Annotated in this window: 56 protein-coding genes (1 of these 56 cut by a window edge); 23 read left to right on the top strand and 33 right to left on the bottom strand. The window is 69.8% G+C overall.

The features are described from left to right. Positions 1-121 carry the 3' end of a hypothetical protein gene (locus AC0685_RS26135; RefSeq protein WP_478227912.1) on the top strand. Its footprint begins 302 nt before the window's first position, so only the last 121 of its 423 coding nucleotides appear in the window; its start codon lies off the left edge, out of view; the stop codon is at positions 119-121. Between the two features lie 17 nt (positions 122-138). Then, positions 139-819 (top strand): TetR/AcrR family transcriptional regulator, encoded by a 681-nt coding sequence (locus tag AC0685_RS26130; protein ID WP_478227911.1) that lies wholly within the window; start codon positions 139-141, stop codon positions 817-819. 105 nt (positions 820-924) lie between these two features. Here AC0685_RS26130 and AC0685_RS26125 read toward each other — a convergent pair whose 3' ends face one another. The 7 genes from AC0685_RS26125 to AC0685_RS26095 all read right to left on the bottom strand — a co-directional run bounded on the left by AC0685_RS26125 (position 925) and on the right by AC0685_RS26095 (position 9,151). Beyond that, complete coding sequence (locus tag AC0685_RS26125; protein WP_478227910.1) at positions 925-2,193, bottom strand: GrpB family protein; 1,269 nt, start codon at positions 2,191-2,193, stop codon at positions 925-927. A 364-nt stretch (positions 2,194-2,557) separates the two neighbouring features. Continuing rightward, positions 2,558-3,388 (bottom strand): shikimate dehydrogenase, encoded by an 831-nt coding sequence (locus tag AC0685_RS26120; RefSeq protein WP_478227931.1) that lies wholly within the window; start codon positions 3,386-3,388, stop codon positions 2,558-2,560. Between the two features lie 13 nt (positions 3,389-3,401). Continuing rightward, on the bottom strand, positions 3,402-4,847 hold the full coding sequence (gene mltG / locus AC0685_RS26115) for an endolytic transglycosylase MltG (RefSeq protein ID WP_478227909.1): 1,446 nt from the start codon (positions 4,845-4,847) through the stop codon (positions 3,402-3,404). A 341-nt stretch (positions 4,848-5,188) separates the two neighbouring features. Next, positions 5,189-5,692 (bottom strand): Holliday junction resolvase RuvX, encoded by a 504-nt coding sequence (gene ruvX / locus AC0685_RS26110; protein WP_034318271.1) that lies wholly within the window; start codon positions 5,690-5,692, stop codon positions 5,189-5,191. Further along, complete coding sequence (gene alaS / locus AC0685_RS26105) at positions 5,685-8,348, bottom strand: alanine--tRNA ligase (protein WP_478227908.1); 2,664 nt, start codon at positions 8,346-8,348, stop codon at positions 5,685-5,687. Before alaS ends, ruvX begins: the two co-directional genes overlap by 8 nt. 99 nt (positions 8,349-8,447) lie before the next feature. Then, positions 8,448-8,756, bottom strand: a complete 309-nt coding sequence (locus AC0685_RS26100) for a hypothetical protein (protein WP_016333063.1) — start codon at positions 8,754-8,756, stop codon at positions 8,448-8,450. Then, on the bottom strand, positions 8,753-9,151 hold the full coding sequence (locus AC0685_RS26095; RefSeq protein ID WP_007031187.1) for a DUF948 domain-containing protein: 399 nt from the start codon (positions 9,149-9,151) through the stop codon (positions 8,753-8,755). Before AC0685_RS26095 ends, AC0685_RS26100 begins: the two co-directional genes overlap by 4 nt. A 737-nt stretch (positions 9,152-9,888) precedes the next feature. Here AC0685_RS26095 and AC0685_RS26090 point away from each other — a divergent pair. After that, positions 9,889-11,967, top strand: a complete 2,079-nt coding sequence (locus AC0685_RS26090; protein WP_478227907.1) for a phosphocholine-specific phospholipase C — start codon at positions 9,889-9,891, stop codon at positions 11,965-11,967. Between the two features lie 68 nt (positions 11,968-12,035). Here the strand turns inward: AC0685_RS26090 and AC0685_RS26085 are convergent, their stop codons facing one another. Beyond that, the gene (locus AC0685_RS26085; protein WP_478227906.1) at positions 12,036-12,626 is read right to left on the bottom strand and encodes a hypothetical protein; all 591 of its coding nucleotides are present in this window, start codon (positions 12,624-12,626) and stop codon (positions 12,036-12,038) included. Positions 12,627-12,787: 161 nt separating this feature from the next. Between AC0685_RS26085 and AC0685_RS26080 the strand changes: the two genes are divergently transcribed. Together AC0685_RS26080 and AC0685_RS26075 are read left to right on the top strand one after the other, a co-directional pair. Beyond that, the gene (locus tag AC0685_RS26080) at positions 12,788-13,480 is read left to right on the top strand and encodes a VOC family protein (protein WP_478227905.1); all 693 of its coding nucleotides are present in this window, start codon (positions 12,788-12,790) and stop codon (positions 13,478-13,480) included. A 178-nt stretch (positions 13,481-13,658) separates the two neighbouring features. Further along, a complete protein-coding gene (locus AC0685_RS26075) occupies positions 13,659-16,025 on the top strand; it encodes a chitinase C-terminal domain-containing protein (RefSeq protein ID WP_478227904.1) in 2,367 nt (788 codons plus the stop codon). Positions 16,026-16,104: 79 nt separating this feature from the next. On the opposite strand, the gene AC0685_RS26070 is transcribed toward AC0685_RS26075, so the two are convergent. From AC0685_RS26070 to AC0685_RS25995, 16 genes are all read right to left on the bottom strand, one after another. After that, a complete protein-coding gene (locus tag AC0685_RS26070) occupies positions 16,105-16,683 on the bottom strand; it encodes a 1,2-dihydroxy-3-keto-5-methylthiopentene dioxygenase (RefSeq protein WP_478227903.1) in 579 nt (192 codons plus the stop codon). Then, a complete protein-coding gene (gene mtnB / locus AC0685_RS26065) occupies positions 16,680-17,312 on the bottom strand; it encodes a methylthioribulose 1-phosphate dehydratase (protein WP_478227902.1) in 633 nt (210 codons plus the stop codon). The genes AC0685_RS26070 and mtnB overlap by 4 nt, the downstream gene beginning before the upstream one ends. After that, entirely contained in the window at positions 17,309-18,025 is a 717-nt protein-coding gene (mtnC, locus tag AC0685_RS26060; RefSeq protein ID WP_478227901.1) for an acireductone synthase, read from the bottom strand. The genes mtnB and mtnC overlap by 4 nt, the downstream gene beginning before the upstream one ends. Further along, a complete protein-coding gene (locus AC0685_RS26055) occupies positions 18,022-19,032 on the bottom strand; it encodes a translation initiation factor eIF-2B alpha/beta/delta subunit family protein (protein ID WP_478227930.1) in 1,011 nt (336 codons plus the stop codon). Before AC0685_RS26055 ends, mtnC begins: the two co-directional genes overlap by 4 nt. Beyond that, on the bottom strand, positions 19,032-20,162 hold the full coding sequence (locus tag AC0685_RS26050) for an acyl-CoA dehydrogenase family protein (RefSeq protein WP_478227900.1): 1,131 nt from the start codon (positions 20,160-20,162) through the stop codon (positions 19,032-19,034). Before AC0685_RS26050 ends, AC0685_RS26055 begins: the two co-directional genes overlap by 1 nt. Continuing rightward, the gene (locus tag AC0685_RS26045; RefSeq protein WP_478227899.1) at positions 20,159-20,584 is read right to left on the bottom strand and encodes a phosphorylase family protein; all 426 of its coding nucleotides are present in this window, start codon (positions 20,582-20,584) and stop codon (positions 20,159-20,161) included. The genes AC0685_RS26050 and AC0685_RS26045 overlap by 4 nt, the downstream gene beginning before the upstream one ends. A 487-nt stretch (positions 20,585-21,071) precedes the next feature. After that, positions 21,072-22,439: a replication-associated recombination protein A gene (locus tag AC0685_RS26040; protein WP_478227898.1), complete on the bottom strand. Its 1,368-nt coding sequence runs from the start codon at positions 22,437-22,439 to the stop codon at positions 21,072-21,074. Between the two features lie 43 nt (positions 22,440-22,482). Then, positions 22,483-23,331 (bottom strand): SGNH/GDSL hydrolase family protein, encoded by an 849-nt coding sequence (locus tag AC0685_RS26035; RefSeq protein ID WP_478227897.1) that lies wholly within the window; start codon positions 23,329-23,331, stop codon positions 22,483-22,485. 75 nt (positions 23,332-23,406) lie between these two features. Beyond that, positions 23,407-24,600, bottom strand: coding sequence for a phosphotransferase (locus AC0685_RS26030; RefSeq protein ID WP_478227896.1), 1,194 nt, complete (start codon positions 24,598-24,600; stop codon positions 23,407-23,409). A 79-nt stretch (positions 24,601-24,679) separates the two neighbouring features. After that, a complete protein-coding gene (locus tag AC0685_RS26025) occupies positions 24,680-25,621 on the bottom strand; it encodes a DUF389 domain-containing protein (protein WP_478227895.1) in 942 nt (313 codons plus the stop codon). Then, positions 25,621-27,393 (bottom strand): aspartate--tRNA ligase, encoded by a 1,773-nt coding sequence (gene aspS / locus AC0685_RS26020; RefSeq protein ID WP_478227894.1) that lies wholly within the window; start codon positions 27,391-27,393, stop codon positions 25,621-25,623. Before aspS ends, AC0685_RS26025 begins: the two co-directional genes overlap by 1 nt. 114 nt (positions 27,394-27,507) lie before the next feature. Next, complete coding sequence (merB, locus tag AC0685_RS26015) at positions 27,508-28,083, bottom strand: organomercurial lyase (protein ID WP_340683185.1); 576 nt, start codon at positions 28,081-28,083, stop codon at positions 27,508-27,510. Positions 28,084-28,244: 161 nt separating this feature from the next. Next, positions 28,245-30,152 (bottom strand): intein-containing Rv2578c family radical SAM protein, encoded by a 1,908-nt coding sequence (locus AC0685_RS26010; RefSeq protein ID WP_478227893.1) that lies wholly within the window; start codon positions 30,150-30,152, stop codon positions 28,245-28,247. Positions 30,153-30,283: 131 nt separating this feature from the next. Continuing rightward, on the bottom strand, positions 30,284-31,231 hold the full coding sequence (locus AC0685_RS26005) for a sucrase ferredoxin (protein WP_478227892.1): 948 nt from the start codon (positions 31,229-31,231) through the stop codon (positions 30,284-30,286). An 85-nt stretch (positions 31,232-31,316) separates the two neighbouring features. Beyond that, positions 31,317-32,498 (bottom strand): cupin domain-containing protein, encoded by a 1,182-nt coding sequence (locus AC0685_RS26000; protein WP_478227891.1) that lies wholly within the window; start codon positions 32,496-32,498, stop codon positions 31,317-31,319. Then, on the bottom strand, positions 32,499-32,630 hold the full coding sequence (locus tag AC0685_RS25995; protein ID WP_255431246.1) for a hypothetical protein: 132 nt from the start codon (positions 32,628-32,630) through the stop codon (positions 32,499-32,501). Between the two features lie 172 nt (positions 32,631-32,802). On the opposite strand from AC0685_RS25995, the gene crcB (AC0685_RS25990) reads away from it, so the two are divergent. Continuing rightward, positions 32,803-33,213, top strand: a complete 411-nt coding sequence (gene crcB, locus AC0685_RS25990; RefSeq protein WP_478227890.1) for a fluoride efflux transporter CrcB — start codon at positions 32,803-32,805, stop codon at positions 33,211-33,213. Beyond that, positions 33,210-33,584 (top strand): fluoride efflux transporter CrcB, encoded by a 375-nt coding sequence (crcB, locus tag AC0685_RS25985; RefSeq protein ID WP_478227889.1) that lies wholly within the window; start codon positions 33,210-33,212, stop codon positions 33,582-33,584. The genes crcB (AC0685_RS25990) and crcB (AC0685_RS25985) overlap by 4 nt, the downstream gene beginning before the upstream one ends. Before the next feature lies 1 nt (position 33,585). Here the strand turns inward: crcB (AC0685_RS25985) and AC0685_RS25980 are convergent, their stop codons facing one another. Further along, on the bottom strand, positions 33,586-34,011 hold the full coding sequence (locus AC0685_RS25980) for a MarR family winged helix-turn-helix transcriptional regulator (protein ID WP_478227888.1): 426 nt from the start codon (positions 34,009-34,011) through the stop codon (positions 33,586-33,588). Positions 34,012-34,097: 86 nt separating this feature from the next. On the opposite strand from AC0685_RS25980, the gene AC0685_RS25975 reads away from it, so the two are divergent. After that, positions 34,098-35,174: an NAD(P)/FAD-dependent oxidoreductase gene (locus tag AC0685_RS25975; protein WP_478227887.1), complete on the top strand. Its 1,077-nt coding sequence runs from the start codon at positions 34,098-34,100 to the stop codon at positions 35,172-35,174. 187 nt (positions 35,175-35,361) lie between these two features. Here AC0685_RS25975 and AC0685_RS25970 read toward each other — a convergent pair whose 3' ends face one another. Genes AC0685_RS25970 through AC0685_RS25960 form a run of 3 tightly spaced genes read right to left on the bottom strand, consistent with a single transcriptional unit; the run spans position 35,362 to position 39,308 of the window. Then, positions 35,362-36,312 carry an LLM class F420-dependent oxidoreductase gene (locus AC0685_RS25970; protein ID WP_478227886.1) on the bottom strand — a complete coding sequence of 317 codons (951 nt, stop codon included), beginning with the start codon at positions 36,310-36,312 and terminating at the stop codon, positions 35,362-35,364. Beyond that, positions 36,309-38,432 carry a S9 family peptidase gene (locus AC0685_RS25965; RefSeq protein ID WP_478227885.1) on the bottom strand — a complete coding sequence of 708 codons (2,124 nt, stop codon included), beginning with the start codon at positions 38,430-38,432 and terminating at the stop codon, positions 36,309-36,311. The genes AC0685_RS25970 and AC0685_RS25965 overlap by 4 nt, the downstream gene beginning before the upstream one ends. A gap of 21 nt (positions 38,433-38,453) precedes the next feature. Then, positions 38,454-39,308: a PPK2 family polyphosphate kinase gene (locus tag AC0685_RS25960; RefSeq protein WP_478227884.1), complete on the bottom strand. Its 855-nt coding sequence runs from the start codon at positions 39,306-39,308 to the stop codon at positions 38,454-38,456. Between the two features lie 156 nt (positions 39,309-39,464). Here AC0685_RS25960 and rocD point away from each other — a divergent pair, with 156 nt between their 5' ends. Both rocD and AC0685_RS25950 read left to right on the top strand, forming a co-directional pair. Beyond that, complete coding sequence (rocD, locus tag AC0685_RS25955; protein WP_478227883.1) at positions 39,465-40,667, top strand: ornithine--oxo-acid transaminase; 1,203 nt, start codon at positions 39,465-39,467, stop codon at positions 40,665-40,667. 31 nt (positions 40,668-40,698) lie between these two features. Next, positions 40,699-42,060, top strand: a complete 1,362-nt coding sequence (locus tag AC0685_RS25950) for a DUF2252 domain-containing protein (protein WP_478227882.1) — start codon at positions 40,699-40,701, stop codon at positions 42,058-42,060. A 33-nt stretch (positions 42,061-42,093) separates the two neighbouring features. Here AC0685_RS25950 and AC0685_RS25945 read toward each other — a convergent pair whose 3' ends face one another. Beyond that, on the bottom strand, positions 42,094-42,969 hold the full coding sequence (locus AC0685_RS25945; protein ID WP_478227881.1) for an FAD-dependent oxidoreductase: 876 nt from the start codon (positions 42,967-42,969) through the stop codon (positions 42,094-42,096). Between the two features lie 70 nt (positions 42,970-43,039). On the opposite strand from AC0685_RS25945, the gene AC0685_RS25940 reads away from it, so the two are divergent. After that, a complete protein-coding gene (locus AC0685_RS25940) occupies positions 43,040-43,648 on the top strand; it encodes a phosphatase PAP2 family protein (protein ID WP_478227880.1) in 609 nt (202 codons plus the stop codon). Here AC0685_RS25940 and zapE read toward each other — a convergent pair. Next, positions 43,602-44,636 (bottom strand): cell division protein ZapE, encoded by a 1,035-nt coding sequence (gene zapE, locus AC0685_RS25935; protein ID WP_478227879.1) that lies wholly within the window; start codon positions 44,634-44,636, stop codon positions 43,602-43,604. The two genes, AC0685_RS25940 and zapE, sit on opposite strands and share 47 nt — an antisense overlap. Before the next feature lie 98 nt (positions 44,637-44,734). Here zapE and AC0685_RS25930 point away from each other — a divergent pair, with 98 nt between their 5' ends. The 10 genes from AC0685_RS25930 (at position 44,735) to AC0685_RS25885 (ending at position 51,508) form a co-directional block, all read left to right on the top strand. Next, positions 44,735-45,481, top strand: coding sequence for a pyrimidine reductase family protein (locus tag AC0685_RS25930; protein WP_478227878.1), 747 nt, complete (start codon positions 44,735-44,737; stop codon positions 45,479-45,481). Continuing rightward, entirely contained in the window at positions 45,478-46,035 is a 558-nt protein-coding gene (locus AC0685_RS25925) for an RNA polymerase sigma factor (RefSeq protein ID WP_340683201.1), read from the top strand. The genes AC0685_RS25930 and AC0685_RS25925 overlap by 4 nt, the downstream gene beginning before the upstream one ends. Further along, positions 46,035-46,460, top strand: coding sequence for a hypothetical protein (locus AC0685_RS25920; RefSeq protein WP_340683202.1), 426 nt, complete (start codon positions 46,035-46,037; stop codon positions 46,458-46,460). The genes AC0685_RS25925 and AC0685_RS25920 overlap by 1 nt, the downstream gene beginning before the upstream one ends. A gap of 189 nt (positions 46,461-46,649) precedes the next feature. Beyond that, the gene (locus AC0685_RS25915; RefSeq protein ID WP_125675157.1) at positions 46,650-47,099 is read left to right on the top strand and encodes an Asp23/Gls24 family envelope stress response protein; all 450 of its coding nucleotides are present in this window, start codon (positions 46,650-46,652) and stop codon (positions 47,097-47,099) included. Further along, positions 47,099-47,275, top strand: a complete 177-nt coding sequence (locus tag AC0685_RS25910) for a hypothetical protein (protein WP_005157087.1) — start codon at positions 47,099-47,101, stop codon at positions 47,273-47,275. Before AC0685_RS25915 ends, AC0685_RS25910 begins: the two co-directional genes overlap by 1 nt. After that, on the top strand, positions 47,272-47,628 hold the full coding sequence (locus AC0685_RS25905; protein ID WP_478227877.1) for an Asp23/Gls24 family envelope stress response protein: 357 nt from the start codon (positions 47,272-47,274) through the stop codon (positions 47,626-47,628). Before AC0685_RS25910 ends, AC0685_RS25905 begins: the two co-directional genes overlap by 4 nt. A 14-nt stretch (positions 47,629-47,642) precedes the next feature. Next, complete coding sequence (locus AC0685_RS25900; RefSeq protein ID WP_478227876.1) at positions 47,643-48,179, top strand: DUF6286 domain-containing protein; 537 nt, start codon at positions 47,643-47,645, stop codon at positions 48,177-48,179. Continuing rightward, positions 48,176-48,763 carry an alkaline shock response membrane anchor protein AmaP gene (amaP, locus tag AC0685_RS25895; protein ID WP_478227875.1) on the top strand — a complete coding sequence of 196 codons (588 nt, stop codon included), beginning with the start codon at positions 48,176-48,178 and terminating at the stop codon, positions 48,761-48,763. The genes AC0685_RS25900 and amaP overlap by 4 nt, the downstream gene beginning before the upstream one ends. Positions 48,764-48,791: 28 nt before the next feature. Then, positions 48,792-49,871: an ATP-dependent DNA ligase gene (locus AC0685_RS25890; protein WP_478227874.1), complete on the top strand. Its 1,080-nt coding sequence runs from the start codon at positions 48,792-48,794 to the stop codon at positions 49,869-49,871. Positions 49,872-49,942: 71 nt separating this feature from the next. Further along, positions 49,943-51,508 (top strand): alpha/beta fold hydrolase, encoded by a 1,566-nt coding sequence (locus AC0685_RS25885; protein WP_478227873.1) that lies wholly within the window; start codon positions 49,943-49,945, stop codon positions 51,506-51,508. Between the two features lie 62 nt (positions 51,509-51,570). On the opposite strand, the gene AC0685_RS25880 is transcribed toward AC0685_RS25885, so the two are convergent. Then, a complete protein-coding gene (locus tag AC0685_RS25880; RefSeq protein ID WP_478227872.1) occupies positions 51,571-51,813 on the bottom strand; it encodes a DUF2630 family protein in 243 nt (80 codons plus the stop codon). A gap of 90 nt (positions 51,814-51,903) precedes the next feature. Between AC0685_RS25880 and AC0685_RS25875 the strand changes: the two genes are divergently transcribed. Next, a complete protein-coding gene (locus AC0685_RS25875; RefSeq protein ID WP_020637318.1) occupies positions 51,904-52,260 on the top strand; it encodes a thioredoxin family protein in 357 nt (118 codons plus the stop codon). Between the two features lie 87 nt (positions 52,261-52,347). Here the strand turns inward: AC0685_RS25875 and AC0685_RS25870 are convergent, their stop codons facing one another. Further along, positions 52,348-53,277, bottom strand: coding sequence for a proline dehydrogenase family protein (locus tag AC0685_RS25870; protein ID WP_478227871.1), 930 nt, complete (start codon positions 53,275-53,277; stop codon positions 52,348-52,350). An 18-nt stretch (positions 53,278-53,295) separates the two neighbouring features. Then, a complete protein-coding gene (gene pruA / locus AC0685_RS25865) occupies positions 53,296-54,924 on the bottom strand; it encodes an L-glutamate gamma-semialdehyde dehydrogenase (RefSeq protein WP_340683210.1) in 1,629 nt (542 codons plus the stop codon). A 128-nt stretch (positions 54,925-55,052) separates the two neighbouring features. On the opposite strand from pruA, the gene AC0685_RS25860 reads away from it, so the two are divergent. Continuing rightward, positions 55,053-56,645, top strand: coding sequence for a PucR family transcriptional regulator (locus tag AC0685_RS25860; protein WP_478227929.1), 1,593 nt, complete (start codon positions 55,053-55,055; stop codon positions 56,643-56,645). Positions 56,646-56,724 lie beyond the last annotated feature (79 nt).

The following is a 56,724-nucleotide window of genomic DNA, read 5'->3' as shown; positions in this document are numbered from 1 at the left end:
GAACGTGCTGGTGTTCAACGGCATCCGGCGCAAGCACCTCAACCACGCCACCGCGCGGCCGGCGCCGGTGCCGCCGCCCTACCCCGGCTACCCGGCGCCCGCTCCACACCCCGCGCCCTGACCGGATACCGTGCAGTGGTGGCGAAGAGTGAGGAAACCAAGTCACTGATCGTGGCGACCGCGTTGCGGTTGTTCGCCGAGAACGGCTACGACCGCACGACCATGCGGGCCATCGCCGCCGAAGCGGGCGTGTCGGTCGGAAACGCCTACTACTACTTCGCCTCGAAAGACCAGTTGATCCAAGGTTTCTACGACGAGATCGCCAACGCGCACCTGACGAGCGCGCGCGAGTCGATCGAAGGTGAGCGGGACTTCAGTGCCCGGCTCAGGACCGTCCTGCTCACCTGGCTCGACGTCGCCGAGCCGTACCACCGCTTCGGCAAGCAGCTCTTCGTCAACGCCGCCGACCCGGACTCACCGCTGAGCCCGTTCAGCGAGGAGTCTTCACCCGCACGGGACGCCTCCGTCGGCCTGATGCGCGACGTCATCGCCGACTCCGACGTCAAACTCGACCCGGACCTGCGCGGCGACCTGCCCGATCTGCTGTGGCTGTACCAGATGGGCGTCGTGCTGTTCTGGGTCCACGACCGCTCGCGCGGCCAGAAACGCAGCCGGATCCTGGTGGAACGGACGGTCCCGCTGATCGCGCGGCTGGTGGGACTCTCGCGGCTACGGGTGCTGCGGCCGGTGAGCCGGGAGATCGTTTCGCTGATCCGGGACCTCTCGAAGCCGGACGATGCCGCTCCCCCGCGCGATTAGTCACCTACTTGCGGGGCTCCGGTGCCCCGCACGATTCCGTGAAGGCCTCCTTCCCTACCTTGAGAGTAGGGAAGGAGGCCTTCACGGACTTTCGCATTTAGAGGACTAAATGCGGGCCGTGGCTGGTTCCCGGACGGTTCGGAAGTACAGGAACCGGGGTTCGGTCCGCAGCTTCGCGTACCACCGCGGGTCCGATTCGGCGGCCGTCTCCTGCGGCATCGGCTCGACCAGCCTGTCGACCGCGAAGCCGGCGTCCCGTACCGCGTCGAACGTCCAGCTCAGCGGCCGCCGATAGAACCGGACCTTCTGCCCCGGCGGGAACTCGTCTTCCAGCAGTTCGAGCCGGAAGTAGTTCCGCTTGTCGAACCAGCGCCAGTCCTCGCCGGGATGGTGCACCGAGAACACCAGGAGCCCGCCCGGTTTGAGCACCCGCCGGAACTCCGCCAGCGCCGGCGCCCAGTCCTTCAGGTAATGCAGCACCAGCGACGCCGTGATGACGTCGATCGAGGCGTCCTCCAAAAAGGACATCGGCCGCGAAACGTCCGCCATCTCGAATCGAGCGACGTCCCCGAACTTCTCCCTGGCGATGGCGACCATGCCTTCACTGGCGTCGACGCCGAGGACGTCCGCGCCCTTCGCGGCGAGCAAGGCGCTGAGGTGACCGGCCGCGCTGCCGACGTCCAGCACCCGTTTGCCCGCCACGTCCCCGGCCAGGTCCACGATGGCGGGCCGGTCGTAGAGGGCGTTGGTGCTGCTGGTTTCGGCATGCGCCGCGTAGAGACGCGCGAACCCGTCGTACTGGGCCGCGCGCGCCCGTTCGATGATCTCGTCGATCACCTCGGTCTTGGCGTCGGCGTACTGCTGGATGTACTTCCAGGTGCGCGACGCCAGTTCGCGTTTCCTGTCCTCGTAGAGCTTCAGTTCGTCGTCGTGCGCGATCAGGCGGTCGCGGAAGAGCCGGTAGCGCTCGGCCTGGCCGTTGTCCGGCGAGTAGACGTGCAGGTTGATGTTGGTGTCCGGGCCTTTGAAGCAGCGGTGCTTCTCCCACTCCGGCTCGCGGATGACGAGCTTGTAGCCCTCGGCCTCCAACTGCGGCACGTAGGCGTCTTCGTCGTCCGAATCGGCGACGATCAGCATGATGTCGATGATCGGTTTCGCGCAGAGCCCCGGCACCGACGTGGAGCCGACGTGTTCCAGGACCAGCGCGCGCTCCCCCAGGATCCCCCTGATGCGCTTCGCTTCCCGGTCGAACAGCTCGGGCCACTCCGGGTCGTATTCGGCCAGCGTGACGGTGGAATTCAGCACCGGAGCCTGATCGACCCACGAGTCGTTGATGTCTTCTTCGGTGTAGTCGTCTCGATCGGGTTTAGGCATTGACCCCTTGTTCCTTCCTCAACACTCCTCGCGAGGCTGCGCGCGACCGCGATCACGTCGCCAGGGCGCGAATAGGAATCAGACGTCCCGTCCCCCATCAAGAGCGCCCTGCCGCCGAGATAGCGGGGCCATTCGGCCAGGGGCGCGCGGTGGTCCACCAAGGTTGCCGCGACACCCCTCTCGAGGCAGTCGGCCAGATTATCGAACCTGGGCGATCTTGTCAGGCGCTTTCACTGAAGGAGGGTTCCGGACGGCAGTGAGGGAACGCTCACCGGTCCGTGAAGGCCTCCTTCACTACCCTCAGGGTAGGCAAGGAGGCCTTCACGGACCGGTGAGCCGTGCGACCTGGCCTCCCGTGGTCCGCTCAGCCGATCGGCAGAGAAAGGATCCCGCCGGTCGCCTCGCGCAACGCGTCCCGCATCTCGGCCCGCGGCGCCGGCTGCCCGGTGAAGTACTCGGACTGCCCGAAAGCCTGATGCAGCAACATGTCCAAGCCGGTCGCGAGCCGCCCTCCCCGCTCGGCTACGGCTTCGGCGAGCGCGGTCGGCCAAGGGTGGTAGATGACGTCGAGGACGCACCCGATGCGGGCCAGCTCCGCCAGATGTGGCCGGACGACGTCCGGGGGCACGGTGTTCACCAGCACCGCCGAAGCCGCCGCGAGTTTCCCGAAGTCGGCGTCCGCCCAGCGGAGGACCTCGGCGTCGAGCCCGGCCCGCTGGGCCGCCTCGACCGTTTCGGTCGCCCGTGCGGGATCCCGCACGACGAGCCGCACCGTCCGCACGCCGAGCGACGCCAGCCCGACGACGGCCGCGGCGGCGGTCCCGCCCGCGCCGAGGACGACGGCCGCGTCGTCCGTGCCGGGCGAGTACTCCCCCGCGATTCGCAGCGCTTCGGTGACCCCGTCGACGTCGGTGCAGTCGGCGAGCCAACCGGTTTCCCCGCGCACCAGCGTGTTCGCCGCGCCGACGGCCGCCGCACGCGGCGTCACCTCGTCGGCGTGCTCCAGCGCGGCCCGTTTCCCGGGCATGGTCACCGAAAGCCCGGCCCACTCCGGGCCGAGACCGTCGACGAACGCGGGCAGCCCGGGACCGTCCATCTCGACCCGCTCGTAGGTCCAGCCGTCCAGCCCCAGCGCGCGGAACGCGGCGCCGTGCAGCACGGGCGAGAGCGAGTGTTCGACCGGTTTCCCGAGGATCGCGGCCTTGCGCTCAGATGACACCACGCCTCACCGCGTCATCTCGGTTCTTCCTGTGGTCCTCGAAGGTCACCGCGAAGCAGGAGAGCCCGTTCTTCTCGCATTTGACGAAGAACAGCCACTCCCCCGCCGCCGGCTTCAACGCGGCCTGGATCGCCTCCGCGCTCGGGACCGCGATCGGCGTCGGGGTCAGGCCGACCGATTTGTACGTGTTGTACGCGCCCGCTTTTTCCCGTTCCTCGGGTTTGGTGAGCAGGGTCGGCCGGTCGAGGACGTAGTTGATCGTCGAGTCCATCTCGAGCCGCATCTTCTCGTCGAGCCGGTTGTAGATGACCCGCGAGATCTTCCCGAAGTCGGCCTTCACCGCCTCGCGTTCGATGATCGACGCGATGATGAGCGTCTCGTAGGGGGTCTTGCCCTGCCCCTTCGACTGATCGCTCAGCCCGGCGTTCAGGATGCGCTCCGCCGAGGTCTTCACGACGAACGTGAGCAGCTCTTCGGCCGACCATCCGGGCTTGACGTTGTAGATACCCGGGGCGATCAGCCCTTCGAGCCGCCGGTCCTTGTGCTCGGCCTTCGTGGCGGACTCGACGGCCCACGACGGGACGCCCAGTTTCGCCAGATCCGCCGTCTCGATCGTCTTGCGCAGTTCCTCGACCGGGAGGCAGGTGCTCGTTCCGTTCAGGTCCGCGCAGGAAGCCTTGGACAGCAACGAATACACGCCAGGGGTCACCTTGCCGTCGGGCTGGGTGATGTCGTGGAACTGGGTGTACGGCCGGATCTCGACCTGGCCGACCTTCGACGCGGGCGCGATCATCTTCTCGACCGCGCTGGCACCGGACATCTTCGTCTTCATGACGTAGTAGCCCTGCTGGAGCCGCGAGACGGCGGTGTTGTCCTCGCCCGCCTTCACGAACGCCTTGCCGCTGGCGACCACCCCGGCCGCCTGCAGCCGGTTGCCGATCGCCGACGTCGAGTCGCCCTTCTCCACCTGGACGAGGACGTCGCTCTCGCCGGTGCCTTCGTAGTCGTCGTAACCGAAGATCTCGGTGAAGCCGTAGTAGGCGCCACCGGCGAGCAGGACGAGCACGGTCAGCGCGGCGATCCAGCCCAGCGCGCGCTTCTTCTTGCGTTTCTTGGGCGGCGGCTCCTGTCGTTCCGGACGCTCGTCCTCGATGCGTTCGGGCTCGGCCCGGTCTTCGTCTTCGAAGTCCTCGTAATCCTCGTAGTCGTCGTACTCGTCATAGTCGTCGTACTCGTCGTCACCGAAGATCTCGTTGTATTCCTCTTCGCTTCCTTGGGGCGGCGAAGAAGGAGCCGCGCCGGGACGCCGGGCGATCGGCGCTTCCTGGATCGCGGGGAGGATGTCGGTCGGCCGCTCGTCCGGGAGCGGGCCGTCGTCCTCGCGGCGCCTGCGGCGGCCTGGGCGGGGGGCCTCGTCCTGGGCATAGGCGGGCATGCCAAGACTCCGGTCACCCGGCTGGGGGAACCGCCGCTGCGGCGCGGGGGGCGGTGGCGGGACCGCGGGTTCCGGGGCCCGCCTCGGTGGGCCCGGACGCTGCGGCTCGTCGGCGGCGCGCCGGGCACGCGGCGGCTCTTCCGGCGACCGGCGGGCACGCGGCGGTTCCTCCGCCGGACGCCGTACGGGCGGCTCGGGCGGTTCCTGCCGGACGTGCCGTCGTCCCGTCGGCTGGGGTTCGGGCCGTCGACGCGGCGGGGCCGGTGGCGGGCTGGCCTCCTCAGGCTCCCGCAACCGTCGTCTACCGCCCTGACGGCGCTCGGGCCGGCCGTGGGGCTCGGTCATGTATCGCCCTTCCGTGCGCGATGTGCCGCTACCGCGTCGATCCACGCCTGCAGGATCTCGACCGCGGCCGCCTGATCGACGACGGCACGTTGCTTACGTCCCTTCACCCCACGCTGCGACAGCATCCTGGATGCCGTCACCGTGGTCAACCGCTCGTCGGCCAGTCGCACCGGCACCGGCGCGATCCTGGCGGCGACCTTTTCGGCATAGTCCAGCGCCGCTTCGGCCGCCGGCCCATGACGGTCCTTGAGCGTCCTCGGCAAGCCGACGACGACCTCGACCACGTCGTGTTCCGTGACGAGTCCGACGAGCAGGTCGACGTCCTTGTCGCCCGCCGCGTCGCGAGTGAGGGTAACGAGAGGGCTCGCGAGGATGGGGTCGGGATCGCTCAAGGCGACCCCGACCCGGACGGATCCGACATCCACGCCAAGCCGCCTGCCACGCCCCGGATCGGACTCTCCTGGCCGATCCGGGCGCCGCTGGGGGGCGTCGTCAGCCAACTTGGGCGACCGCCGCGCGCAGTGAGGCGATGGCCTGCTCGGCCCCGGCCGGGTTGGTGCCCCCGCCCTGTGCCATGTCCGGCTTGCCGCCGCCACGACCGCCGATCGCCTCGGCGAACGACGGGACGAGCTTGCCCGCCGCGATGCCCTTCTCCTGCGCCGCCTTCGTGGTGGCGACGACGAAGGCGACCTTCTCGCCTTGTGGGGCGAACAGCGCGACGATGCCGGGACGGTTGCCGAGCCTGCCGCGGATGTCCGAAGCCAGCGCGCGCAGGCCGTTCGAGTCGACGCCCTCGCCCAGCATCTGGGCGACGACCGCGACGCCGCCGATGTCCTCGGCCTTGTCCGCGAGCGAGCCCGCCGAGCCGAGCACCTGCTGGGTGCGCAGCTGCTCGATCTCCTTCTCGGCGTTCTTGAGCCGGGTGAGCACGTCGTCGATACGCGACGGCAGCTGCTCCGACGGCACCTTGAAGGTGTTCGCGAGCTGTGAGACGAGCAGCTGCTCTTTGCGGACGTACTTCAGCGCGTCCGTGCCGACGAGCGCCTCGACGCGGTGCACACCGGAACCGATGGACGAGTCGCCCACCAGCTTCACCAGGCCGAGCCGGCCGATGCGGTCGACGTGGGTGCCACCGCAGAGTTCGCGGGAGTACTCGCCCATGTCGACGACGCGGACGTCGTTGCCGTACTTCTCGCCGAACAGCGCGACCGCGCCCAGTTCGAGGGCTTTGTCCTTCGTGGTGACGAAGGTGTTCACCTCGACGTTGGTCTGGAGGTAGTCGTTGACCTCCTCCTCGACCTCGGTCAGCACGTCGGCCGACACGCCGCCGGAGGTGGTGAAGTCGAAGCGCATCCGGCCCGGCGAGTTCAGCGAACCGGCCTGCGCCGCGCGCTTGCCGTACGCGCCGCGCACGGCGGCGTGCACCAGGTGCGTCGCGGAGTGGGACCGCTCGATCGACAGACGGCGGTGCTGGTCGACCGAACCGGTCAGCGAGCTGCCGATGCCGACCTCGCCCTCGAGCACCTCGACGCGGTGCACGAACAGGCCCGGCACGATCTTCTGCACGTCATGGACCTTGAGCTCGACGCCGTCGCCGAGCAGCACGCCGGTGTCGGCGACCTGGCCACCGCTCTCGGCGTAGAACGGCGTGCGGTCCAGGACCAGCTCCGCCTTCTTGCCCTCGCCGACGCTCGAGACCGGCACGCCGTCTTCGAGCAGCGCGACGACCTTCGCTTCGGCCTGCAGGTCGGTGTAGCCGAGGAACTCGGTCTCGCCGTTGCGCTCCAGCACCTTGCGGTACTCGGACAGGTCGCCGTGGCCGGTCTTGCGCGAAGCCGCGTCGGCCTTCGCGCGCTGCCGCTGCTCGTTCATGAGCGTGCGGAAGCCTTCTTCGTCGACGGACAGGCCCTGTTCGGACGCCATCTCCAGCGTCAGGTCGATCGGGAAGCCGTAGGTGTCGTGCAGCTGGAACGCCTTGTCGCCGGCCAGCAGCGAACCACCGGCGCGCTTGGTCTCCTCGGCCGCCATGTCGAAGATGCGCGAGCCGCTGGTGAGCGTGGAGAGGAAGGCCTCCTCCTCGACGCGCACGACGTCCTCGATGCGGTCGAAACCGGAGACCAGTTCGGGGTACGTCGGGCCCATGGTGTCGCGGACGACCGCGGCGAAGGCGGGCAGCACCGGCTCGTGCACGCCGAGCAGGCGCGCGGAGCGGATGATGCGGCGAAGCAGACGGCGCAGCACGTAGCCGCGGCCGTCGTTGCCCGGCGTGACGCCGTCGCCGATGAGCAGGACACCGGTGCGGGCGTGGTCGGCGATGACGCGGAAGCGGACGTCGTCGGTGTGGTCGGAGCCGTAGCGGCGGCCGGAGAACTCCTCGGCGCGGCCGATCACCGGGCGGACGAGGTCGGTCTCGTAGACGTTCTCGACGCCCTGCAGGATCGTCGCGACCCGCTCGACACCCATGCCGGTGTCGATGTTCTTCTTCGGCAGCTCACCGATCGGCTTGTGGCCGTGCTTCGGGCTCTTGTCGCCCCGCACGTCCTGCATGAAGACGAGGTTCCAGATCTCGATGTAACGGTCCTCGTCGGCGACCGGGCCGCCCTCGCGGCCGTAGTCCGGGCCGCGGTCGTAGTAGATCTCCGAGCACGGGCCGCCGGGACCGGGCACGCCCATGTCCCAGTAGTTGTCCTTGCCGTCACGGGACTGGATGCGCTCGCCGGGCAGGCCGGTGAGCTTCTTCCACAGGCCCGCCGCCTCGGAGTCGTCCTCGTAGACCGTCGCCCAGATGCGGGCCGGGTCGAGGCCGTAACCACCTTCGCTCTGGGGCTTGGTGATCAGCTCCCAGGCGTACTCGATGGCGCCTTCCTTGAAGTAGTCGCCGAACGAGAAGTTCCCGGCCATCTGGAAGAACGTGTTGTGCCGCGTGGTCTTGCCGACCTCGTCGATGTCCGGCGTGCGGACGCACTTCTGGACGCTGGTCGCGCGCGGGTACGGCGGCGGGGCCTCGCCGAGGAAGTACGGCTTGAACTGGACCATGCCCGCGTTGACGAACAGCAGGTTCGGGTCGTCGAGGATCAGCGGCGCGCTGGGGACGCGCGTGTGTCCCTTGTTCTCGAAATGGCTCAGAAAACGCTTCGTGATTTCGTGTGTTTCCACGGGATCGTCCTTGTATACGGGCTCGCGCGAAGGCGCGGGGAATGCGGACAGGCGAGAACGGCGAAGGGCTGGGATCTTCCGGTCGCGGAGGCGACCCGATCAGCCCTCCGCCCGGCGAGCTCGCCGGACCGGGCGCCGCGACGACGCCGCGTGCCTGCCCTCGGTCACGGGGGCCGTGCTCAAGCCGGTCCGTTCGGACACCATGTCGTGCAGCTCCTGTTCCCGTTCGCTCATCCCGGCGCGGACCTCCGCGCCGAACGAACCGACGGCGCCCGCGAGTTCCCGCACGGCGTCGCCCAGGTTCGAGGCTAACCCCGCAGGGGTGGCCTGGCGAGCGGTTTCCGTCGCTTTGCGTGACAGGGCGACGCCGGCGACCACACCGACGCCGAGCCAGAACAGGCGCTTCATTTGCGGCCCCGCTTCTTCGCCGGACGAGAGGCTTTCGCTTCCGCCTTCTTCCGGCGGGCCTTGATCGCCTTGCTGAGGCCGTAGGACAGCGCGGCCGTCTTCACCAGCGGTCCGCCGAGCGTCGCGGTGAACACCGACGACAACGCGGACACGTTGCCGGACACGGCCTGCGCGTTGGCGGTGATGCCGTCGACCCGCTCCAGCTGCGTGTTGACGTGCGTGATCGTCTCGTTCGCGCCGATCAGCAGCGGGTCGGTGTTCTCGTGCGCCTTGCGGATGGCGATCGTGGCCTCGTCCAGGGTCCGGCCGAGCTTGAACAGCACGATCGCCAGCAGCACGACGAGTACGACGAATGCTCCTGCGGCGATCAGCGCGGCGATCTGCCCTGCCGACACGGGCCCTCCTCAAGGGTCTGCGGTCTTGGTGCCCGTGAGGTTACCGCGCAGGCGGCCGTTCAGCGGGGTCACCCCACCGGACGGTCACTCAGCGCAGTGACCTCACGACGAACCGGGGAGAACCGGGCGTCAGCGCCCGCTCTTGGGCGGCGTGGTCTTCACCTTGCTGGGCGGGTCTTCGGGCACGCGGCGGTTGCGGCGGTCGCTGCCCGACTGCGAGGAGGCGGCGGGTGCCCGTGTCTCCGGTTGGCCGGGCGAAGCCGTGGTCCGGACCGGAGCGGGCCTGGCGCTCGTGGGCGAAGTTTCGCGAACCGGCTCGGGCGCTCCCCACGATTCCGGCGGTGAAGCCGTTCGAGGCCCTTCTGTCGTTGTCGTGGGCGGCGCTGTCACGGACGGCGGGGGCGTCACCTCTGGCCCGGGCACCGGCCTGGGGCCCAGCGCGGTAGGCAGGTCAGGCACGCCGGAGAGCGCGAAGAGGAGAAGTGCTCCGTAAGAGGCGGCGGCGCCGGCACTGATCGCGATCCGGCGGACGACGCGGCGACGGCCTCCAGGATCGGCGAACACCGGCTTCGGGAGGTCTTCCCCACCGTCGTTTTCGTCGTGATGCTCAGGAATCACGGCCATCCGGGAATCGTACGGGCGGACCACTACGGACGCCGTGTCACCATCCGGCTACCGACTCCGAGTCGACCGGTTCGGTTCTTGTGACGTTCATGTTACTGGGTCAAGGTTCGGGCATGCCTGAACTGTCACGCCGTACGTTGCTGGGCGCCACCGGCGCCGCGGCCGCCACCACCCTTCTCCCGCCGTCCGTGCACGCCGCCATGGCCGAACCCATGCGCCGGGGCGGACTCGACGCCATCGAGCACGTGATCGTGCTGATGCAGGAGAACCGGTCGTTCGATCACTACTACGGCAGCCTGCGCGGTGTCCGGGGCTTCTCCGACACGCATCCGCTCGAACTGCCGTCGGGGACGTCGGTGTTCGAGCAGCCGAATCCGGCGGGCGGCACGGTGCTGCCGTTCTCGGTGCGCAAGGCGGCCGAACTCGCCGGGCGGAAACCGGACGACATCCAGTACCTCGGCGACCTCGACCACAGCTGGAACGGCAGCGGCAAGGCGTGGGCGCGTGGCTGGAACAACGGCTGGATCGCGGCGAAAACGCCGGCCACCATGACCTACTACGAGCGCCGCGACATCGCGCTCCAGTACGAACTCGCGGACACCTTCACCATCTGCGACGCCTACCACTGCTCGATCTTCGGCTCCACCAACCCGAACCGGAACTTCCTGTGGACCGGGACCACCGGGTTCGAACCGGGCAGCACGACGAACCGCGCGGTCACGAACGCGGCGTACTCCTACGACCACAAGGGCTACGACTGGACGACGTATCCGGAGCGCCTCGAAGCCGCCGGGGTGCCGTGGCAGATCTACCAGGAGTGGGACAACTTCACCGACAACGCCGTCGAGTACTTCGTGCCGTTCAAGAAGGTCGGCACGAAGATCCTCGCTTCGGTCGAGGGGAAGTTCCGCACCACCGAAGAGTTCTACGACACGCTGCTCAAGAAGACACCCGAAGAGCGCACCAAGCTGCTGGCGCAGTTCGACGCCGGGGTCGCGAAACTGACGCCCGCCGAGAGGAACCTGTTCAAGAAGGCCATGTACCGCAGCGAGCCGGAGACACTGGTGACCCGGCTGAAGGCGGACATCCAGGCGCGGCGGCTGCCCGCGGTCAGCTGGCTGGTGCCGTCCGCGAAGGACTCCGAGCACCCTGGCGCGTCCACTCCGGTCGGCAGCGCGAACCTGATCTACCGCGTGCTCGACGCGCTGGCGTCCGACCGCGAAACGTGGTCCAAGACGGTGCTGCTGATCAACTTCGACGAGAACGACGGTTACTTCGACCACGTTCCGCCGCCGATGCCGCCCGGGAACGCGGCCAACGACGCGGACCACTTCAACGGCCAGCCGCTCGGCTTCGGCCCGCGTGTGCCGATGACGGTCGTCTCGCCGTGGTCGATCGGCGGCAACGTCGACTCCACCGTGTACGACCACACCTCGGTGCTGCGGTTCCTCGAACGCTGGACCGGGATCGCCGAGCCCAACATCAGCAAGTGGCGGCGGACCGTCGCGGGTGATCTCACCGGTGCCTTCGACTTCTCGCGGGCCGGACGTCAGCCGCGGGTGAACCGGCCCGGACCGGTGCCCGCACCGATCAGCCGCTGGCGGCCGTCCGCCCCGGCGGAGCAGAGCCTGCCCGTGGCCGAGCCCGGCAGCCGGCCGTCCCGGCCGCTGCCGTACCAGGTGTCGGTGTCCGGCGCGGTGGACAAGTCGGGGAATCTGGCGCTTTCGCTGGCCAACAGCGGCTCGTCGTCGGCGCATTTCGCGCTGTACCCGTACAAGGGCGAATTCGCCGAGCCCGCGCACCGCGACGTCCGCGGCGAGGCACCGGAACTCGTGCGGCTGGCCGGTGACGACTACCGCGTCGTCGTCCAGGGGCCGAACCGGTCGTGGTGGGAACTGCGCGGAAACCGTCGCGGGGCCGCCGCGGGTGTCGATGTCCGGACGCGGTTCCTCACGTGGCGCTCGGGTGTCGAATTCAAGCTGTCCAACTCGGGCACTTCGGCGCTGACGCTGCGGCTGTCGTCTTCGCGGTTCACGCGCGTCGTGCGGGTCGGGGCCGGGCGTTCGGTCACGGTGGACTGGCCGGTTTCGGGCGGCTGGTACGACGTGAAGGTCACCGCGGACGGGGATCCGTCGTTCCTGCGGACGCTGACCGCGCGGGTGGAGAACGGGCGGACCGGCGTCTCCTGCTGATCGTTCCGTGAAGGCCTCCTTCCCTACTCTCAGGGTAGGGAAGGAGGCCTTCACGGACTTGTGCTTGATCACTGCCGGCGCCTCCGCCAGTACGCGAAGCAGACCGCCGCCAGCAGCGGTCCCCAGAGCAGGAGCGGGGCGTAGGTGAGTTCGAAGAAGGCGAGTTGCCAGCCGTGCAGTGACTTCGTGGGGTAGTCGTCCGGCAGGGGATCGCCTTGGAGGGTGCGCCCGGACATCTCGGTGGCGATGGCGGCGGTCCACAGAATGGTCAGGATCGTGGCGCCGAGAGCGGCGGGCACGACGGCGGCGAGGGGCGGTACCTTGCGGCCGCCCAGCAGCGGAATCCAGCGCGGGAGCACCTCTCCCCACTCGGCGACCAGCCCGATGGCGGTGAAGGCGAACAGTTCCGCGACGACGGACAACGCGATGACGTACACCGGCCCCGGCAACCACGAGGGGAGCTGGCCCGAACCGTGCGGGCCGTCACCGCCGACGTCGAAGACGACGGTCATGATCCGCCAAAGGCCGGAAGGGAGCACGGTGAAGGGGATGGCGTAGGCGGCGATCTTGGCCCACCTGGGGACTCCGGGCACCGGGGCGTGCGCTCTGGTCCATGCGGCGCGCAGTCGCCCGGTCGCGGTGGCTTGGTGGACGGTCATACGTGCTCCCCGGACGATCGGGTTCCGCTCGCTTGATCGGTTTCAACGATCACAGCCGCCCCGGTCCGCCGCGTCCCCCACCGGATTGAAGCGGGTCCACTCCGTGGGGGAGAGCACCTTATTCGATTGCGTGTGGGTCGCCGGCGTTTCTAGCGTCGCTTATGACCATCACCTTGCACGCGCTCTGTTTCGCCGCGCACGACCCGGAAAGTCTGGCGCGTTTCTGGGCGGGTCTCCTCGGCTGGGAAACCGACGGCGACACCCTGATCCCGAACGACGACACCGGTTTCCGGCTCGGTTTCGTGCCGTCGGCAGAACCGAAGACCCGCCAGAACCAGATGCATTTCGACCTGACGAGCGAATCCCCGGAAGACCAGCGGCGGACGGTCGCGAAGGCGCTCGAACTCGGCGGCGGCCACATCGACGTCGGCCAGCGTCCGGAGGAAGAACACGTGGTGCTCGCCGACCCCGAAGGCAACGAGTTCTGTGTCATCGAGCCGGGCAACGACTTCCTCGCCGAATGCGGATTCGTCGGCGCCGTCGCGTGCGACGGTTCGCAAGCGGCCGGCTACTTCTGGAGCGAAGCGCTCGGCTGGCCGCTGGTGTGGGACAAGGACCAGGAGATGGCGATCCGGTCGCCGCGCGGTGGCCCGAAGATCACCTGGGGCGGTCCGCCGTTCACCCCGAAAACCGGGCCGAACCGGCTGCGTTTCGTCCTGAGCGGTTCCCTGTCGGAAGCCGAGCGGCTCGTCGCGCTCGGCGCTTCACACCCCGGCATGGTTGAGGAACAGGTGACGATGACGGATCCCGACGGGAACGAGTTTTCCTTCGTGGTGCGGGAAACGGCGGCATAACACGCGCCGGATGGGGCCTGGAGTATGGCCATCGCCGCCGAAGCCGGACCTGACGAACCACAGGTACGCTCCGCCGTACGGCACCGGATGGAAATTGGTCTACACCTATTGACGCGCGGCAGGTCAGCGGCTCAAGCTGCTGGGACCGAGGGCCATCTTCCACTGTCGGAGGTTCGGCGTGCCAAGGAGAACCAGGAAACTACTCCCCCTGCTGGCGTCGCTCATCACGCTGGCCGGACTCATGATCGTCGTCATCACCCCGTCCCCGTCGAGCGCGGCAGGCCATGAGGACTGCCGACCCGACGGGCTGTACCGGACACCCGGCGTCGACACCCCCTACTGCACCGTCTATGACACAGCGGGCCGCGAATCCCTGGGAGAAGGGCATTCCCGCCGCGTGATCGGCTACTTCACCAGCTGGCGCACCGGGAAGAACGGCGCACCGGCCTATCTGGTCAACAACATCCCGTGGTCGAAGGTCACCCACCTCAACTACGCGTTCGCGCATGTGGACGCGCAGAACAAGGTCTCGGTCGGCGCGCCGAGCGCGACCAACGAGTCCATCGGCATGGAATGGCCGGGCGTTCCCGGCGCCGAGATGGATCCGTCGCTGCCCTACAAGGGACACTTCAACCTGCTGACCAAGTACAAGAAGCAGCACCCGAACGTGAAGTCACTGATCTCGATCGGCGGCTGGGCCGAGACCGGTGGCTTCCTGAACCCCGACGGCACCCGCAACGCCTCCGGCGGGTTCTACAAGATGACGCAGACCCAGGCGGGTATCGACGTCTTCGCGGATTCCGTCGTGCAATTCCTGCGCACCTACGGTTTCAACGGCGCGGACATCGACTACGAGTACGCGACGTCGGCGAACTACGCCGGCAACCCGGACGACTACTGGATCGCGCAGGCCAACCGGGGCACTCTCTGGGCGGGCTACGAGAACCTGATGCGCACGCTGCGCGAGAAGCTCGACCGCGCGGGCGCCGCCGACGGCAAGCACTACCTGCTGACCGCCGCCGTGCCCGCGTCCGGCTGGTTGCTGCGCGGCCAGGAGGTCTACGGCGTCACGCGCTATCTCGACTACGCCAACATGATGAGCTACGACCTGCACGGCGCGTGGAACCAGTTCGTCGGGCCGAACGCCGCGCTCTACGACTCCGGCAACGACGCGGAACTCGCGCACTGGCAGGTGTACACGACACCGCAGTACGACGGGCAGGGCTATCTCAACACCGACTGGGCCTATCACTACTTCCGCGGTGCGATGCAGGCCGGCCGGATCAACATCGGCGTCGGGTTCTACACCCGCGGCTGGCAAGGCGTGTCCGGCGGGACGAACGGGTTGTGGGGCAAGGCTCCGCTGCCGGACCAGAAACAGTGTCCACCGGGCACCGGGTCACACGTCGGTTCGACGGTGCCGTGCGGCAACGGCGCGATCGGCATCGACAACCTCTGGCACGACCTCGGCCTGGCGGGCGGCGAGGTCCCCGCGGGCGCGAACCCGATGTGGCACGCGAAGAACCTCGAAAACGAGATCACCCCGGACTACCTGGAGGCGTACGGGCTGACCCCGAAGACCGACCCGGCGGACCGGATCTCCGGCTCCTACGACAGGTTCTACGACAACACGATGGTGACACCGTGGCTGTGGAACAACGACAAGAAGGTGTTCCTGTCCACTGAGGATGAGGCCTCGCTCGCCACGAAGGCCAAGTACGTGGCCGACAAGGGCATCGGCGGCATCATGATCTGGGAACTGGCGGGCGACTACGCCTTCGACGAAGCCAAGGGCCAGTACTTCATGGGCGACACGCTGATCACGAAGATCAACGACGGACTGCGCGGCGCCGCCCCGTACGGCAACGCCAAGTCGCCGCGTCCCGCACCGTCGTCGGTGCTGAACGCGAACGTGAACCTGACCGGATTCGCGCTGGGCGACGCGAACTACCCGATCACCCCGCGGATGCGCATCACCAACAATTCGACCACCACCATCCCCGGTGGGACGAAGATCGAGTTCGACTACGGGACCAGTGCGCCCGGCAGCATGTCCGACCAGTCGGGCTTCGGCCTGACGGTCACGAGCAAGGGCCACAGCGGGCCCAACGTCGGCGGGATGAAGGGAGACTTCCAGCACGTCGCGGTGACCGTGCCGACCTGGCAGAACATCGCACCGGGCGCCACCGTCGAGATCCGGCTGAACTACTACATGCCGATCGCCTCGCCATCGAACTTCACGTTCACCTTCGGCGGGACGACCTACGCGATCGCGTCGGATCACCCGCGTGGCGGCGGTACCCCGCCGACCACGACCACCACCACGACTACCGGTACGACGACCACCACGACGAGTCCGACGACGACCACCACCACCCCGACGACGACCACCACGGTGCCGTCCGACGCCTGGAAGCCGAACGTCGACTACGCCACGGGTGCTCGTGTGACCCACAACGGCGCGGCCTACGTATGCCGGCAGGGCCACCGGTCGCTGCCCGGCTGGGAGCCGCCGAACGTGCCTGCCCTCTGGACCCCCGCCTGACAGAGCCCGGCAGCGCGCTGAAGCTCGTGAGTGGTAAGGACGGTTCTAACCGTCCTTACCACTCACGAGCCCAAAGCGGTCAGTAACGCCCGGCGGTCAACTCGTCGAACCCCGGGAAGTCCCCCGCCAGCGTGGCGCCGGTGAAGTTGCCGACCCACCCGCCGTCGTCGTGGAAGAACCGGATGGACACGTAGTCGGGCCGAGTCCCCATGTCGAACCAGTGCGTGGTGTTCGCGGGCACGCTCAGCAGGTCCCCCGCCTCGCACAGCACCGCGTACACCTTGCCCCCGACGTGCAGGTAGAACACGCCGGACCCGCGCGCGAAGAAGCGGTCCTCGTCATCGTCGTGGGTGTGCTCGGCGAGGAACTTCTGCCGGGCTTCGGCGGCCTCGGCCGCCCAGCCGGGCTCGTCCGACGGGGTCATGCGGACGGCGTCCACGAAGGTGTAGCCCTCGGCCGCCGAGACCTTGCCGACCGGCTCCTCGTAGGCGGCCAGCACCTGTTCGGGCGTCACCTCGCGCGGCAGATCCGGGACGAGGTCCCACCGTTCGAAGCGGACACCGAGCCGCCCGAGTTCCCCGGTGATCACGGCCGGGTCCTCGGTCCTGAGCGCGATCTCGCCGGGCCGGTCGTCCGGCCACACGGTCAGCAGGGTCATCGCACTCCCCTTTCTCCACCGACAAGTCTTGTCTCTACCCGGAACCGGAGCAACCACTCCAAACATTCCAGGCGATGACGCGCGTGGCGCAGGTCATCCCCCCACACGTAGATGCCGTGCCGCGCGACGATCACCGCCGGCGTGTCCGCCCGGAACCCCGCCTCGAACGCGTCACCGAGGACGCGCATGTCCTGACCGTTCGCGATCACCGGGATGGTCACCAGGTCGTCGTGGGCGGCGCGGCCGAAACCCTTGAGCATCTCCAGGTCACGCAGTTCGACGCCGTCCGGCCAGTGCTCGGCGGCGACCACCGGCGCGAGGGCGTGCACGTGGATCACCGCGCCCGCGCCCGACACCGCCGCGATCCGAGCGTGCAGTCCCGCCTCGGCCGACGGCACCTTGTCCGGATGCGGCTGGTCGGCGACGGCCAGCCCGTCTTCGCCGACCACCACGACGTCGTCGCTGGTCAGCTCGCCTTTGTCCCGGCCGCTGACGGTGACGGCGACCCGCAGCGGATCACGGCCGAGCACCACCGAGAGGTTGCCGGACGTGCCCCGCAGCCAGCCCATTCCGGCGAACCGGGCGGACTCTTCGGCCAGCGCGCGCCCGGCGAGTTCCAGGAGACTCATCGAGGGACGACCTTCACCTCGTCGAATGTCCGGATGGTCCGGTGTGTCCCGAAATCCGCATCCCCGAACGGCTCACCGTCGCGGGCGAGGCCGACGGTCTGCCAGCCGTCGGCGGCGGCCCCGTCGAGCTCGGCCGGGACGTCGGAGAAGAACACGATGTCCCCCGGCTCGGCATCCAGCGCCGAGGCGATCGCGCGGTACGACGGCGCCTCACGTTTCGGCCCGGCGTTGACCGTGTCGAAATGCTTCTCGAACAAGCCGGTGACGTCGCCGTCGGTGGTCCGCGAGAACGACGCGATCTGCCCGGCGACCGAACCGGAGGAGAACACCGCGAGCCGCAGGCCGGACTCGTGCCACGACCGCAGCGCCGGGGCGACGTCGCCGAAGAACTCCGTCGTGAGGTCGCCCTCGGCGTACCCGCGCTGCCAGATGAGCCCCTGCAACGTCTTCAGCGGCGCGATCTTCTGATCCGCGTCCATCCAGCCGTGCAGCACCCGCACGACGTCCACTGTGGACGCATCCGCCGGGAGCCCGCCGAGTTCCCTGATCCGGGCCACGGCGCCGGCGACCTCGGGATCGTCCGGGTGGTCGTCGATCCACGGGCCCAGCCGCGGACGCGCGTAGTCGTAGAGGGTCACGTGCACGTAGCTGGTGGCGGTCAGCGTGCCCTCGATGTCGAGGACCACCCATCGGGCGGTCAGCGTTGCGGTCACTGGTTCGCTTCCCCTTCTGCGTAGTACTCGCGGAGCCGTCCGGGCTCGAAGGCCCCGCGGTCGGTCACCACCGCGGTCACGAACCGCGGTGGTGTCACGTCGAAGGCCGGATAGTGCCCACGGACGCGTTCGCTCGCGACGCGGTGGCCGAGCGCGCTCAGCACCTCGTCGCCGTCGCGGTATTCGATCGGCACGTCGGCGCCGGTCGGCGCCGCCTGGTCGGGCGCCTGGACCATCGCGTAGAACGGCACGCCGAACGCCTCCGCCGCCACCGCGAGCCCCAGCGTGCCGATCTTGTTGACCACATGACCGTCCATGGTGACCCGGTCGGCCGCGGTCACCAGCGCGCCGACCTCTCCGGAGGACAGCACCGCGGCGCCCATCCCGTCGGTGATCAGCCGGGTGTCGGCGCCCATCTCGGCGAGTGTCTCGGCGGTCAGCCGCGCACCCTGCAGGTACGGCCTGGTTTCCGTGCACAGGAAGGAGAACTCCTTGCCCTGCCATCGCGCGGCGAGCACGAATTCGACCAGGTAGAGGTCAGCCCAGCAATGCGTCAGCACGGTCGCCCCGCCCGGCACCAGCGCCGCAGCGTGCTCGCCGAGCGCACGGCTGCGCGACCGATACAATTCGTCACCTGCTTGCGCTCCCCTCGACGCGGCCTCGATGAGGTCACCCGCCGATTTGTCCACTTCGGACAGTACGACGGCGACGGCCTTGCGCAGGTGGTTGTTGGTCTTGCGGGTCGCGATGATCCGTTCCCCCGCCCGCTCCAGGTACGCCCGCGGGTCCGCGAGCCCGGACGCCTCGCGAGCGGCGAGCACCATCGCGCCCAACGCGGCGAAATACGGCCCGGAAGACTGCGTGACCATCTCTTCGATCGCCACCGCGACCTCTTCCGAAGTCCGGCAGAGCACCCATTCCCGCTCGAACGGGAAGATCCGGCGGTCGAGGATGTGCACGCCTTCGCCGTCGAGGCGGACGCTTTCGGCGAGGATCGGCAGCGTCATCAGCTGTACCCCGAAAGGCACGGCGGGATCCCGTTGAGGAAGTGATCGCCGACCTCGCGCGCCTTGTACATCACGGGGTCGTGCAAGGTCAGCGTGCGGGCGTTGCGCCAGAAGCGGTCGAAGCCGTACTTCGTCGCGGTGGCCCGCGCGCCGGTGAACTCGAAGACCTTGCTCGTGGTTTCGACCGCGGCCCGGCTCGCGACGATCTTCGCCGAAGAGATCGCGATCGCCGCTTCGGCGCGCTCGGCCGGGGTCAGCTCGAAGCCGCGCTCGTCGGCCTCACCGAATGCGGCGACCGCGGCGTCGACGGCGAATCCGGCCGCCCGTGCCGTCGCGACCAGTTCGCCGTATCCGGCCAGGATGTACGGGTCCTGGGCCGCTTTGTCCACATCGGACAGTGTCCAGGGTCGCGCGGTCTCCCTCGTGTACACCGCCGCTGCGTCGAGCGCGCCTGCCGCGAGGCCGACGTACACCTGCGCGAGCATGAGCTGGAAGCCGATCGCCGCCAGGGAGATGCGGGGCACCCTCGGATCCGACTGGTCTTCCGGCTGGGCGCCGAGGACGTCGTCCTTGGCGACGTGGACGTCCTCGAACCGTACCGCGCCGCTCGCGGTGAGCCGCTGGCCGATGTTGTCCCAGTCACCGGGGAAGGTGATCCCGTCGGCCCGCGCGTCGACGACGAAGGTCAGCTTCTCGCCGTTGTCGGTCCTCGTCGCGCTGACCACCAGGCGGTCGGCGACGGCCGCGCCGGTGGCGAAGGTCTTGGTGCCCTCGACGGTGAACCCGCCGTCGGCCGGGGTCAGGAGCAGGGCGGCGTCGAGCGGGTTGCTCACGCCGGCCCAGAACCAGCCCGGTTCGCTCGTCGCGCGCGGCCCGAACAGGCCGGTGCGCCAAAGCTGCAGGTAGTGGTAACCGAGCAGATGACCGACCGACGCGTCCGCGGCGGAGACGATCCGGGTGGCCTCGTTCGCGGCCGCCCAGCCGGCGGTGTCGAGCAGGGGTAACAGCCCGGACTCGCGCAGGAGGCCGACTTCCCGGACCGGGAGATCTCCGGCGAGGTCCCGCTCGGCCGCGTCCGCCGCCAGGGCGCCCGCAAGCTCGAGCGCCGCTTTTCGCCACACTTCGGTCATTCCGCCCCTTCCACGTCGATGAGAGCGTCCAGCGCCACGCGGGTCGCCCTCGCCACCCCGGCGGCCACGACGTCGCGATGCGGGTCGTAGGCCGACGGGTCGGGGTGCTCGGGCCGCGCGTCGCCGTCGATCACGAGCACACCACCGGCCCGCAGGCCGCGCAATGCCGCGAACACCAGCAACGTGGAGAGTTCCCTCTCAATGGCGATCACCCGCGCGGCGAGGTATTCGGTCATCGGGAGGATGAGCACCAGCGGGCTGAACGCGGCCCGTGTCCACACCACACCCCGGTGCGCCTCCGGGGCCTCGCGGCTCAGCGCCACGACGATCTCCGGGGTGGCGAACGCCGGGTACTCCGGGTGGGTGCCGCCGGGTGTCCCGGCCGGGTGGACACGGTCGAGGTCGACCTCGCGTCCGGTCATCGCCGCGGCGAGCCTGGCGGCCGTCTGGGCCGCGGTGCGCCCGCGCGCTGACGCGGCCGTCCCGCAGCACCGTGACGTGGTCGCTGACGGCGAGGACCTCCTGGAGTTTGTGCGACACCAGCAGGATCGTGCGGTCCTCGGCGGCGAGGTCGCGCAGCACGCCGGCCACATCGGCGACGGGCCCCTCGGCATGCCCACGCCCGGACGCTCCGTGAAGGACTCCTTCCCTACCCTGAGAGTAGTGAAGGAGCCCTTCCTTGCGTCTAGCACAAGGAAGGGCTCCTTCATGTACTCGGCAGCGCCGTCATGGACCGAACCTAGGAATCACCTGGCGGAACCCGCGTGACCGGACCGATCACGCGCGACTGTGTGGATTTCGGGTCATCCAACGCCCCGAAATCCACACAGTCCGTCGCCGACGGACCGATCACGACCGAAGGACCGGCGCTCGCGTCCCGGCTGGAAGCCGGCATCGCCCGAATGCGGACTAACGCTCACCCCGGATCGTGCGCCGCAGCTTCGGCACCCGCTCGTACAACGTCCGCTCCGCCCCTCGCTGCGTCGGCTCGTAGTAGTCCCGCCCCACCAGCTCGTCCGGCGGGTACTGTTGCGCCAGAACACCTTCCGGCACGTTGTGCGGATACCGGTATCCCTTCGCGTTGCCGAGCTTCTCCGCTCCCGCGTAGTGCCCGTCCCGCAGATGCGGCGGCACCGTCCCGATCCGCCCTGACCGGACGTCGCTGAGCGCGGCGTCGATGCCGGTGATGACGGCGTTCGACTTCGGCGCCGTCGCCAGGTGCACGGTCGCCTGCGCGAGCGCGAGACGGCCTTCCGGCATACCGATGAACTGCACGGCGTGCGCCGCCGCGACGGCCGACTGCAACGCCGTCGGATCGGCCATGCCGATGTCCTCGCTCGCGTGCACCACCAGCCGCCGGGCCAGGAACCGCGGGTCCTCCCCCGCCTCGATCATCCGCGCCAGGTAATGCAGCGCGGCGTCCACATCGGACCCTCGGATCGATTTGATGAACGCGCTGATGACGTCGTAGTGCTGATCGCCGTCGCGGTCGTAGCGCACCGCCGCCTTGTCCACTGTGGACTCGACAATGGTGAGGTCGATCGTCCTGGCCTCGGTCGCGCTCGCCGCGTCCGCGGCCGCCTCCAGCGCGGTGAGCGCGCGCCGCGCGTCGCCGGAGGCCAGCCGCACCAGATGTTCCCGCGCGTCTTCGGTCAGGGTGAGTTCGCCGCCGAGGCCGCGTTCGTCGGCCAGGGCACGCTCGATCAGCGCGCCGATGTCGGCGTCGGTCAGCGGCCGCAACTGCAGCACCAGCGACCGCGAAAGCAGCGGCGAGACGACGGAGAACGACGGGTTCTCCGTCGTGGCCGCCACCAGCAGCACCGTCCGGTCCTCGACTGCGCCGAGCAGGGCGTCCTGCTGGGTCTTGGAGAACCGGTGGACCTCGTCGATGAACAGCACCGTGTTCTCGGCGTTATATCGAAGCCTCCGCTGTGCCTCCTGAATGACCCCGCGCACCTCCTTCACCCCCGCCGACAACGCCGACATCGCCACGAACCGGCGGCCGGTCGCGGCCGAGACGAGGTTCGCCAACGTGGTCTTGCCCGTCCCCGGCGGACCGTAGAGCAGCACGGAAGCGGGAGCCGCGCCTTCGACGAGCCGCCGCAGCGGCGCCCCCTCCCGCAGCAGGTGCTGCTGGCCGACGACCTCGTCGAGCGAACGCGGCCTCATCCGCACCGCCAGCGGTGAGCCCGCCGGGACGGCGATGTCCCGCGGCTCGGCCGGCTCCGGCGGCGGCCCGAGATCGGGGTTCACGGTGAAGAGTTCGTCCTGTGCCACGGTGTCGACGGTAGCCGTACCCACCGACGGTTCCGGCCACAGGTCAGCGCAGCCGCTCCCGGAACGAATGCCACATGATCACGGCCGCGTACGGCACGAACTCCCGGCCGCGCCGCCACACCCACGGGATGCCCTTCAGCACCAGCCAGCCGACGTGCCCGGCGGCACTCGGCTCCACGCCTCCCGAGCAGGTCAGGCTGACCGGCCGCGGCACCGCGAACCCGGCCTCGGCGAGCCGTTCGGTGAACCCGGTCGCCAGCATCCGGTGCCCGAGCTCCGACGGGTGCAGCCGGTCGACGCTCCACGCGGTGAGGTCGTAGGCGCCCGGCAGCAGTTCGAGGTCGAGACACGGCACGCTCTCGCGTTCGACGACCCCGTCGATGGCGGCGTTCAGCTCGGCCACTCGCTGGCTCAACGCCCGCCGCAGCGACTGCGGGAGGCGGAACACCTTGCCATGGTCGTGGTAGCGCACCGGGACCACGGTCGTGCCGACGGCGGCCAGCGCACGGATCACCTCGGTGAGGTCCGCGGCGATCTTCTCGGCGCTGAAATCGGGGCGCAGCGTGTCGTTCATCCCCGCCACCACCAGCGCGACGTCCGGCCGGTGCGCCACGGCCGCGGGAAGCTGCTTCGTCAGCACACAGCCCATGCGGGCACCGGTGAACGACGGGTTCAGGTAGCCGTCCGGCTCGACACCCAGCGCCTCGGCGACGAGCGGGCCGACCCCGCGCCAGCCGCCTCGGTCCGGCAGCGGGTCGCCAAGGCCCACGGCCGTGGAATCGCCGAGCACGACCAGTCTGCGCGCGGACCTCGGAACGGCGGGCGCGGGAGGAAGGAGAGGTTCGGGACCTGGAGTGACTTCGACACTGATCACGGTCACGGTAGCCACCATCGGCCACGCAGGCTCACCCGTGATGATGTCTGGGTAACGCGGCGAGGACGGTCGAGCGAAAAGTCCGTGCGGTGGCTACCGGAACGCCGGATAGAACGCGAGATCCGCGTGCGGCCCCAGCCTCGCGCCGAGCGCCGCGGCGACCCTGGTGGCGTGCTCGGAGATGTGGGTCAGGCGGGCGCGCAGCGAGTGTTTGGCCAGTTCCCGCCACCAGGTCACCAGCGCGGCCTCCCGGCTGATCGGCGTGGCGTGCCGGTCCAGGTCCAGGTCCAGCTCCGGGAGGATCTCCCAGGTGATGACCCACAGCAGGAGCAGCTGACCGTCCATCAGGTGCTCGGCCAGCGCGTCTTCGTCCGCGAGCGCGGGCCAGACCGAGACGACCTCGGCCCGCCAGGCCGCGATCATCGCCTCGCTCATCCCCGGCGGCAGCGCCAGCGCGTCCTCACTCGACGCGAACGGGAGCCGCAGGTACGCCGCGTCCATCAAAGTGCTGCGCACCCGGCCGCGTTCGAAGTCGAGGAACCGCACTCCCCCACTGGTCACGAGGTTGTTGTCCGGGCTGAGATCCACGGGGCTGAACGCCCGGTACGACGGCGAACCCGCTCGCTCGGCGACCTCCATGACCCGCTGTTGCACCGGCTCCGGCGTCTCGACGTCGAGCAGTTCCTCCAGCAGGCCGGGCAGTTGCGCGCAGACCGCGGGCAGCGGCGCGTCCTCGTTCTTGACCGGGCCGCCGAGACGGCGCAGCAGCGCGTTGAAATCGGGTTCGCGGCTCGCCGTGCTCGCGTGCAGCCTGCCCAGCGACCGGGCCCAGGACAGCAGCGCGCGTTCGGCGCCGCGCGCGTCACGCGCGTGGAGCTTGTCGTGCAGCGTCGGGACGCCGCCGAGGTCCTCGATCACCAGGACGCGGTCCCGGCCGTCGTGGGCCAGCAGCTCCGGGCACATGCGGTCCTCCGGCGCGAGCGCGGTGAACAGCTGGTAGCTGACCGCCTCCTGCGCGAACGGGTCGGGCCGTCCCGGTTCGGGTTGGTCGGGGTAGTGCTTGATGACCAGTGTGCGTGGCAGCGCGAACGGCGACGACGCCACCCGCGCCCGCACGACCGTGGCCGGGCCACTGCCGGCGAGGTCTTCGGGGGCGACGAGGGTGATCGCGCTGCCGAATCGGCGTGAGAGGACCGACTCGCCAGCGGCGAGTGCGGCCGCGACGGCGAGGGTTTCGGCTCCAGCTCCGACGGTCGAATCGTCGGCAGAGGAGGTATCGACTGTCATTGCCACCGACCCTACTCGTGACTGAGCAACCATGACCACTGAGATCCGGGCAATCGCGCGCACTGGCGCGATCTGGGACTCATCCGCGTGAAAGCGGACGTTCCGTCACCCTCGATCGTTGCCCACGACGGCGCAATGTCAGCACAATGGCCGCAGCTGCAACGATTCCGATGAGATTGACCAGCAGCTGACCGGCCGAATAAAGGCACCGTTCCCACTGACCGGCAACCGCCGCGACCACCGCGTAACCCGCCGCGGGCACCGTCGTCACCGAGATGAACACGCCGACGAGCGCGGCGGATTTGGCCGAAGTCATGGAAAGCATCCCGGCCGCGCCGGCGAGCAACGCGACGATCAGCGACGCGACTCCGACCTTGTAGACGAAATCCACCTCGTGGTTCTCGGCGAGCTTGCTCACTTCGAGCACGCCGGTGGCACCGCCCACCAGAACCACACCGAGGGTGATCACCATCGCGATCGGGAAGCCGCCGAGCAACGCGATTCCGCCCTGCTTCACGAGATCTTTCCGGCGCAGCACCAGACCGACCGCGATCGCCGCCAGCGGGCCGAATTCCGGCCCCACGACCATGGCGCCGACGATGGTGACCGCCGAGTTCGTGACGACACCGACCGCCGCCAACAGGCACGCGATGGTCAAAAACGCCTGAAATGTCCAAGTGAGGCGCGACTCCTCGCCGGTGCGGCCGACGAGTTCCTGCCACACCACCGCGTCCGCGGCCTCGCCCGGCGCGGCCTCCTCCGCCTTGTCGGCGGCGTCGGACACCGCGGTGTCCAGCGCTTCCAGCGTGATCCCGCCGGTGTGGTCGAGGTCGAGGCCGCACAGCGACTCGACGATGTCGTCGGTCGCCTCGCGCGCGATGTCCGCCTCGATCAGGTCGCCTCCCGGTGCGACCGCCACCCCGCGATGCACCACGAGATGCGCCGTCCCGGCGTGTGCCCGCAGGATCCGGATCGCTTCTTCGGTCCGGTCCGGCGGGCACACGGCCCTGAGGTGGAGCATCAGTTCTTCACGGGCGGCGCGGGCTTGGCGTCGATGCCCGCCTCCTTGCGCTGCTCCGCGGTGATCGGCGCGGGAGCCGCGGTCAGCGGGTCGAACCCGCCGCCGGTCTTCGGGAACGCGATCACGTCACGCAGCGACTCGGCCTTGGCCAGCAGCATGACGATCCGGTCCCAGCCGAACGCGATCCCGCCGTGCGGCGGCGGGCCGAAGGCGAAGGCGTCGAGCAGGAAGCCGAACTTCTCCTGCGCCTCCTCCTCGGACAGGCCCATCAGCTCGAAGACCTGCTTCTGCAGATCCTGCTGGTGGATACGGATCGAACCGCCGCCGATCTCGTTGCCGTTGCAGACGATGTCGTAGGCGTAGGCCAGCGCGTTGCCGGGGTCGTCGGCGAGTTTGCCGATCCACTCCGGGGTCGGCGAGGTGAAGGCGTGGTGCAGGGCCTTCCACTTGCCGCCGCCGACCGCGACGTCGTCGGACTCCTCGGCCGAGATGAACATCGGGAAGTCGACGACCCAGACGAACGACCAGGCGTTCTCGTCGATCAGGCCGAGTCGGCCGCCGATCTCCAGCCGGGTGGCGCCCAGCAGCGCACGCGCGTCGGCGGGCTTGCCCGCGGCGAAGAATACGCAGTCGCCAGGCTTGGCGCCGACGGCTTCGGCAACCGTCTCGCGCTCCTTCTCCGACAGGTTCTTCGCGACCGGCCCGCCGAGCGTGCCGTCCTCGTTGACCAGGATGTAGGCGAGACCGCGATGGCCGCGCTGCTTGGCGAAATCCTGCCAGGCGTCGAGGGTGCGGCGCGGCTGGTCGGCCCCGCCGGCCATCACGACGGCGCCGACGTACGGCGCCTGGAACACGCGGAACGGGGTGTCGGCGAAGAACGCCGTCATGTCGGTCAGTTCGAGGTCGAAGCGCAGGTCCGGCTTGTCCGAACCGTACTTCTCCATCGCCTCGGCGTAGGTGATGCGCCGGAACGGCCGGGGGATGTCGGCGCCGATCAGCTTCCACAGCGCCGTCACGATGTCCTCGCCGAGCGCGATGACGTCGTCCTGCTCGACGAAGCTCATCTCGATGTCGAGCTGGGTGAACTCCGGCTGCCGGTCGGCGCGGAAGTCCTCGTCCCGGTAGCAGCGTGCGATCTGGTAGTACCGCTCGAGACCGCCGACCATGAGCAGCTGCTTGAACAGCTGCGGCGACTGCGGGAGCGCGTACCACGAGCCGGGCTTGAGCCGGGCGGGGACCACGAAGTCGCGGGCGCCCTCAGGGGTGGAGCGGGTCATGGTCGGGGTCTCGACCTCGACGAACTCCTGCGCGTGCAGCACCTCGCGGGCCGCGCGGTTCACCTCGCTGCGCAGGCGCATCGCGGCCGCGGGGCCGCTGCGGCGCAGGTCGAGGTAACGGTGCTTGAGCCGCACCTCCTCGCCGACGTCGACCCGGTCGTCGATCGGGAACGGCAGCACGGCGGCCTCGGACAGCACCTCGAGCTCGGTGGCCAGCACCTCGATCTCGCCGGTGGGGATCTCGGTGTTGGCGTTGCCCTCCGGCCGCTCCGAGACCTCGCCGACGATGCGGACGCAGTACTCGGAGCGCAACTGGTGGGCGCGCTCGGCCATCTCGCCCTCGCGGAAGACGACCTGGCTCACGCCGCTGGCGTCACGCAGATCGATGAAGATGACGCCGCCGTGATCGCGCCGCCGGGCCACCCATCCGGTGAGGGTGACCGTCTGACCGGCGTGCTCGGCACGCAAGGTGCCGGCTTTATGGGTGCGAAGCACTGCGGGTGCTCTCCTTCGGCATCACGATTCTGCGATTCGACGGCTTTTCGCCGACGTCAAAGGCTAACGAATCGCCCCGGATGCCTCGCGACCAGGTACAAACCCGGCGTTTCGTCAGATCGTCGGCCAGGCCTCCAGCGCCGCGACCATCCGCCGGGTGTGCGCCAGGTAGTCCGGCACGGACAGGACCCGGCCGTCGATGTTCTCCAGCAGCCAGCCCGAGGCCGCCTCCTTCGACGCGAAGAACTGTGTGCAGACCAGGGCCTCGACGTAGTCCTGGCCGAGGGCGAGGTCGATACCGGACAACCGCGACGCGGCGACCACGGCCTGCGGCGGGTCGACGCTCAAGACCCTTTCCCTGGTGAAGTGGACCCGGACGCGGGCCCCGGTCGCCGGGCAGACCGCGTCCGCGTGCACGGGTTCACCGGTGGCGACGGCCAGAAGGAACAAGTCGACGCGGTACCGGTCGGAGCCCGCGCGGTCGGCCGGGCGCGAGCCACGGTCCATCACGACCAGGCCGTCGCGGATGGCGAAACCCATCAGGTCCATCAGCCGGTGGGCTTCGGCGGGGTCCATGCCGACGGTCGCGGCGAGTCTTCCGATGGCGATGGGGTGTCTGCCCGCCCTGGTCAGCTTGGTCGCGGCCCAGGCGATGCGGACAGCGGCGGTGCGATCCGTACGGGTGGTCAACAGGCACCTCCTCGCCTTCGTCCCCGTTGAGATTAAGCACGAAAAGGTTTTCCGCCAAGTCACTGCGCCGAACGGCCGAATGCGTTGTGCGGTAAGAAAATTCACAGTGCGCATCGAGCAACGGGAAGACGCACTTTCGGCCGTATCGGGCGAAAGTGGTGCTACAGCAGTTTGAGCTGCTCGGCCGGCGGCACCACCGCCTCCCCCGAACGCTGCGCGGGCATCGTCACCTGCATCCGTTCCCCGTCGTCCGCACGGGAACCGAAGCCGTGACGGCGCAACAACGGGCCGACTTTGGCGCCGAGCCGCTCCCGATAGGACTTCGGGAGATACGCGCCGCGCGCGTACAGCTCGCGATATTTCGGCACCAGCTCCGGATGTTCCCGGCCGAGCCAGCGCGCGAACCATTCCCGCGCGCCCGGCCGCAGATGCAGCGGCAGGACGGTGACCCGGGTGGCACCGGCTTCGGCCAGCCGCGAGAACAGGGCGTCGAGCGCGGCCACCGAATCGGTCAGGTACGGGAGCACGGGGGCGACCAGCACCGAACACGGCAGCCCGGCGTCGCGTGCCTTGCGGATCAGGTCGAGCCTCGCCCGCGGGCTCGGCGTCCCCGGCTCCAGGCGGTGTTGCAGCTTCTCGTCCAGCAGTGCGAGCGAGATCGCCAGCCCGGCGGGCACGTCCTTCGACACCGATCCCAGCAACGGGAGATCCCTCGCCAGCACTGTTCCCTTGGTCAGGATCGACAGCGGCGTGCCCGAATCGGCCAGCGCGGTGATGATGCGCGGCATCAGCTTGTACCGGCCTTCGGCGCGTTGGTAGGGGTCGGTGTTCGTGCCCATCGCGACGTGCTCGCGTGTCCAGCTCGGCCTCCGCAGCTGCGCGGCCAGCACCTCGGGCGCGTTGACCTTCACGATCACCTGCGTGTCGAAATCGCGTCCGGCGTCGAAATCGAGGTACGTGTGGGTGTTCCTGGCGAAACAGTTGTGCGTGACCATGCCGTCGGCGATGAAGTCGCCCGTGCCGGTGGTGATGTCGAACAACGGCAGCTCGATGCCCAGCGGCTCGATGGACGTCACCTTCCGTCTCGTCCGGCCGATGGGGAGGCCGTCGAGCGATCGTTTCCAGCCGACGGCGGGGTCGGCGAGGTGGAAGAACCGCACCTCCTCCGCGGGCCCGCCGAGGATCTGCACCGTCCACAACGGACGGAACTTGGCGTTTTCGCTTCTGACGTAACGGAAGCCGAAGTTGCCCAGCGCGGAACAGAAGGTGGAGACGATGTCCTGTTCGTCATGGGTGACGCGCAGCGCGCCGTGCCGGTAGCTCCCGGCGAGGTCGAACAACCCGGCCAGGAATCCGCGCAGCCAATGGGAATCCGGCGACGGCGGCACCTGCACGAAGCCGACCGACGCACCGAAATCCGGCAGGTAGCGAAGCGCGCGGTCCGCTGCGTCCTTCTCGGCCGAGAACCCGCCGGAGCGCAATATTCCGCACAGATATCCGGCGCGATAGCCGAGGGTGTCGTCCGGGGTGCGGGCGAGTTTCCCGACGCCGACGAGTTCGGTGCCGCCGACCAGATGCGGCCGCTGCGCGGCGCCGAAACGGGTGCCAGTGACGTGTTTCCACCCGTGCCCGGTCAGGAACCGGTGATCGCCACTGGCCACGATGGACGTTCCGTCGTCGAGGGACAGGCGGTACGCCGGCTTCAGCGTCGACCAGTGCGCGAGGACCTTCGTCGGCACCAGGCGGCGCCCCGCGCCACGCCCGCGCGTCCCGTAGATCGCGTCGCCGGGCGCCAGCTCCGCCAGCGGCTTCGTCCGGCCGTCGGCCATCAGGACCGGCGTCCCGCCTTCGAGGCAGTACGTACACGCGTGAGAACAACCGCGGTACGGGTTCACCGTCCATCCGAACGGGACACCCGAGCCCTCGGGCACCTTGTTCAGCACGGATTTGGCGTGCACCTCGTGAAAGGTGACGCCGTCGAACTCGGGCGTGCGCACCGAACGCAGCAGCCCGTCCAATCCGGGCAGTACCGGCTCGCCGCCGTTCGCCCGCTGTCGATCCCATCGCACCCGGCCAGTCGAACACATGTTCTAGACGGGTGTCAAACAGATGTTCGAACACGAGTGACCTTCGCGGCATTCCGTCCTCTGGATGCGGTAGTTGCGCACGCAAGTACCGCATCCAGAGGACGAAATGCGTGCTAGAGCTTCGTGATCTCCTCGGTCACGTACCCGGCGGGCTGGATCAGCCCCGCGCACCGGCTGTCCCCGCGCGGCGTCGCCGACCGGCGGCGCACCGTCACCGAGTAGAAGTCCTCGCCGCCGCGCACGGTGACGACCCGCGCGTCGGATTCGAGCAGCGGCTCCTCCTGGACGGCGAGCACGTCGTCGAGACCGGACAGGTCCAGCTGCCGCCGGAGCGCGATCTCCGCGAACTGCGCCCACGCCGTCCGGGCGGATGTCCGGCCACGAAGCCGCTCCGGCTCGACCTGACCACGGAGGGCGGACTTGGCGACCAGCGCCGCCTCGGCCGGGTTCAGCTGGCCGTGCAGGAAACCGTCGGGGACCACCAGGAGATTGCCCGCCCAGCGGTCACCGCCGACATGGCTGACCTCCCAGGCCCGGCCGGGGTGGTTGGTGTTGAGCGTCGATGCCAGCGGGCGGCCGAGCACCGCGCAGCACATGTCCTTGGTGCCGTGCGTGCAGACCAGGAACAGCGGCCCGTCCACTCGCGTGCCGAACCCGCCCATGCCTTCCGCGACCGCTTCGAGGTCCAGCTCGGCCAGCTGGCCGAGGTCGCGGATCTCCAGCCGCTCCAGCCAGCGGTTGCCCGGCTCTCCTCCGCCGACGTACACGGAACGGGGGCGATCCGGGTCGCGCCGATGTTTGCCCGGACGACGGATCAGCAGCGGACGGAGCCCGTGGGACCGTCTCAGGTTTTCGAGCAGCTCACGGCGCTCGGCGGGGAAGGCCTCGTCGAGGACGTTTTCCAGCGCGTCCGCGGGCCAGGGACCCGGCTGCTCGATGAGCAGCCAGCAGCGCATGTCCGCGGCGGTGCCGGCGGGGCTCGCGCCCAGCATGCGCGCGACGGTGGCGCAGCCCGGCAACGCGGCGGGCGGCGCTGGGGTGTCCGAGAGCTGAGCGGTCATCGGCTGACCACTCCGGACTTCACCTTAGGCATGCCTTAGCTTACCCCGCCCGACCTCCCTTCACACTTCTCGTCCTCTGTGACTTTCAGCCGATCGAGAGAAGTCCCTGCGTGGTGAGCTCGCCGAGGAAGGCCCGCACCGTCCCCCGATCGAGTTCGGACAGCTCGGCGAGTCGCTTGACCGCCTGCGGCGTTCCGTCGAGCAGCGCCTTCAGCAGTGGAGCCGCGGCGCCCGCGAAGACGAACCGTTTACCGTCAGCGAGCAGGGTCACCCGGCCGTCGCGTTCTTCGAGCACCGCCCTCGGGACGAGAAACCGGACCTCGGTCTCGTCACCGTCCGGCAGCAGGCCGGGGGTCGCCGCCCAGGGCAGCCCGACCCGCGGATGAGCCGGGGCCGCCGAGTCGCGTTCGGCGAGGAACCTGTCGACGACGTCACCGGTCAGCGTGGCTTCCAGTTCCGCCCGCAGCGCGGCGGCACGGGCCGCCCGCTCCTCGTCCGTCCCGAATCTCGGGAGGTCCTGGCGGAACACGGTGCTCGCCCGGAGCTTGTCGGCGAGCCAGGACACCAGGTCGATCCCGGTGGCCGGGCTGAACCCGAGCGTGAGGTGCAGCGACATCTCCCCCACCGCGGTGACGTCGTGCCAGTGTCCGCGCGGGACGTAGAGGACGTCACCGTCTTCGAGGATGAAGTCGTCGATCGGCTCACCGGGCCGCTCGGGCTGCTCGACGTCGCGATGCAGCGGAGCGGGCCTGGTCGGGCCGTGCATCCGCCAGCGTTTGCGGCCGGCGACCTGGATGATGAAGGCGTCGTGGTCGTCCCAGTGCACGTCGAAGCCATGGGTCACGCCCCAGCCCGCGTACAGGTTGACCTGGACGCTCTCGCGGAGGTCGTGTTCGAGACTCCTGGCGAGATCGCCGATCGGATCGCTGAGTTCCTGGATGGCGTCGAGCACCATCGTCGCGCCGCCGCGGAGGTGTTCGGTGAACGGAGCTGCCAGCAGGCGGGGGACGGTGCCACTGCGGCGGGTGGGGACGAGATCGATGTAGCTCTCCATGGGCACCGGGGTGCCGTCGAGCGCGAGGCGCAGCCGCGGGAACTCCAGGCGGTGCTGCCGGAGGATCGCGTTCAGCGCCGGCCACGGCAGCAGGTCGGCGAACCGGCCCGCGCGGCCTTCGAAACGGCGATAGGTCTCGCCCTGGACCTCTTGGAAGAACTGGCTGACCCCGAGCGGAGCCACGAGGTCAGCCAGCGTCGGCGGTTCGGGCACTCAGCCGTCGTTGCCGTCGTTGTCGGCGGCCGCGCCGTTGGCCTTCCCGCGGTCGACCGCGGTCGGGATCATCTCGACCTCCAGCAGCAAACCGCTGTCGGGAGCCTGCGTACCTGACTGTTCCTGTGCCATCCTGCCACCTTTTTCTCAGACGAGCGGACGGACCGAAAATCGGCCTGGAGCGCCGCCCAGCCTACGACACGTTTCGAGATAATTCACTGTCCAGCAGGGAAAAACGGCCTAGCGAGCGATCTTCGACACCGTGGCGCCGGTTCACCCGGACAGCGGTTCTAAGCTGCCATCCATGGCTGATCCGGCATCCGTCTCCCGCCCGCGCTGGGACGTGCTCGCGGCCGTAGGCGCCGGTGGCGCGCTGGGCAGCCTCGCCCGCTACGGACTGTCGGTCGCGATCCCCCATCCCCGGGGTCAGTTCGCGTTTTCCACCTTTGCCACCAACGTTTCCGGCTGCCTGCTGATCGGCGTCCTGATGGCGTCGCTGACCGCCACGGCCGATCCGCACAGGTTGCTCCGGCCGTTCCTCGGGGTCGGGATCCTGGGCGGTTACACGACGTTTTCGACCTACGCGACGGACACACTCGATCTCGTGACGACCGGGCGCCCGTTCACCGGGTTGGCCTACGCGTTCGGAACGGTGGCCGCGGCGCTGGTAGCCGTCTACGCCGGGCACGAAATCACCCGTGCGGTGAAGAAATGACCCTCTTCTTCGTCGCGCTCGGCGGCGGTTTCGGTGCGATCGTCCGTTTCCTGACCGATCTCCGGCTGCGCGCGTGGCGGGGCGCCGCCTTCCCGTGGGGCACGCTGGCGGTCAACATCGCGGGCTCGTCGCTCCTCGGCGTCCTGACCGGCTGGGCACTGCACGGCGGCCAGCCGGACGGCGTCCGCTCGCTGCTGGCCGTCGGGTTCTGCGGCGGGCTCTCCACGTTTTCGACGTTCGGGTACGAAACCCTGCGCCTGTTCACCGAGAAGACGCGAGCACGCGCCGTGGTGAACGCCGTCGCCACGATGGCCGCCGGGATCGGCGCCGCGGCGGCCGGGCTGCTGCTCGCCGTCGCGATCTGGCACTGAATCAGTCTTCGGGCGCCATCCGCCACGCCGCGGCCGCGATCGCCTCACGCTGTTCGGCCGGGAGGTCCGCCGCCATCTCCTCCAGCTTTTCGACGACGCCTTCGTGGGCGGCGTTCGCGAGCCGGAGTCCCTCTTCCGTCAGCGTGATCTTCAGCGCGCGGCGATCGCAGGAATCCGCGACCCGCTCGACGAGCGCGCGCCGCTGCACACGGTCCACCAGGCCGGTGACGCTGGACTTCTCCAAGTTCAGCATCTTGCCCAGGTCGGTCATCCCGACGCCCGCCTCCCCTTGCGCCAGCACGCAGAGCAGCTGAGCCTGCTGCGGCGTGAGGTCGTGCGACCGGCCGACGTCGATGAAAGCCCGCTGCACCAGATGCGAGAGCCGCACCAGCGCCGTCGCGAATCCGAGGTCTTCGGCCGTGGTCATGAGCGCAGTCTACTTGACGATCGTTCGGAGTACGAACTACCCTAGTTCGTAGTACCAACATTCCGTACTACGAACTAGGGGATCTCATGACCACGACCGTGGCCGTCATCGGCGGGGGATACGGCGGCACGACCGTCGCCAAGGAGCTGGACTCGTTCACCGACGTCGTGCTCGTCGAGCCGCGCGAAGACTTCGTCCACCACGTCGCCGCCTTGCGGGGACTCGTCGATCCCGAGTGGACGGATCGGCTCTTCTACCCGTACGCCCGGCTTCTCGAGCGGGGACGGGTGCTCCGCGACCGCGCGGTGCGCGTGGACGAGGACGGCGTCACGCTCGCTTCGGGTGAACGGCTCACGCCGGACTACGTCGTACTGGCGACCGGTTCGGCGTACCCGTTCCCGGCGAAGATCGATTTCCACGACAGCGCTTCGGCGAAGGCGAAGATCCGTGCCACCCGGGAGGAACTCGCGGGCGCGGAGAAGGTGCTGCTGCTCGGCGCGGGCCCGGTGGGCCTCGAACTGGCGGGCGAGATCAAGGCGGTGTGGCCGGAGAAGGCCGTGACGATCGCCGATCCGGCGAAGGAGATCTTGCCCGGTTTCCCGGAGGACTTCCGCGCGGAGATCCGCCGCCAGCTCGACGGACTGGGCGTCGAACTCCTGCTCGGCACCTCGCTGACCGAGCCACCGGTCTCGGAACCCGGGCAGGCCAAGACGTTCACCTCGGGGCTCAGCGGCGGCGGCGAGGTGACCGCCGACCTGTGGTTCCAGTGCTACGGCGGCGCGCCGCACACCGCGTACCTCGACGGCGAACTGGCCGCCGCGCGGCAGGCGAACGGGCAGGTGGAGGTGACTCCCGAACTGCGTCTACCGGGACAGCCCGGCGTGTTCGCGCTCGGCGACATCACCGCGCTGCCGGAGGGGAAGCTGGCGAAGGTGGCCGGTGACCACGCCGAGGTCGTCGTGGCCAACATCCGGGCGCTGATCGAAGGCGGCGAGCTGCGCGCGCATACGCCGGGCGGGCCGATGATCTCGTTGCCGCTCGGGCCTTCCGGGGGCGCGACCTACGCCGAGGAGGTCGGGACCCTGGACGCGGCGACCACTTCGGAGATCAAGGGGTCGCACATGATGGTGTCCAGGTACGAGGAGATGTTCGGGAAGGCATAGGGGCTCGTGAGTGGTAAGGGCGGTGAAGGCCTCCTTGCCTACCCTGACGGTAGGGAAGGGGCCCTTCGCTACGCCGTCGACGTGGCTTTCGCGACACGATCGAAGGCGGCCATGAGCGGACCGCCCATCGCACCCGACACGTTTGCCTTACCCCTCAATAGAACCCGAAACGCCACTCACGAGGTTGTCAGCGGGGAGCCAGCCCACGCACGTGTGTGAAGGGGTCCTCCCCCGTCGGCAGCAGCGCGATGATCGGCGTCGTCAGCCCGTTGTCCACGTAGGACTGCACCTGCTCGCGGCAGGAATCGAGGCTGCCGTGGACGATCAGGTCGTCGACGACCTCGTCCGGGATGACCTGGTTCGCCTTCTGCCGGTCGCCCGCGGCCCACGCCTCGTGCATCGGCGCGAGCGCGTCGCCGCGGCCGAGCCATTCGTGGAATGCCGCGTACACCGGCACGGTCAGGTAGCTCGAGATGAGCATCCGGCCGAGCCCGCGCGCGGCGGCCTTGTCCTCGGTGGGGCAGACGAAGATCCGCGCGGCCAGTTCGGTGTCCGGACCGATCTCGGCCCGCACCTTCGGCACGTCGGAGGCGGCGAGCCAGTTGGTGATGGCACCGTCCGCCTCCTTCGCGGCCAACCGCAGCATCCCCGGCCGCAGCGCGGCGAGCATGATCGACGGCGGCGGGTCGGCGGGCCGCTCCAGCCGGAACTTGCTGACGGAGAACGACTCGTACTCCTCGGTGACCTTCTCCCCCGCCAGCGCCGACCGCAGGAAGCGCAGGGTGTCCCGCGAACGCGCGAACGGCGCTTCGAACTCGGCGGCGTTCCAGTTCTTCACGATCACCGGCGACGACGCGCCGATGCCGAGCACGAACCGGCCGGGCGCCAGTTCCGCGACGGTCGCCGCGCTCATCGCCAGCAGCCCGGGTCCGCGTGTGTACACCGGCACGATCGCGGTGCCGAGCCGAAGCTGCGGCGCCCACTGCGAGGCCAGCACCAACGGCGTGAAGGCGTCGTGGCCCGCCGTCTCGGCCGACCACGCGTCGGTGTAGCCGAGATCCGGCAACTCCCGCACCATCTCCTCGTGCGCCGCGAGCGGCACCCCGGTCAGCGGAATGGTGATGCCCCACCGTTTCATGCGTTCTCCTCGCTCTTGACCGCGGCACCGGACAGCTCACGCACGATCCAGTCCACCTGCGTGCGCATCAGGTTCTCCGCGACCTCTTCGGCTTGCGGCGTCATATGCGTCGCGCCGGCCAGCGGCAGGAACACGTGCGCGCGTCCCTTGGCCAGCAGGGCCGACGACAGGCGCAACGAGTGGGCGACGAAAACGTTGTCGTCGGCCAGCCCGTGCACGATAAGCAGTGCCCGCGAGAGATCGCCGGCGCCGGCGATCAGCGAGTTGTGCTCGTACGAAGCGGTTTCCTCCCGCGGAAGCCCGAGGTAACGCTCGGTGTAGTGCGTGTCGTACAACGACCAGTCGGTCACCGGGGCGCCCGCGACCCCGGCGTGGAAGACGTCGGGGCGCCGCAGCACGGCCAGCGCGGAGAGATAGCCGCCGTAGGACCAGCCGCGGATCGCGACCCGTTCCAGATCGAGTTCCGGATGGAGCGCGGCCGCCGCGTGCAGGGCGTCGACCTGGTCGGCGAGGGTGACATCGGCGAGTTTTCCGGCGATCTCCTTTTCCCAGGCCGCACCCCGGCCGGGGGTCCCGCGCCCGTCGGCGACCAGCACCGCGAAGCCCTGGTCCGCGAGCCACTGCGGGGTCAGGAAGGCGTTGCGGGTCTGCAGGACACGCTGGGCGTGCGGGCCGCCGTACGGGTCGAGCAGCACCGGGAGCTTGCCTTCGCTCTCCTCGTACCCGGTCGGCAGCACCAGCGCGGCGCGCAGGCCCCGCTCCCCCAGCGTCAGCCAGGTCAGGTTCGGCACGACGTCGGGGTCGACGGTGAAGGAACCGATGCGTGCCACCGTCTTCTCGCCGGACACGACGGTCACCACCGGGCCGCTGCGCTCCAGCGTCCAGGACGAGAGCACGGTCAGCGAAGCGTTCCCGGAGCCGACGTGCACACCGTCCTCAGTGGACAGACGGCGGAGCTCGCCGCCTTCCGTGCGAAAGACGTGGATCTGCGTCGGATCGGCCTCCGAGGCGCTGAACAGCACCTCGTCGCCGACGTGCAGGATCGAGCGCACCTGCAGTCCCGGCGGGGTGACGGCCACGCCGTCGACGACCAGCCGGTGGTCACCGTCGGCGGCGCTCTCGCGGACCAGGCGGCCGTCGGTCGTCCACGCCGGGACGCCCGCGGCGAGCTCGACCCAGTGCTCGTCGGTCTCGGTGTGCAGCACCTCGACCGCGCCGGTCGCCGGGTCGACCGCCTGGATCTCCAGCTTCCGCTGGTCACGCGACTGCACGGACAGCAGCGGCTTGCCCGAGGCGGACCAGTGCACCGCGGCCAGGTACTCCCAATCGGTCTTCTCGATGTCGACGCGGGAGCCGTCGAGGCCGAGGATCGCCAGTGTCACGTCCGCGTTCGTGGTGCCCGCCGCCGGATACGCGACGACGTTCGCCGCCGACTGCGGGTTCGCCGGATCGGCGATCGTCCAGCGCGGCACGGCGGCCCGGTCGGACCGCTCGACCAGCAGGCTCTTCCCGTCCGGCGACCACCAGTACCCGCGCGTGCGGCCCATCTCCTCGGCCGCGATGAACTCCGCGAGCCCCCAGGCGATGTCGTCGCCCGCTTCGCTGTCTTCACCGCCGAGCAGCCGGTCTTCACCGGTGGCCCGGTCGATCACCCGCAGGCGGCGGTCGCGGACGTAGGCGACGTGCGTGCCGTCCGGGCTGGGCCGCGGGTCGACGACCGAACCGTCGACCAGCACCGACACCTCACCGGTGGCCAGGTCGAGGGTGTGGAGCTTGCCCGAGAGCGAGAACGCGGCGACGGTGAAGGCGTCGTCGACCGCGTAGCCGACCACACCGCCGCCGGTCTCCCGGCTGCGCTCGCGACGGGCACGCTCTTCCGGCGGCAGGTCTTCTTCACCGGGCAGCAGCTCGGCGGCGTCGACCAGCTTCGTCTCCTCGCCCGCCGCGACGTCGAACGACCACAGGCTGTGCCGAGGGTCGGTGCCGGACTCGGACCGCAGGAACAGGATGCGGGCGCCGTCCGGGGAGACCTTGAACTCTTTCGGCGCGCCGAGGGTGAAGCGCTGGGTGCGGGCCTGACGGCGGAGGAACGGGAGATCTTCGAGGCTGTTGTCGGTCACGTCCCGCACTCTCTCAGACGATCAACCGGAGACGCCAACGCCTTCCAGCTTCTTCAGCTCCGTCTCGGGATCGAAGTCGGCGGGCGGGAACTTCGGGTCCATCTCCTCGATCGTCTCGATCAGCAGCCGCGCGACCAGCCAGTTGCGGTACCACTTGCGGTCGGCCGGGACGGCGTACCAGGGCGCGGCCGCCGGGGAGGTCTTGGCGAAGATGTCGGCGTAGGCCTTCTGGTAGTCGTTCCACTGGGCGCGCGCGTCGAGGTCCGCTGGGTTGTACTTCCACCACTTCGCCGGATTCTCCAGCCTCGCCTTGAGGCGCTTCAGCTGCTCCTCCGGCGAGATGTCGAGGAAGACCTTCACGATCGTCGTGCCGGCGTCGGTCAGCTCCTTCTCGAACGCGTTGATCTCGGCGTAGCGCTTGCGCCACTCCGCCGCGGGCACCAGCTTCTGCACGCGCGGGACCAGGATGTCCTCGTAGTGGGAGCGGTCGAAGACGCCGACCTGCCCCGGCACGGGGAGCTGTTTGCGGATCCGCCACAGGTAGTGGTGGCGCCGCTCGGTCGCGGTCGGCTTCTTGAACCCGGCGTACCGCACGCCCATCGGGTTGACGAGACCGAGGACGTGGCCCACGGTGCCGCCCTTTCCCGAGGTGTCCATCCCCTGCAGGACCAGCAGGAGGCTCCGGTTTCCCCCGCCGACGCCCTCCGCGTACAGGGCCTCCTGCAGCTCGGCGAGCCTGCCTCCGGCGTCGGCGAGGTCCTTGAGCCCCTCGGGCTTCTTGGTCGGCCCGATCGGGAACGAGCCGGGATGGTGCCGCTCGGCGCCCTTGCCGATCCTCAGCGTGTCCCGGACGGAGACGGTGTCCTTTTTCGCCATCCGGCGACGATAACCGCGCTCCGGACACCGCGCCTCCGGTGATCGAGTACGCCGATGCACGATTTCGCCACCCGAAGGAGTCGATACGCAATGAACAACGGGTCAAAGCAACGTTTCCCGGATGAAAGCGGCCGGATGGACCTCTAACCTGAACGCATGACGACCGCCGACTTCATCGCGCTCGACGAGCAGTGGAGCACGCACAACTACCACCCGCTCCCGGTGGTGATCGCCACCGCCGAAGGAGCCTCGGTCACCGACGTCGAGGGCAAGACCTACCTCGACTTCCTCTCCGGCTACTCCGCGCTGAACTTCGGGCACCGCCACCCCGGGCTCATCGCCGCCGCGATCGAGCAGTTCGGCCGGGTGACGCTGACCTCGCGCGCCTTCCACCACGACCAGCTCGGGCTGTTCTGCAAGGAGCTCGCCGAGCTGACCGGCACCGAGATGACCCTGCCGATGAACTCCGGCGCGGAAGCCGTCGAGTCGGCGGTGAAGATCGCCCGGAAGTGGGCGTACCGGGTCAAGGGCGTCCCCGACGGGACCGCGGAGATCGTCGTCGCCGGTTCCAACTTCCACGGCCGCACGACGACCATCGTGTCCTTCTCCACCGACGAGACCGCGCGCGCCGACTTCGGCCCCTTCACGCCGGGCTTCGTCACCGTCAAGTACGGCGACGCCGAAGCGCTGCGCGACGCCATCACCGAGCGCACCGCCGCGATCCTGCTGGAGCCGGTGCAGGGCGAGGCGGGCGTGATCGTCCCGCCCGCCGGCTACTTCGCCGAGGCCCGGCGGCTGTGCGACGAGCACAACGTGCTGCTGATCGCCGACGAGATCCAGTCCGGTCTCGCCCGCACCGGCACCGTCCTCGCGCTCGACCACGAAGGCGTCCGTGCCGACGTCTACACCCTGGGCAAGGCGCTCGGCGGCGGGATCATGCCGGTGTCTGCCGTGGTCGGCGGCAAGGACGTGCTCGGCGTGCTGCGGCCGGGTGAACACGGCTCCACCTTCGGCGGGAATCCGGTCGCCTGCGCGATCGGGCGGGCCGTGGTCGGGCTGCTGAAGACCGGGGAGTTCCAGGAGCGTTCGCGGGAACTGGGCGCCCACCTGCACTCGCGGCTCGGCGAACTGGTCGGGAACGGGCTCGCCGAGGTCCGCGGGCGCGGGCTCTGGGCGGGGATCGACATCGCGCCCGGCGGGCCGACCGGCCGCGAGGCGTCCACCGCGCTGGCCGAACGCGGCGTCCTGTGCAAGGAGACGCACGACCACACGCTGCGGATCGCGCCGCCGCTGGTGATCAGCCGCGAGGAGCTCGACCGCGGTATCGACGCCATCACGGAGGTCGTCAAGACCCGGTGAACCTTTCGGACGGGCTGTACGTTGCCTGTCCATGGGAGACAAGCGGGAGTGGGTGGAGCGGCCGCTGGCCGGCACCGAGTCGGTGTCGCCGGAGGACTGGTTCGCGAGGGGTAAGGCACTGCGGGACGAGGCGCCCTCGTCCGCGCACGACCACGCGGCGGCGGGCGAAGGGCGGCCCAGCGTGGCGGAGTTCTTCGCGCGCACCAACGAAGGCCGCCTGCCGGAACTGGTGGAACTGCGGCGCGAGCGCATGCTCGCGTCGCCGTTCACCTTCTATCGCGGTGCCGCCGGGCTGATGGCCGCCGATCTGGCCGGATCGCCGTCGTCCGGGTTGACGGCGCAGCTCTGCGGCGACGCGCACGCCGCGAACTTCGGGCTGTACGGCACGCCCGAAGGCCAGATCGTCATGGACATCAACGACTTCGACGAATCGGTGCCGGGCCCGTGGGAGTGGGATCTCAAACGGCTCGCCGCGAGTCTCGTCTTGGCCGGGCGCGAAGGCGGCATCGGCGAATCGGGCTGCCGCGAAGCCGCCGAAGACGCGGTTAAGTCGTACCGGCGCACCATCCGGGGGCTGGCGGAGCTGCCGTTCCTCCGGTCGTGGAACGCGTTGCCGGACGCGTCGGTGCTGAGCAAGGTCAAGGCGCACGACCTGATCGACGACTTCGAGGAAGCGGCCGAGAAGGCGCGGAAGAACACCAGCGCCAAGGTCACGGCGAAGTGGACCAGGCGCATCGACGACCACGAGACCGGCCTCGAACGGCACCGGTTCGTCGAAGACCCACCGGTGCTCACGCACGTCGACGACGCGACCGCCGAAGCCGTCGTGACCGGATTGGTGTCCTATGTGGACACGCTGCGCGAGTCCCGGCGGACGCTGATCTCACGGTACCGGGTGTCCGATGTGGCTTTCCGGGTGGTCGGCACCGGCAGTGTCGGGCTGCGCAGCTACGTGGCCCTGCTGCACGGGAACTCCGGCGAAGACCTTGTCCTGCAGGTGAAGCAGGCCATCCCGTCGGCGCTCGCGCCGTTCCTCGGCCTGCCGGCCCCGGAGCACGAGGGGCGGCGGATCGTCGAGGGCGCGCGGCTCGTGCAGGCCGAGACGGACATCCTGCTCGGCTGGACGACCATCGACGGCGTGCCGTACATCGTGCGGCAGTTCCGGAATCTCAAGGGCGACATCGATCCGGCGGAGCTGAAGAAGGACCACCTCGACGACTACGGCCGGCTCGCCGGCGCGTTGCTCGCGCGGGCGCACGCGCGATCACTGCATCCGCGGATGCTGGCGGGCTACTTCGAGGACGACGAAGACCTCGACGAGGCAATCGGGGCCTACGCGGTGCGGTACGCGGATCAGACCGAAGCGGACTTCGCCGCCTTCGCCGCCCTCTGACCCCACGCATTTAGTCCTCTGAATGCGGAGCGCTCACACCAGGGCCAGGACGTCGTCGGCGCAGCCCCAGGCGACCGTGATCCCCGCACCCCCGTGCCCGTAGCAGTGCACGACCCGGCCGTCCCGGTCCAGCCGTACCTCGGGCCGGAACGGCCGCAGCCCGACCTTCGCCCCCAGCACGGGCGCGTCGGCCAGCGCGGGCACGAGTTCCCGGCACCGTCGCACGATGTCGGCGGTCACCCCGGGATCCGGCTCGACGGAGTCGCGCCCCGGCTCCTGCGTGCCGCCGCAGACGACGTGCCGTCCGTGCGGGATCACGTGCCGCAGCACCGGAGTGGCCCCGTCGACGATCCATTCGGTCAGCCCCGGGTCGGCGAGATGGACGACCTGGCCGCCGACCGGCACCACGGTGCCGTCCCCCGCGAGCCGCCCGCCGCCGAGCCCGGCGGCGTTCACCACGAAGTCCGCGTCGAGATCGTCCAGCCGCGAGACGGTGCGGTGCTCGGTGCGCACACCCAGCGCGGCGACCTGGCCGGCGAGCCAGGTGAGGTACACCGGGGTGTCGACCAGCGCGGTCGTGAAGGTGAGCCGTCCGGGTTCGTGATCGAGGTCGGGCATCGACAACGCCCACGAAGGCAGCGGCGCCTCATGCGGGACGAGGTACGTTCCCCGGACCATGCGGACCCCTGGCGCGCCGAGGACGCGGTACTCCTCGACGCTCGTCGCGGTCCAGCGGTCGACCCGGTCGGAGTTCGCCGCCAGCGGCGGGAAGAGCACGCCACCGGCGACCGCCGACGTGGTCTCCCCCGGCCCGGTGTCGGTGACCACCGTGACGTCGTGCCCGGCCCCGGCCAGCCGGTGCGCGCAGCTGAGCCCGATCACGCCGCCACCGACCACACTGATCCGCATCGAAAGCCCCCTTCGTCCTCGCGAGCCGTCCCTGCATGGTGACTGATCACCCGTCACGTAATCTCGCCGGATGAGCGGAAGAGGGCCGTACGGGCCGGTCGCGGTGACCTGCGCCGCGATCATGGTCGTCCTCGGTTTGCTGGTCTCGGGCGAAGGCCCTTCCGTTCCCGACGAGCTCGCCGTCAGGTGGGTGGAGCGCACCTTCGGCCGCGACACCGGCCTTCTCGAGCTGCTGGTGATGCCGACCGAGGCCTACATCCTGATCCCGGTCGCGGTCCTCGCCGCCGTCCTCTGCCTGATAGGACGGCGCAGGCTCGAAGCGGCGCTGACCATCGTCGGCCCGCTCATCGCGATCCTCGCGAACACATGGGTGCTCAAACCGCTCTTCGACCGCTGGAAGTACACCTACCTCGCCTACCCCAGCGGGCACACCGTCGCGCTGGTCGCGGTGCTGACGGTGCTCGTCCTGCTCGCCCGCCCCGGCGTCGCGACGGTGGTCATGGCGACGGTGAGCGCCGTGGTGCTCTGCGGAGTCACGATCGGCATGCTCGGCCTCGGCTACCACTACCTGACCGACGTCGTGGGCGGCACGCTGTTCGCCGTCGCGACCGTGTGCGCGACGTGGGTGCTGCTCAGCTGGGCTGCACGGCGTCGCGAGCCAGTGCCGTCAGACGGCTGACGGCGCGCAGGTACTTCTTGCGGTAGCCGCCGTTCACCATCTCCTCGGTGAACAGCTCCGGCACCGGCTCACCCGAGACCACCAGCGGGATCGCGCGGTCGTAGAGCCGGTCGGCGAAGGCGACCAGGCGCAGTCCGACGTTCTGGTCGGGCACCGGGTGGATATCGCGCAGGTGCACCCGGGCCACGCCGTCGAGAAGCCTGCCGTAGCGCGAAGGGTGCAGGCCGCCCAGGTGTTCGCACAACGCGTCGAAATCGTCCACAGTGGACTCAGGGTGCGTGGCGGCGGAGGCTTCCAGCTCCTCGGGGCTCGCGGGCGGCGGCGCGTCCGGCAGGCCGCGGTGCCGGTAGTCCGGGCCGTCGACGCGGCAGACGCCGAACCGGGCGGACAGCGACTGGATCTCGCGCAGGAAGTCCGCGGCGGCGAACCGGCCCTCGCCGAGTTTGTCCGGCAGCGTGTTGGACGTCGCCGCCACGAACACGCCCGCCGAGATCAGCTCCTGCAGCAACCGTGTGACGAGCATGGTGTCACCGGGGTCGTCGAGCTCGAACTCGTCGATCGCCAGGAACCGGTGTTCGGACAGCCGCCGCACCGCCTCGGCGAAACCCAGCGCGCCGACGAGGTGGGTCAGCTCCACGAACGTCCCGTACGCCTTGGGCGACGGCGTCTCGTGCCAGGTCGAGGCGAGCAGGTGTGTCTTGCCCACGCCGAAACCGCCGTCGAGGTAGAGCCCCATCGGCCCGGACGGCACCTCGTCCCCGCCGCCGAAGAACGCGCGCAGCTTCGACTTCGGCTTCCGGCTCGACGCTTCCGCCACGCGCTTCGCGAACGCGCCACAGGTGACGACGGCTTCGGCCTGGCTCGGCTCGTCCGGGTTGGGCACGTACGTGGAGAACCGGACCGCGTCGAACCTCGGCGGCGGGACGAGCGCGGTGATCAGCTCGTCGGCGGACAGCTCCGGACGGCGATCGATCAGGCGGGCGGGCATTCGCCGAGCGTAACGGCACCGGCCTGGCGGGTTCACCCTCCCTGACCGGGCGTATCCCCCGCTCAGCGGTGCCATCGGGCGCGTGCTGGGATGTTCGTGTGCAGCTTCTGTGGCCAACGACACCGGCGGAACCCGTCTCCGACACCGTCCTCGAACGGCTCTATGGGTATCCGGAAGACCTGAACCGTCCCTGGGTCCAGGTCAACTTCGTCAGCTCCGCGGACGGCGCGGCGGCGGTCGACGAGCTGTCCGAGGGGCTTTCCCACCCCGCCGACAAGCGGATCTTCCTGATGGGACGGCTGCTCGCCGACGTGATCCTGGTCGGTGCGGGCACGGCGCGCGCCGAGGGCTATCGTGGCGCGCGCGTCACTCCCGAACGCGCCGCCCGCCGGGTCGCGCTCGGTATGTCCGAGGTCCCGCCGATCGCGGTGGTGACCCGTTCCGGTGATCTCGACCCCGAGGGCCCGTTGTTCACCGACACCAAGGTCCCGCCGATCGTCATCACCACCGAGAAGGCGCCTCGCGCCGAGTTGGAGCGCGCGGGTGCCGTCGTGCTCGTCGCGGGGACCGCCGACGTCGACCTCCACCGGGCGCTCGCGCTGCTGGGCGAGCGCGGCCTGCGCCGTGTCGACTGCGAGGGCGGTCCGGCGCTGTTCGCCGACCTGATCACCGCCGACCTCGTCGACCAGCTGTGCCTCACCGTCGCCCCGCTGCTGGCGGGAGCGGGCGAGAGCCGGATCGCGCGCGGCCGTCCGGCCCCGGAACCGCGGCGGATGGCTCTCGCGTCCGTGCTCGTCGAAGACGGCTTCACCATGCTGCGCTATCGCCGACGGGAGGGCGGGTGAGCGAGGCCGCGCCGGTTCCGGACGAGGAACTGGTGGCACTGGCCGCCGCCGGGGACCACGGTGCGTTCGACACCTTGGTCCGGCGGCACACGGCCAGGATGTACCGGGTGGCGCTGCGGATCACCGGCAGCTCGTCCGAGGCCGAGGACGTCGTACAGGAGGCCTGGCTCTCCGCGTGGCGGGCGCTGCCCGGCTTCCGGTTCGAATCCGCGGTGTCGACCTGGCTCTACCGGGTGACGACGAACGGCGCGCTCGGCGCGGTCCGGCGCCGGAAGCCGACCGTGCCGCTCGACGAGGGCGACGCGGGCGTCGTGCCTGGTCCGGAGGGTCACGTGGTGAGCGCCGAGCAGGTCGGCACGGTGCTGCGCGCGATCGCCGAACTGGACGTCGGCCAGCGGATCCCGCTGATTCTGCGAGAATTCGAAGGGTTGACCTACGACGAGGTGGCCGAGGTGCTCGAAGTCAGCGTGCCCGCCCTGCGTGCCCGCCTGCACCGCGCGAGGGTGGCGCTGCTGGCGAAACTCGGCGACAACTTCCGACCCGGGGAACGGTGATGAGCGACGATCCGCGCGACGACCCCCGGTGGCAGCAGGTGCGCGCCGCCGCGAGCCGTCCGGTGCCGACGCCGCCGGGACTGGTCGAACGGGTGCTCCGCTCGGTCGGCGGCGTCCGCGGCAAGCACACCACCGCCCCGCTCGACCTGCCCTCGTCGGGCGGCAAGACCCAGGTGTCGGAACGGGCGCTGGTACTGATGACCAGGAACCTCGCCGCCGAAATCGGCCGGGAGCTCGGCGGAGTGCACGTCGCCGCCGTCGCGCTCGAAGAGGACGTGCTCCAGGTGCTGGTGACGATCCGGTTCGGTGTCGAAGCGGCCGTCGCGGACCTGTTGCGCCACCGGGTCAGCGCGGCTCTGACCGGTCAGCTCGGGTCCGCCCCGCCGACGATCAACGTCCACGTAGTCGACGTCCACCCGGACTGAATCCCGGAACGAAGCCGTGAGTTCGGTGCCGCGACCCCGAAGGTCCACTCACGACCATCCCGGAACTGATTACCCCATCCGGGGGACATCGCGTGACGGCTCGGCATGCGCGCGTGTCCTGGTCGGTGAGAGCGTAGAGACCGTCGCGCGCGCAGGTCGCGCGGCACAGGCCGAGAAGGAGCGAACTTCATGGCGCAGCCGAGCGCGAGCAAGCCCGACACCCCCGTGGCGGGGGCGTCCCTCAACGAGGAAGGAGCCGCCGGCAAGACCACGATCTCGTCGGTGGTGGTGCAGAAGGTGGCGGGTCTCGCCACCCGCGAGGTGACCGGGATCCACGCGCTGGGCGGCGGGGTCTCGCGGGCCTTCGGCGCGATCCGCGAGCGCATTCCCGGTTCCGGCACGGTCACCACGTCCGGCGTCTCGGTCGAGGTCGGCGAGAAGCAGGCGGCCATCGACCTCGACGTGGTCGTCGAGTACGGCGCCCGCATCGTCGACGTCGCGCGGGCGGTGCGCCGCAACGTGATCGGCCAGGTCGAGCAGATCACCGGCCTCGAGGTGATCGAGGTCAACATCGCGGTCAACGACATCCACCTGCCCGACGAGAACGGCGGCGAGACCGAGACCTCGCGGGTCGAGTGATGAACGGGACCCAGACCGGCCTGCTCGCCGGCCTCATCCTCGGCCTCGCCGCGACCCAGGGCTTCACCGCGTTCCTGGTGACGCTGGCCGTCGGCGTCATCGGCCTCGTCCTCGGCCGCGTGCTCGACGGCGAGCTCGACCTCGGCGACCTGTTCGGCCGGGGCCGCGACAAATGACCGTCCCGCCCGAACCCGAGGATCGCGGCACTCTCACCATCTCGCCGTCCGTGGTCCGCAAGATCGCGCAGCACGCCGCGGACCAGGTCGACGGGACCACGCGCGCGGAGCGGCGCATCGCCGGGCTCGGGCTCGGGACACACGGCGCGAGCGCGAAGGTCGGCGGTGAGGGCAACGACGTCGACCTCGTGCTCGACGTGGCGCTGAACTATCCGGCGCCGGTGCGGCGGATCGTCGGCGACCTGCGCGCCAGGGTCACCGAGGAGGTCGAGCGGATCACTTCGTACCAGGTGCGGGACATCTCGGTGACGGTCTCCGCGCTCCTGCCCGACATCGCGCCCCGCGTCCGTTAGAAGGAGCAACCGGTATGCGTTTGATCGTCCGCCTGCTGTCGGCCCTGATCGGGCTGGCGCTGGCCGCCGCCGGGGTCCTGCTGGCACTGGAGGTCGGCTGGGGCTGGTGGCGGCCGGGGCGGGGCCCGCTGTTCCTCCCGTGGGACGACTGGCGCGACAGGCTCGCGGAGCAGTCCTGGAACGCTTCCCCGGTCCGGTATCTCGCGATCGCCGTCGCGGTCGTGGGGCTGTTGCTGATCCTGGCGGCGGCCTCGGCCGGGCGGCGTGCCATCCGGCTGACCGATCCGGCGAACGAGGTCAGTGTGACCACATCACCGCGTTCCCTGGCGAGGCTGGTCGGGGTGACCGTGCGCGCGCAGGACAACGTCGCGGGCGCGAAGGTCACGGCCACCGCCAAGAAGATCCGCGTCCGCGCGACGAGCAGGCTGGAAACCGAAGGCGAGCTGCGGCCGCGGCTGCTGGAGACGGTCTCCGGTCTGCTCGACGACGTCCCGTTGGTGCGGCGGCCGAAGGTCTCGGTCGTCGTCGACTCCCCGAAGGACCGCCGATGACCCGTTCGGTCTCCGCCAAGGCACTCGGCCGGTCCACCGGCACGGAACGGACCCTGACCGTCCTCATCGGACTCCTCGCGCTGCTCGGCGGGGCGGCGGTGCTCGTGGTCGGCGCGGGCTGGCTCGGCGCACACCGCGCCGGCCGGCCGCTCGTGGACCCGATCGCCCTCGACTGGCTGTCGCGGCACGCGCTCGCCTCCCGGATCGGCGCGATCGTGCTCGGCGTTCTCCTGCTGTGGCTGGGGCTGTGGTGGTTCTTCCGGTCGCTGCGCCCGGAAGGCCGTCCGGACCTCGAACTCGACGACGACCTCGTGGTGACCTCCTCGGCCATCTCCGAGGCCGTCCGCGCCGACGCGGAGACGGTGGACGGGGTCGGGCGCGCCCGGGTCCGCGCGGTCGGCGACAAGGAGAATCCGGCGTTGCGGATCACGCTCTGGCTCGCCGAGGGCACCGACCTGAAACGGGTCTGGGAGCAGCTCGACAGCACGGTGCTGGCCCGCGCGCGGGAGTCGCTCGGGGTGGAAGTGCTGCCGACGGCCGTCCGGATCGAACTCGACACGGCAGCACCGCAGCGGGTGCGCTGACCGGCTACTTGTGGCAAGAATGGCCGTCATGTCGCTTCCCCTGACTCCGCCGGTCAAACCGATGCTCGCCAAACCGGCGAAGGCGATCCCCGATTCCGGCGGGCTGCTGTTCGAGCCGAAATGGGACGGGTACCGCTGCCTGGTGTTCCGCGACGGTGACGAGCTGACCTTGCAGTCGCGGTCGGAGAAGCCGCTCAACCGGTACTTTCCCGAGGTCGTCGAGCGGTTGAAGGCGGCACTGCCCGAGCGGATCGTGCTGGACGGCGAACTGGTCGTCGCCAGGGACGGGAAGCTGGACTTCGACGCGCTCACCGACCGGGTCCACCCCGCCGAAAGCCGTATCAAGCTGCTGGCGGAGCAGACCCCGGCGGAGTTCGTCGCCTTCGACCTGCTGGCGCTGGGCGACGAGTCCTTTCTGGACGAACCGACGTCGACGCGGCGGGAGCGGCTGGAGAAACTGGCCTCCGACGGCGTCCATCTGACTCCGGCCACTTCGGATCCGGCGATCGCGCGGCACTGGTTCGAACTGTTCGAGGGCGCGGGGCTCGACGGCGTCATCGGCAAACCGCTGGACGAGCCGTACACGCCCGGCAAACGGGTGCTGCTGAAGTACAAGCACTCGCGCACCGCCGACTGCGTGCTCGCCGGGCTGCGCTGGCACGTCGACGGCGAACCGGGCGAGATGGTCGGCTCGTTCCTGCTCGGGCTCTACGACGAGGACGGCGTGCTGCACCACCCCGGTGTCGTCGGGTCGTTCCCGGTCACCCGGCGGCGTGAGCTGGCCGAAGAGCTGGCACCGCTGATCACCGACGGGACCGATCACCCCTGGCTGGGCGACAACGTGCGCGAGAACCAGCGGATCCCCGGCGGGATCACCCGGTGGAAGGCCAAGGAAGCCCCGTGGGTGCCGCTGAAGCTGGAGAAGGTGGTCGAGGTCGGCTACGAGCACACGGAGGCCGGATTTCCGTCGCGGTTCCGGCACACCGCGCAGTTCAAACGCTGGCGCCCCGACCGCGAGCCGTCCTCCTGCACCTATGCCCAGCTCGAGGAGGTCGCCCGCTACGACCTGGACGCGGTGTTCCGCGGCGAGGTGAAACGCACCCGCTAACCGAGGTCAAACACTCGACCTGCGAAGCTCACCCCGAGCTTTTGTCATGCCCGGAAAGTGAGGACCAGCCCGTGCGCCCCGCCAGCACCGTCCGCCGCAGGCCACGGCTGTTCCTGATGACCACCGTGGTGACGGCCGTGCTCGCGGGCTGCACGGCCGGGCCGTCGGTGCGGCCGGCAGTGATCGACAACGACGGCAAGCCGAATCCCGGCGGCCCGACGACGGCCCAGCAGGTGCCGCTGCCGCCGCTCGCCGAACCGCGGTCGCCGTCGATCAAATGGGAGGACTGCGACGAAGCGACCCGGCAACGGCTGGGCCGGCCTTCCGTGCCGGACACACTGAAGTTCTCCTGCGCCAGGGTGCCCACCACGCTCGACGCGCCGGACCTGCCGGGTCGCGGGCTCTCGCGGCTTTCGGTGGTCAAGACCGGGGGCGGGCCGATCCCGCTCGTCGTGGTCAACGACGTCGACGGCGAGCCGGGGTCGCTGTACGCCGCGCGGCTGGCCGCGACGCTGCCGCCCGAGTTCCTGCAGAAGTTCTCGCTGATCGGCGTGGACCGCCGCGGGACGGGGACGTCCATGCCGGTGCAGTGCATCCCGGCGGAGATCCGCACCGACCTGCTCGGCGCCGATCCGGCCGCCCCCGACCTCGAAGGCGTCGTCGACGCGGCACGCCGGGCGGGGCAGCAGTGCGCCATCGAACTGGACGACTCGCAGGTCGCGATGGACAGCTGGCGGGCGGCGGGCGACCTCGAAGAACTCCGCGAGCAACTGGGGCTGGACAAGCTGCACGCACTGGGCCGCGGCGACGGTTCGAAGGTCCTCGCCGAATACGCCGTGCGGTTCCCCGCCCAGGTCGGCCGGGTCATGCTCGACGGGCTGCCCGACCCCGCCCCCGACGCGACCGCCACGCAGGAAGGCGTCGCCGCGAGCGCGCAGGCGACCCTCGACGCGTTCGGCGCCGACTGCATCGCGAGGGGCTGCCCGATCGGCGACGCCCGCTCGGCCGTGACCGCCGTCGCGGACCGGCTCCGGTCGGCGTCCGCGACGACCACCGACGGCGAGCAGATCACGCCGGGGATCGCGCTGTACGCCATCTACTCCGGGCTCGCGCAGCGCTCGCGCTGGGTGGAACTCGCCGAGGCGCTCAAGACCGCGCAGACCGGCGACGTCACGCCGCTGGCCGCGTTCGCCGAGCCCGTGCTGAAGGACACCAAGGCGCGGCCTTCGCGGCTGGACGGCACGCTCGCGACCAAATGCAACGACAGCGCGACCCGGCTCTCGGCCGAGGAACTCACGCGCGCGACCACGACCCTGCGAGACAAGTACCCGCAGTTCGGTGTCTTCGCCGCGCAACAGCTGGCCTGGTGCAGCCCGTGGCCCGTGCGCCGCGAACCGCTCCCGCCCGTGGGAGCGCCGGGCGCCCCGCCGATGCTCGTCGCGGGCACCGCGACCGACCCGGTCACGCCGGAGCAGGGCACCGGCCGAGCGGCCGACCAGATGCCGAGCGCGGTGACGATCACCTGGCAGGGTGCCGGGCACGGCGCGCTGAGCCTCTCGCCGTGTGTCGCGGACGCGACGCGAGCCTTCCTGATCGACGGGAAGATCCCGGTCGACGGGACACTCTGCCCGGCCTGAACGACTCGTGAGTGGTAAGGACGGTTAGAACCGTCCTTACCACTCACGAGACCCAGCACCCGCTACTGCCGGTAAAACTCCACCTCGGAGATCGGCCGCGCCGTTGCCTGGTCCGGGTCTTCGTCGAACTCCACGCGCGCCCGCCGCTGCCGCAGCAGGTCCCAGCACTGGTCCAGCTGCTGTTCCACACTCGCGAGCCTGGACCGATCGTCCGAGCTCAGCCCGGTGCCGATCGCCCGCGAACGGAGCTCGTGCTCCTCACTGACCAGCTCGTCGATCCGGCTGAGGATGTCCCCGTCGGCCATGTGCGCCTCCTGCGAAACGTGGGTTGCTCCATCCGAGACGCTACGCGCACTCGCGGGAATGCGCGTCCCGCCCGATTCGTTACGCCGGGCATGAGCACTGTGGAGCTGACCGCCGCCAACTTCGATCAGGTCGTGTCGGAGAACGACTTCGTGATCATCGACTTCTGGGCCGGCTGGTGCATGCCGTGCCGCCAGTTCGCACCGACCTACGAGAAGGTGTCGGGCAACCACGACGACATCGTCTTCGCGAGCGTCGACACCGAGGCCGAGCAGCAGCTGGCCGCGGCCTTCGACGTGCGTTCGATCCCCACGCTCGCGGTGATCCGCGACAAGACGGTCATCTACGCGCAGCCGGGCGCGCTCCCGGAGAAGACGCTGGAAGACCTCATCCAGCAGGCGCGCGACATCGACATGGACAAGCTCAAGGAAGAGGCCCAGGAGGCCTGACGCTTATGGAGAAGGGGCCCTTCCCGGCGGGTTTCGCCGGGAAGGGCCCCTTTGTCTTTCAGCGGACCAGTGCCACCGGTGACCGGGTCAGCCCCGGGTGGCGAGTCCGCGCAGGAAGAACGCCAGGTTCGCCGGGCGTTCCGCCAGCCTGCGCATGAAATAGCCGTACCATTCGTCGCCGTAGGGGACGTAGACGCGCATCGTCTTGCCGTCGCCCGCGATTCGGCGCTGCTCTTCGGGACGGATCCCGTACAGCATCTGGAATTCGTGGTCGTCCGCCTTGCGGCCCGCGTCGGCCGCGAGCTTCTCGGCGATCGCGATCATCCGCGGGTCGTGCGAGGCGACCATCGGATAACCCTTGCCCTGCATGAGGATCTTCAGGCAGCGCACGTAGGACTTGTCCACTTCGGACTTGTCCTGGAACGCGACCTCCTCGGGTTCGGCGTACGCGCCCTTGCACAGCCGGACGCGGGAACCCTCGGTCGCCAGGTCGCGGCAGTCCTGCTCGGTGCGCCGCAGGTAGGCCTGCAGCACCGCGCCGACCCACGGGTACTCGGTGCGCAGCTCCTTGAGGATGCCCAGCGTCGAGTCGGTGGTGGTGTGGTCCTCCATGTCGAGGGTCACCGTGGCACCGACCGCCTCGGCCGCCGCGCAGATCTTGCGGGCGTTCTCCAGCGCGACCTTCTCACCGTCGGCCGGCAGGAACTGCCCGACGGCCGACAGCTTCACCGAGACGTCCGCGCCGAACGCGAGGCCGTCGGCCGCCAGCGCGGTCAGCAGTTCCTCGTAGGCGCGGACGGTCGTCGCGGCCTGCTCGGCGTCGGTGGTGTCCTCGCCGAGGTGGTCGAGGGTGACCCGGAGGCCGTCGTCGGCCAGTTCGCGGACCACCCTGGCGGCGTCGGGCGTCTTCGAACCGGCGACGAACCGGCCTACCACCGATCGGGTGGCGGGGACGACCTCGACCAGCTTGCGCATCCGCTGGGATCGAGCGGCGGCGAGCAACGGGGCACGCAACATCACGGACTCCTGGAGAACTCAGCCCTGGTGGGGGTAGCGGACGCTGGTGGGCGGAACGAAGGTCTCCTTGACCGAGCGCGGGCTCGTCCAGCGGAGCAGGTTGAACACCGAACCGGCCTTGTCGTTGGTGCCGGACGCGCGCCCGCCGCCGAAGGGCTGCTGGCCGACGACCGCGCCGGTCGGCTTGTCGTTGACGTAGAAGTTGCCGGCGGCGAAGCGCAGCGCCTCGGACGCCTTCGCGACGGCCGTGCGGTCGTTCGCGATGACCGCGCCGGTGAGCGCGTAGTCGGCGGTCTCGTCGACCAGCTTCAAGACGTTGTCGAAGTCCTCGTCCTCGTAGACGTGCAGCGCGAGGATCGGGCCGAAGTACTCGGTGCGGAAGATCTCGTGGTTCGGGTTGTCCGACACCAGGATCGTCGGGCGCACGAAGTAGCCGACGCTGTCGTCGGCGGTACCACCGGCGATGACCTCGATCTCGGCGTCCTCGGCGGCGCTCTTCAGCACGGCGGCGTGCTTGTCGAAGGCGCGGCGGTCGATCACGGCGCCACCGAAGTTGTCCAGGTCGGTGACGTCGCCGTAGGTGATGGCCTCGGTCTCGGAGACCAGCTCGTCCTTCAGGCTCGCCCAGAGCGAACGCGGGACGTAAGCGCGGGACGCGGCCGAGCACTTCTGGCCCTGGTACTCGAAGGCGCCGCGGATCAGCGCGGTGCGCAGGACGTCCACGTCGGCGGAGGCGTGCGCGAGCACGAAGTCCTTGCCGCCGGTCTCGCCGACCAGGCGCGGGTACGTGCGGTAGCCGGAGATGTTGGCGCCGACGGTGGCCCACAGGTGCTGGAAGGTCGCGGTGGAACCGGTGAAGTGGATACCGGCCAGGTCGCGGTGGGTCAGGGCGACCTCGGAGACGGCCTTGCCGTCACCCGGAAGCAGGTTGATGACGCCCGGCGGCATGCCCGCCTCTTCGAGCAGCCGCATCAGCATGTGCGCGGCGTAGCTCTGCGTCGGCGACGGCTTCCACAGCACGACGTTGCCCATCAGCGCGGGCGCGGTCGGCAGGTTGCCGGAGATCGCGGTGAAGTTGAACGGGGTGATGGCGTACACGAAGCCCTCGAGCGGGCGGTGCTCCATCCGGTTCCAGATACCGGGCGAGCTGACCGGCTGCTCGGCGAGGATCTGACGGCCGAAGGCGACGTTGAAACGCCAGAAGTCGATCAGCTCGCAGGCTGAGTCGATCTCGGCCTGGAAGGCGGTCTTCGACTGGCCGAGCATGGTGGCGGCGTTCAGCTTGGCGCGCCACGGGCCCGCCAGCAGGTCGGCGGCACGCAGGATGATCGCGGCGCGATCGTCGAAGGACAGCGCGCGCCAGCCGGGGGCGGCGGCCTTGGCCGCGGCGATCGCGTCGCGGGTGTCCTCCGCGGTCGCGCTGTGGATGACGCCCAGCACCGCCTTGTGGTTGTGCGGCTGGACGACCTCGATCTTCTCGCCGCCGCCCTTGCGCTGCTCACCACCGATCGTCGCGGTGATGTCGATGGGGTCGGCGTTGCCCAGCAACTTGAGCGCGCCCTCGAGTTCAGCGCGCTCAGCGCTGCCCGGTGCGTAATTCAGCACCGGCTCGTTCTTCGGGGCGGGGGTCTGGGTCACGGCGTCCACTGACTGCTCCTGACTGCACTTCGCCGGGTAGAGGTCTCATCCCGAACGGTAGACCTGACAGCTCCACGACGGCTTGTTCGACTGGCTAGAATCAGGGTGACCATCTTGTCCGATCGGCTTAATCGGTGATCAAGACGACTGCTCAGACGACCCCCGGCGCTTCCCTGCGACACATCCTCGCCACGCTCGGGGAACCGCTGGTCAGGGTGCTCGCGGCCCCGGGCGGGCTCGGCGTCGGAGTGGAGGACGTCGTCATCCACGATCCGGAGGATCCGCCCGACGCCCATCCGGGTGACCTCGTCCTGGTGATCGGCGCTCGCGGACGCTCCGCCGCGGGCGCGATCCGGGCGGCGGGACGGTCCGGCGCGGCCGCCGTCGCGGTCAAGAACGGCATGGCCGTCGTGAACGTCGCGACCGACGCGGGGATCGCGCTGATCGAGGTCGGCCACGAGGCACGCTGGGAGCAGGTCGAAGCCCTGGCCAGGGGCGTGGTCGACGCGGCTCGCGCGGGTGGCGAGGCGGACAGCGGCGAAGTGCTGGGCGATCTGTTCTCGCTCGCGCAGACCATCGCGACGTTGACGGGCGGCCTGGTCAGCATCGAGGACACCGCGAGCCGGGTGCTGGCCTATTCGCGGGCGGGCGACGAGGTGGACGAGCTGCGCAGGCTCTCGATCCTCGGCCGTGAAGGCCCGGAACGCTACCTCGCGATGCTGCGCGAATGGGGCGTCTACCAGCGTCTTCGCGCCGGTGAGGGCATTGTCCGCATCGACGAGCGCCCCGATCTCGGCATCCGGCGGCGGATCGCGGCCGGGATCCACGCCGGATCGCAGCCGCTGGGCACGATCTGGGTCCAGGAGGGCGCGCATCCGCTCACCGAAAGCGCGGAGGTCGCCCTGCTCGGCGCCAGCCGAGCGCTCGCGCCGCAGCTGATCCGGCATCGGACGCTGCCCAGCCCGGAACTCCGGCTGCGCGAGGATCTGCTGGCCGGGCTGCTCGACGGCCGCCTCGACGCCGAGTCCGTCGCCGACGACATCGGCGCGGATCCCGGGAAACCGGCCATGGTGCTGGCCTTCTCGCTCCCCCGCGACCGGGCCGCGACGGACCGGCAGCTCCGGCGCGCGGAGCTGGTGCACCTGATCACCGTGCACACCGCCGCGTACCGGCGGAGCGCGCTGGTGAGCGTGATCGGCGGCCGGGTCTACGCGCTCCTTCCCGACCTCCCCGAGCACGCCGAACCGCGGATCCTGACGCTGGCCAAGGAAATCGCCGGTACCGCCCAACGGCATCTCGACGTCCGGGTGCGCGCGGCGCTGGGCGGTGTGGTCCCCAGTCTTTCCGACGCGGCGGCCTCGCGCGGCGACACGGACCGCGTGCTGGCCACGATGGCGCGCGGGCACGGGACCGCGGACGTCGCCTCACTGGCCGACGTCCGCGCCGAGGTCCTGCTCTCGGAAGTGCTCGCGTTCCTCGGTGAGCAGCCGAGGATCCGCGATCCGCGGCTGACCGACCTGATCGCCCACGACGCCGAGCACGGCGGCATCCTGGTGCCCGCCGTACTCGCGTACCTCGACGCTTTCGGCGACGTCCGGAAAGCGGCGCGCGAGCTGAACATCCACCCGAACACGGTCCGCTACCGGGTGCGCCGCGCCGGCGAGGTGTGCGGGATCGACCTGGACGACCCCGCGCAACGCATCCTCACCCAGCTTCTGCTGCGCCTCTAGCCCTCCACCCCCGCATTTAGTCCTCTGAATGCGGTACTTGCAGACGCAAAGGACCGCATTCAGAGGACGAAATGCGGCA

Source organism: Amycolatopsis sp. NPDC043889 (assembly GCF_056435645.1).
This window is presented reverse-complemented; position numbering and strand designations above follow the sequence as displayed.

Bases quoted from the DNA above. Each gene is read 5' to 3' on its own strand.
- AC0685_RS26125 (WP_478227910.1), bottom strand. From the start codon at position 2,193: ATGCCTAAACCCGATCGAGACGACTACACCGAAGAAGACATCAACGAC.
- mltG (WP_478227909.1), bottom strand. From the start codon at position 4,847: ATGCCCGCCTATGCCCAGGACGAGGCCCCCCGCCCAGGCCGCCGCAGG.
- AC0685_RS26100 (WP_016333063.1), bottom strand. From the start codon at position 8,756: ATGAAGCGCCTGTTCTGGCTCGGCGTCGGTGTGGTCGCCGGCGTCGCC.
- AC0685_RS26090 (WP_478227907.1), top strand. From the start codon at position 9,889: ATGCCTGAACTGTCACGCCGTACGTTGCTGGGCGCCACCGGCGCCGCG.
- AC0685_RS26085 (WP_478227906.1), bottom strand. From the start codon at position 12,626: ATGACCGTCCACCAAGCCACCGCGACCGGGCGACTGCGCGCCGCATGG.
- AC0685_RS26080 (WP_478227905.1), top strand. From the start codon at position 12,788: ATGACCATCACCTTGCACGCGCTCTGTTTCGCCGCGCACGACCCGGAA.
- AC0685_RS26070 (WP_478227903.1), bottom strand. From the start codon at position 16,683: ATGACCCTGCTGACCGTGTGGCCGGACGACCGGCCCGGCGAGATCGCG.
- mtnB (WP_478227902.1), bottom strand. From the start codon at position 17,312: ATGAGTCTCCTGGAACTCGCCGGGCGCGCGCTGGCCGAAGAGTCCGCC.
- AC0685_RS26055 (WP_478227930.1), bottom strand. From the start codon at position 19,032: ATGACGCTGCCGATCCTCGCCGAAAGCGTCCGCCTCGACGGCGAAGGC.
- AC0685_RS26050 (WP_478227900.1), bottom strand. From the start codon at position 20,162: ATGACCGAAGTGTGGCGAAAAGCGGCGCTCGAGCTTGCGGGCGCCCTG.
- AC0685_RS26045 (WP_478227899.1), bottom strand. From the start codon at position 20,584: ATGACCGGACGCGAGGTCGACCTCGACCGTGTCCACCCGGCCGGGACA.
- AC0685_RS26035 (WP_478227897.1), bottom strand. From the start codon at position 23,331: ATGGTGGCTACCGTGACCGTGATCAGTGTCGAAGTCACTCCAGGTCCC.
- AC0685_RS26030 (WP_478227896.1), bottom strand. From the start codon at position 24,600: ATGACAGTCGATACCTCCTCTGCCGACGATTCGACCGTCGGAGCTGGA.
- AC0685_RS26025 (WP_478227895.1), bottom strand. From the start codon at position 25,621: ATGCTCCACCTCAGGGCCGTGTGCCCGCCGGACCGGACCGAAGAAGCG.
- AC0685_RS26005 (WP_478227892.1), bottom strand. From the start codon at position 31,231: ATGACCGCTCAGCTCTCGGACACCCCAGCGCCGCCCGCCGCGTTGCCG.
- AC0685_RS25995 (WP_255431246.1), bottom strand. From the start codon at position 32,630: ATGGCACAGGAACAGTCAGGTACGCAGGCTCCCGACAGCGGTTTGCTG.
- crcB (WP_478227890.1), top strand. From the start codon at position 32,803: ATGGCTGATCCGGCATCCGTCTCCCGCCCGCGCTGGGACGTGCTCGCG.
- crcB (WP_478227889.1), top strand. From the start codon at position 33,210: ATGACCCTCTTCTTCGTCGCGCTCGGCGGCGGTTTCGGTGCGATCGTC.
- AC0685_RS25980 (WP_478227888.1), bottom strand. From the start codon at position 34,011: ATGACCACGGCCGAAGACCTCGGATTCGCGACGGCGCTGGTGCGGCTC.
- AC0685_RS25975 (WP_478227887.1), top strand. From the start codon at position 34,098: ATGACCACGACCGTGGCCGTCATCGGCGGGGGATACGGCGGCACGACC.
- AC0685_RS25970 (WP_478227886.1), bottom strand. From the start codon at position 36,312: ATGAAACGGTGGGGCATCACCATTCCGCTGACCGGGGTGCCGCTCGCG.
- AC0685_RS25960 (WP_478227884.1), bottom strand. From the start codon at position 39,308: ATGGCGAAAAAGGACACCGTCTCCGTCCGGGACACGCTGAGGATCGGC.
- rocD (WP_478227883.1), top strand. From the start codon at position 39,465: ATGACGACCGCCGACTTCATCGCGCTCGACGAGCAGTGGAGCACGCAC.
- AC0685_RS25950 (WP_478227882.1), top strand. From the start codon at position 40,699: ATGGGAGACAAGCGGGAGTGGGTGGAGCGGCCGCTGGCCGGCACCGAG.
- AC0685_RS25945 (WP_478227881.1), bottom strand. From the start codon at position 42,969: ATGCGGATCAGTGTGGTCGGTGGCGGCGTGATCGGGCTCAGCTGCGCG.
- AC0685_RS25940 (WP_478227880.1), top strand. From the start codon at position 43,040: ATGAGCGGAAGAGGGCCGTACGGGCCGGTCGCGGTGACCTGCGCCGCG.
- zapE (WP_478227879.1), bottom strand. From the start codon at position 44,636: ATGCCCGCCCGCCTGATCGATCGCCGTCCGGAGCTGTCCGCCGACGAG.
- AC0685_RS25920 (WP_340683202.1), top strand. From the start codon at position 46,035: ATGAGCGACGATCCGCGCGACGACCCCCGGTGGCAGCAGGTGCGCGCC.
- AC0685_RS25915 (WP_125675157.1), top strand. From the start codon at position 46,650: ATGGCGCAGCCGAGCGCGAGCAAGCCCGACACCCCCGTGGCGGGGGCG.
- AC0685_RS25910 (WP_005157087.1), top strand. From the start codon at position 47,099: ATGAACGGGACCCAGACCGGCCTGCTCGCCGGCCTCATCCTCGGCCTC.
- AC0685_RS25905 (WP_478227877.1), top strand. From the start codon at position 47,272: ATGACCGTCCCGCCCGAACCCGAGGATCGCGGCACTCTCACCATCTCG.
- AC0685_RS25900 (WP_478227876.1), top strand. From the start codon at position 47,643: ATGCGTTTGATCGTCCGCCTGCTGTCGGCCCTGATCGGGCTGGCGCTG.
- amaP (WP_478227875.1), top strand. From the start codon at position 48,176: ATGACCCGTTCGGTCTCCGCCAAGGCACTCGGCCGGTCCACCGGCACG.
- AC0685_RS25890 (WP_478227874.1), top strand. From the start codon at position 48,792: ATGTCGCTTCCCCTGACTCCGCCGGTCAAACCGATGCTCGCCAAACCG.
- AC0685_RS25880 (WP_478227872.1), bottom strand. From the start codon at position 51,813: ATGGCCGACGGGGACATCCTCAGCCGGATCGACGAGCTGGTCAGTGAG.
- AC0685_RS25875 (WP_020637318.1), top strand. From the start codon at position 51,904: ATGAGCACTGTGGAGCTGACCGCCGCCAACTTCGATCAGGTCGTGTCG.
- AC0685_RS25870 (WP_478227871.1), bottom strand. From the start codon at position 53,277: ATGTTGCGTGCCCCGTTGCTCGCCGCCGCTCGATCCCAGCGGATGCGC.